Annotated in this window: 42 protein-coding genes and 1 tRNA gene (1 of these 43 only partly in view); 23 read left to right on the top strand and 20 right to left on the bottom strand. The window is 61.7% G+C overall.

Features of this window, described 5'->3' with window-relative positions:
• Positions 1-103: 103 nt before the first annotated feature.
• The 5 genes from B3M58_RS11470 to B3M58_RS11450 form a co-directional block, all read right to left on the bottom strand.
• Complete coding sequence (locus B3M58_RS11470; protein ID WP_296219235.1) at positions 104-1039, bottom strand: c-type cytochrome domain-containing protein; 936 nt, start codon at positions 1037-1039, stop codon at positions 104-106.
• Between the two features lie 593 nt (positions 1040-1632).
• Entirely contained in the window at positions 1633-2796 is a 1164-nt protein-coding gene (locus tag B3M58_RS11465; RefSeq protein WP_296219233.1) for an EAL domain-containing protein, read from the bottom strand.
• 86 nt (positions 2797-2882) lie between these two features.
• Positions 2883-3218 carry a hypothetical protein gene (locus B3M58_RS11460; RefSeq protein ID WP_296219231.1) on the bottom strand — a complete coding sequence of 112 codons (336 nt, stop codon included), beginning with the start codon at positions 3216-3218 and terminating at the stop codon, positions 2883-2885.
• Entirely contained in the window at positions 3215-3610 is a 396-nt protein-coding gene (locus tag B3M58_RS11455) for a phage holin family protein (protein ID WP_296219229.1), read from the bottom strand. Before B3M58_RS11455 ends, B3M58_RS11460 begins: the two co-directional genes overlap by 4 nt.
• On the bottom strand, positions 3610-3927 hold the full coding sequence (locus B3M58_RS11450) for a DUF883 family protein (protein WP_296219227.1): 318 nt from the start codon (positions 3925-3927) through the stop codon (positions 3610-3612). Before B3M58_RS11450 ends, B3M58_RS11455 begins: the two co-directional genes overlap by 1 nt.
• A 386-nt stretch (positions 3928-4313) precedes the next feature.
• On the opposite strand from B3M58_RS11450, the gene B3M58_RS11445 reads away from it, so the two are divergent.
• On the top strand, positions 4314-5522 hold the full coding sequence (locus tag B3M58_RS11445; RefSeq protein WP_296219225.1) for an ammonium transporter: 1209 nt from the start codon (positions 4314-4316) through the stop codon (positions 5520-5522).
• Between the two features lie 283 nt (positions 5523-5805).
• Here the strand turns inward: B3M58_RS11445 and B3M58_RS11440 are convergent, their stop codons facing one another.
• From B3M58_RS11440 to B3M58_RS11425, 4 genes are all read right to left on the bottom strand, one after another.
• Positions 5806-7053 (bottom strand): OprD family porin, encoded by a 1248-nt coding sequence (locus B3M58_RS11440; protein WP_296219223.1) that lies wholly within the window; start codon positions 7051-7053, stop codon positions 5806-5808.
• A gap of 135 nt (positions 7054-7188) precedes the next feature.
• On the bottom strand, positions 7189-8055 hold the full coding sequence (locus B3M58_RS11435; RefSeq protein WP_296219221.1) for an MBL fold metallo-hydrolase: 867 nt from the start codon (positions 8053-8055) through the stop codon (positions 7189-7191).
• 2 nt (positions 8056-8057) lie between these two features.
• Positions 8058-8987 (bottom strand): pyridoxamine 5'-phosphate oxidase family protein, encoded by a 930-nt coding sequence (locus B3M58_RS11430; RefSeq protein WP_296219219.1) that lies wholly within the window; start codon positions 8985-8987, stop codon positions 8058-8060.
• A gap of 21 nt (positions 8988-9008) precedes the next feature.
• Positions 9009-9605 (bottom strand): glutathione S-transferase family protein, encoded by a 597-nt coding sequence (locus B3M58_RS11425; RefSeq protein ID WP_296219217.1) that lies wholly within the window; start codon positions 9603-9605, stop codon positions 9009-9011.
• Positions 9606-9752: 147 nt separating this feature from the next.
• Here B3M58_RS11425 and B3M58_RS11420 point away from each other — a divergent pair, with 147 nt between their 5' ends.
• The 4 genes from B3M58_RS11420 (at position 9753) to B3M58_RS11405 (ending at position 12921) form a co-directional block, all read left to right on the top strand.
• The gene (locus B3M58_RS11420) at positions 9753-10310 is read left to right on the top strand and encodes a TetR/AcrR family transcriptional regulator (RefSeq protein WP_296219215.1); all 558 of its coding nucleotides are present in this window, start codon (positions 9753-9755) and stop codon (positions 10308-10310) included.
• Between the two features lie 178 nt (positions 10311-10488).
• Positions 10489-11646, top strand: coding sequence for a DUF5610 domain-containing protein (locus B3M58_RS11415; RefSeq protein ID WP_296219213.1), 1158 nt, complete (start codon positions 10489-10491; stop codon positions 11644-11646).
• Between the two features lie 44 nt (positions 11647-11690).
• Entirely contained in the window at positions 11691-11927 is a 237-nt protein-coding gene (locus B3M58_RS11410; RefSeq protein WP_296219211.1) for a glutaredoxin family protein, read from the top strand.
• A gap of 109 nt (positions 11928-12036) precedes the next feature.
• Positions 12037-12921, top strand: a complete 885-nt coding sequence (locus B3M58_RS11405) for a chemotaxis protein CheV (protein ID WP_296219209.1) — start codon at positions 12037-12039, stop codon at positions 12919-12921.
• Between the two features lie 312 nt (positions 12922-13233).
• On the opposite strand, the gene B3M58_RS11400 is transcribed toward B3M58_RS11405, so the two are convergent.
• From B3M58_RS11400 to mobA, 3 genes are all read right to left on the bottom strand, one after another.
• Positions 13234-13310: transfer RNA gene (locus B3M58_RS11400), tRNA-Pro, on the bottom strand.
• Positions 13311-13522: 212 nt separating this feature from the next.
• A complete protein-coding gene (locus tag B3M58_RS11395) occupies positions 13523-13744 on the bottom strand; it encodes a YgdI/YgdR family lipoprotein (RefSeq protein ID WP_296219206.1) in 222 nt (73 codons plus the stop codon).
• A 99-nt stretch (positions 13745-13843) separates the two neighbouring features.
• The gene (gene mobA, locus B3M58_RS11390; protein ID WP_296219205.1) at positions 13844-14416 is read right to left on the bottom strand and encodes a molybdenum cofactor guanylyltransferase MobA; all 573 of its coding nucleotides are present in this window, start codon (positions 14414-14416) and stop codon (positions 13844-13846) included.
• 68 nt (positions 14417-14484) lie between these two features.
• On the opposite strand from mobA, the gene moaB reads away from it, so the two are divergent.
• Entirely contained in the window at positions 14485-15024 is a 540-nt protein-coding gene (moaB, locus tag B3M58_RS11385) for a molybdenum cofactor biosynthesis protein B (RefSeq protein ID WP_296219204.1), read from the top strand.
• The gene (gene glp, locus B3M58_RS11380) at positions 15021-16235 is read left to right on the top strand and encodes a gephyrin-like molybdotransferase Glp (protein WP_296219203.1); all 1215 of its coding nucleotides are present in this window, start codon (positions 15021-15023) and stop codon (positions 16233-16235) included. The genes moaB and glp overlap by 4 nt, the downstream gene beginning before the upstream one ends.
• A gap of 77 nt (positions 16236-16312) precedes the next feature.
• Here the strand turns inward: glp and B3M58_RS11375 are convergent, their stop codons facing one another.
• A complete protein-coding gene (locus B3M58_RS11375) occupies positions 16313-17335 on the bottom strand; it encodes an AraC family transcriptional regulator (RefSeq protein WP_296219202.1) in 1023 nt (340 codons plus the stop codon).
• Positions 17336-17464: 129 nt separating this feature from the next.
• Here B3M58_RS11375 and B3M58_RS11370 point away from each other — a divergent pair, with 129 nt between their 5' ends.
• The 3 genes from B3M58_RS11370 to B3M58_RS11360 are packed head-to-tail and all read left to right on the top strand — an operon-like array spanning position 17465 to position 22260.
• The gene (locus B3M58_RS11370) at positions 17465-19060 is read left to right on the top strand and encodes an FAD-binding oxidoreductase (protein WP_296219201.1); all 1596 of its coding nucleotides are present in this window, start codon (positions 17465-17467) and stop codon (positions 19058-19060) included.
• Between the two features lie 2 nt (positions 19061-19062).
• Positions 19063-20646, top strand: coding sequence for a glycerol-3-phosphate dehydrogenase/oxidase (locus tag B3M58_RS11365; RefSeq protein WP_296219200.1), 1584 nt, complete (start codon positions 19063-19065; stop codon positions 20644-20646).
• 54 nt (positions 20647-20700) lie between these two features.
• Positions 20701-22260, top strand: coding sequence for an FGGY-family carbohydrate kinase (locus B3M58_RS11360; RefSeq protein ID WP_296219198.1), 1560 nt, complete (start codon positions 20701-20703; stop codon positions 22258-22260).
• A gap of 54 nt (positions 22261-22314) precedes the next feature.
• Here B3M58_RS11360 and B3M58_RS11355 read toward each other — a convergent pair whose 3' ends face one another.
• Positions 22315-23013: a pirin family protein gene (locus B3M58_RS11355; RefSeq protein WP_296219197.1), complete on the bottom strand. Its 699-nt coding sequence runs from the start codon at positions 23011-23013 to the stop codon at positions 22315-22317.
• A 257-nt stretch (positions 23014-23270) separates the two neighbouring features.
• On the opposite strand from B3M58_RS11355, the gene yegS reads away from it, so the two are divergent.
• Together yegS and B3M58_RS11345 are read left to right on the top strand one after the other, a co-directional pair.
• Complete coding sequence (yegS, locus tag B3M58_RS11350; protein WP_296219196.1) at positions 23271-24167, top strand: lipid kinase YegS; 897 nt, start codon at positions 23271-23273, stop codon at positions 24165-24167.
• A gap of 147 nt (positions 24168-24314) precedes the next feature.
• Complete coding sequence (locus B3M58_RS11345; RefSeq protein WP_296219194.1) at positions 24315-25250, top strand: chemotaxis protein CheV; 936 nt, start codon at positions 24315-24317, stop codon at positions 25248-25250.
• Between the two features lie 174 nt (positions 25251-25424).
• Here the strand turns inward: B3M58_RS11345 and B3M58_RS11340 are convergent, their stop codons facing one another.
• On the bottom strand, positions 25425-25910 hold the full coding sequence (locus B3M58_RS11340; RefSeq protein ID WP_296219192.1) for a DUF1499 domain-containing protein: 486 nt from the start codon (positions 25908-25910) through the stop codon (positions 25425-25427).
• Between B3M58_RS11340 and B3M58_RS11335 the strand changes: the two genes are divergently transcribed.
• Positions 25909-26712: an MOSC domain-containing protein gene (locus B3M58_RS11335; protein WP_296219190.1), complete on the top strand. Its 804-nt coding sequence runs from the start codon at positions 25909-25911 to the stop codon at positions 26710-26712. The genes B3M58_RS11340 and B3M58_RS11335 overlap by 2 nt on opposite strands.
• Before the next feature lie 60 nt (positions 26713-26772).
• On the opposite strand, the gene B3M58_RS11330 is transcribed toward B3M58_RS11335, so the two are convergent.
• Positions 26773-28701, bottom strand: a complete 1929-nt coding sequence (locus tag B3M58_RS11330) for a transglycosylase SLT domain-containing protein (RefSeq protein ID WP_296219189.1) — start codon at positions 28699-28701, stop codon at positions 26773-26775.
• Positions 28702-29018: 317 nt separating this feature from the next.
• On the opposite strand from B3M58_RS11330, the gene B3M58_RS11325 reads away from it, so the two are divergent.
• Both B3M58_RS11325 and B3M58_RS11320 read left to right on the top strand, forming a co-directional pair.
• Positions 29019-30941 carry an ATP-binding cassette domain-containing protein gene (locus B3M58_RS11325; RefSeq protein WP_296219188.1) on the top strand — a complete coding sequence of 641 codons (1923 nt, stop codon included), beginning with the start codon at positions 29019-29021 and terminating at the stop codon, positions 30939-30941.
• A gap of 63 nt (positions 30942-31004) precedes the next feature.
• Positions 31005-31691 carry a DUF6901 family protein gene (locus tag B3M58_RS11320; protein ID WP_296219186.1) on the top strand — a complete coding sequence of 229 codons (687 nt, stop codon included), beginning with the start codon at positions 31005-31007 and terminating at the stop codon, positions 31689-31691.
• A gap of 45 nt (positions 31692-31736) precedes the next feature.
• Here B3M58_RS11320 and B3M58_RS11315 read toward each other — a convergent pair whose 3' ends face one another.
• A complete protein-coding gene (locus B3M58_RS11315) occupies positions 31737-32177 on the bottom strand; it encodes a universal stress protein (RefSeq protein WP_296219184.1) in 441 nt (146 codons plus the stop codon).
• Positions 32178-32264: 87 nt separating this feature from the next.
• On the opposite strand from B3M58_RS11315, the gene B3M58_RS11310 reads away from it, so the two are divergent.
• Positions 32265-32702, top strand: a complete 438-nt coding sequence (locus B3M58_RS11310) for a hypothetical protein (protein WP_296219182.1) — start codon at positions 32265-32267, stop codon at positions 32700-32702.
• 108 nt (positions 32703-32810) lie between these two features.
• Here the strand turns inward: B3M58_RS11310 and B3M58_RS11305 are convergent, their stop codons facing one another.
• Entirely contained in the window at positions 32811-33632 is an 822-nt protein-coding gene (locus B3M58_RS11305) for a hypothetical protein (protein WP_296219180.1), read from the bottom strand.
• 480 nt (positions 33633-34112) lie between these two features.
• Here B3M58_RS11305 and fadB point away from each other — a divergent pair, with 480 nt between their 5' ends.
• The 6 genes from fadB (at position 34113) to B3M58_RS11275 (ending at position 41492) form a co-directional block, all read left to right on the top strand.
• Complete coding sequence (fadB, locus tag B3M58_RS11300; RefSeq protein WP_296219179.1) at positions 34113-36260, top strand: fatty acid oxidation complex subunit alpha FadB; 2148 nt, start codon at positions 34113-34115, stop codon at positions 36258-36260.
• Between the two features lie 30 nt (positions 36261-36290).
• Entirely contained in the window at positions 36291-37466 is a 1176-nt protein-coding gene (fadA, locus tag B3M58_RS11295) for an acetyl-CoA C-acyltransferase FadA (RefSeq protein WP_296219177.1), read from the top strand.
• A 153-nt stretch (positions 37467-37619) separates the two neighbouring features.
• Entirely contained in the window at positions 37620-37856 is a 237-nt protein-coding gene (locus B3M58_RS11290) for a DUF1653 domain-containing protein (RefSeq protein ID WP_296219175.1), read from the top strand.
• 125 nt (positions 37857-37981) lie between these two features.
• Positions 37982-40591: a type I DNA topoisomerase gene (topA, locus tag B3M58_RS11285; RefSeq protein ID WP_296219173.1), complete on the top strand. Its 2610-nt coding sequence runs from the start codon at positions 37982-37984 to the stop codon at positions 40589-40591.
• Positions 40592-40662: 71 nt separating this feature from the next.
• Positions 40663-41181, top strand: a complete 519-nt coding sequence (locus B3M58_RS11280; protein ID WP_296219172.1) for a DUF6586 family protein — start codon at positions 40663-40665, stop codon at positions 41179-41181.
• A gap of 77 nt (positions 41182-41258) precedes the next feature.
• Complete coding sequence (locus B3M58_RS11275) at positions 41259-41492, top strand: hypothetical protein (RefSeq protein WP_296219171.1); 234 nt, start codon at positions 41259-41261, stop codon at positions 41490-41492.
• Between the two features lie 113 nt (positions 41493-41605).
• On the opposite strand, the gene sulA is transcribed toward B3M58_RS11275, so the two are convergent.
• Entirely contained in the window at positions 41606-42079 is a 474-nt protein-coding gene (gene sulA, locus B3M58_RS11270; RefSeq protein ID WP_296219170.1) for an SOS-induced cell division inhibitor SulA, read from the bottom strand.
• A 10-nt stretch (positions 42080-42089) separates the two neighbouring features.
• Complete coding sequence (gene lexA / locus B3M58_RS11265) at positions 42090-42701, bottom strand: transcriptional repressor LexA (protein ID WP_296219169.1); 612 nt, start codon at positions 42699-42701, stop codon at positions 42090-42092.
• Positions 42702-42969: 268 nt separating this feature from the next.
• Here lexA and B3M58_RS11260 point away from each other — a divergent pair, with 268 nt between their 5' ends.
• Positions 42970-43662, top strand: partial view of a TetR/AcrR family transcriptional regulator gene (locus B3M58_RS11260; RefSeq protein WP_296219168.1) — the 5' portion only. It continues 15 nt past the right edge of the window; the window shows 693 of its 708 coding nt (coding positions 1-693); it begins with the start codon at positions 42970-42972; its stop codon lies off the right edge, out of view.

Below are 43662 nucleotides of genomic sequence, written 5' to 3'. Positions count from 1 at the left end.
CCCCGGCTGGCGCGCATGCGCCAGCCGGGTGGGTTTTTAGCGGCTGGCTGGTGTGCCGCGCAAGCGCTTGAGCAGCTCTCCTTTTGCGCCGTTCAGGCGGGCTTCAGCGTGCTCTGATGCGCTCGACGGCGAGGCTGCCGTCGGGCCGCAGGCGGCCGCGCACTTGTACGTAGTCGCCGGGCTGTGGCGAGTCATCGACACGCGTGGCCGCGTTGATCTCAAGCGGCAGCCCATCCAATTGCCAGCCCGCACCTCCCGCCGCCAAGGTGCCATGTAGACGTACCTTGCTTGCGTGGGCAATCCGCGCGGGTATGCCTTGCGCATCGCGTGCGCCTTGCTCGATCCAGTCGACGATCAGGGCAATTTCCGCATCATCGAGAAACGGCGGGCCGTCATAAGGCATGCGTGGTCGCGCTTGTCCGCGAATGCGGCGGACCAATTCGCTGGCCTCCGCCGAGCCAGGTACGACCCGGGCGCGTTCATCCGTGGCCAGCGTCGTCGCGTAGGACGACAGCACATAACCCTCCGGTGGCGCGCCCAGGATTCCGGGCTGCGAGTGGCAGGTGACGCAGCGGCGGGCGAAGATGGCCGCAACATGGCTGTAGTTCACCGCCGCACCGGGTTGTGGCGAGGGCGCCGGGCTGAACCCTGCCGGCTCCTGCGCGGGTATGGCGTCGCCGGGCTTGAGGCCGTTGGCGATCCAGCGCTCGAACAGATCGATCTGCGCATCGCTGAGGTACGGCGGTCCGCTCATCGGCATACGCGGTTGGCTGATGCCTTTCAGGCGTTTGATCAGTTCGCTGCCGGCGGGGTCGCCGGCCTGCACGATAGCTCCGTTCTGGCTACCGGCGAGCAGGTGCTCCAGGCTGTCGAGGTGTAAATCCTGCGGGGGTAATTGTCCGCTATGACAGAACACGCAGCGGCTCTGCAGAATGGGCAGGATATCGCTATACGTGGGTTCGGCGGCCGTGGCCGCTGCGTGTGCGAGCAGGGCGGGCAACAGGTAAATCGTCAGTGTGTGGCGGGGATGGACAGGCATGACGAGCCAAGCCTCAGTAGCGTTTCAGCTCCTTAAGCCTAGCTGGCCGTTGAAAAACTACTGCGCTCGGCTATGCGCGTGGGAGTCAGCCTCGCATGCGAGCTCAGGCTAGGTGCCTCCGTTTTGGGCGCCACCGGCTAGGCGCGCCCCTGAGGCGTGCCTCTAGGCGCCCCCAGCTAGGCGCCCCATCAAAATACTCATATACGGTTCGTATGCTGCGCTTTTGACCGACACGTTCGCCCGGCGGGCCAGCCTCGGCAGTTATGTCGCTTCGCTGCGTTGCGCCAGATTCCGCCGGGCTACATCCGCACACAGGCGCCGTGCGCGGGCTGGGTAGGAGGGCCTGGAACGGGGTATGCGTAGGGTGGGTTAGGCGCATGATCACCGACTATCGGCTGCTGCATCGTCCGTTGCGCCGTAACCCAGCAGAGAGGCTTGGCCGATTAACCCTGGGTGGGTGACGTGGTGCAGCCATTGCGCAGTCGCTTTGCCAGCCCGCCTCAGCGCCATTAACCCACCCTCCAGAATCTGCGCAAGCTTTAACGGGTACAGAGCTTTGCTGGCTGGCGGAAAAGCTCTGCTTGCCTGCGTCTCTACAGGCCTGCGGCGTCGATATCCACCAGCAGCAGGCGGCGGCCGTTGTCGATGAATTGTCCGGCGGTCAGGCAGTACTGGTTGCTGGTGGCATCGCGGTAAGTGCTGGACAAAATCAGGCGGCGCTCTTCCCAGCCCTCGGCAAGCAGTTGATAGAAGTACGGGCGCCATGACCAGTTATGCCCGACGTAGCGCGAGTCGACCTGCCAGGTGTGTTCGCGCCATTCCAGGTTGGGGGTGAGTTGGGTGCCATGGCGGTCGCACTGGTAAACGCGCAACAGCCAGGGGTAAGCATGCGGTGCGGGCAGGCTGTCGGGTGTGGCATCTGTTTCGGCCCAGCCTTTGAGGCTGTTCATCAGGTCGTTGAGTTGTTGGCGCAAGGTCATCAGCCGCGCACGTTCGGCGAGCTTGTGTTGCACATAGCGGTCGCGCAATTGCGCGAAACGTTTGACGAACGCGTTGCTGTGAAAGAACTCCAGTTCGGGTTTGGCGAACAGATAACCCTGCACGTAACGCGCGCCACACTCCAGGGCGAAGTCCAGTTCGGCTTCGGTTTCCACGCCTTCGGCGATGATCCAGCAACCGGTTTTCTCGGCCATTTGCGCCAGCGCTTTCACCACTTCACCGCTGGGGCCGCCACGCGCGGCCTCCTGGAACAGGCGCATGTCGAGCTTGAGAATATCCGGCTGCAAGGCCAGCACGCGGTCGAGTTGCGAATAGCCGGCGCCGAAGTCATCGATGGCGATGCGCGCGCCGGCTTCGCGATAACGCGCCACCACGCCTGGCAGGCGTTGGCTGGCACCGCCCAATTCGGTGATTTCGAAGACGATACGCTGGGGGTCGATCCCGCTGCGTTGCAGCTGTTTCAGACTGGGCAAGGGCTGCTCGGGGCGCAGTCGGCTGATCCAGCGCGGCGAAATATTCAGGCTGAGAAACCAGTCCGCCGGTGCCGTATGGAACCGTGCCAAGGCCTGTTCGCGTACCTGGCGGTCGAGGCGACGCAAGGCGGCGGGCGGGGTCTTCGGGTCGCTGAACAAAGGCCCGGCCGAGCGCAGTTGACCATCGGCGCCGCGCAGGCGGGCGAGGGCTTCCACTCCGGCGATCAGGCCGGTGGCGGTATCGATAAAAGGTTGAAAGACGGCGAGCGGTTGACCGTCGAGCACCGAACACTTCCTTAGCTGATAAGCAGCAAAACGCCGCGAGATGCGGCGTATCGTTCAGCTAAGCAAGATTGTGGCCAGTTGCCCGTTTATGGCGCAGTTGGCTCGTTGTTCGGGCGCTTGGGGGGATGGCGCCTGAGCAACGGGAAGGCGATCAGGGCGATACGCAGCCAGCGCCGCCAGTTGCCGCGGCGGATGCCGAACGTGGCCAGCATTAACGCGCCGCCGGCGACCCAAAGTGGTGCGTTGCTGTTGTGCAACTCTTCACGCCAATGGCTGCTGAAGTATTGCGCCTGGCGCAGCGGCTGCAACATCACCAGGGTTTCGTGGCGCAGTTCCTGGCGATGCATCTCCAGGCGCAGGCGCAACATGGCTTTGCGCAATTCGCTGCGCGAGGCTTTGGCAGGTAATTCCGGTAGGTTCATGGCAGCAGTTGCTCGCGGTCGCGGGCCAGTTCTTCGAGGCTGGCGCTGAACGGTGCTGGCGCGGTGCGGATGCGTTTCAGCAAACTTACCAGGCAAACCAGTAAGCCCAGGGCATAGGCGGCACACAGCGCGATGATCACGCTCAGCCGGTGGCTGTCCCAGAAACTGATCAGCAATGCGGCGGATAAGCCGATCACCAGCAGTAGACCGAACAGCAGGCTCAAGCTGGTCAGCACGAACAGGCTCAGGGCGTTGTGTTGCTGTTCTTTCAGCTCTTCGCCGAACAGCGCGACATGGCCGTGCAGCAGGCCAAGCAGGGCGCCGGCAAAGCGCCGCGGCGAAGGGCCGCGGCTGGGGGCGGTGGGTGGCGTGGCGTCCATGTCGTCTCTCATCAGCGCCGCGTGATCAACATACCCAGCAATAAACCGATGCCGGCGGCGATGCCGAGGCTTTGCCATGGGTGGGTCTGCACATAACCTTCGGTAGCGTCTACCGCGGCCTTACCGCGTTCGCGCAGGGAGTCTTCGGCGTTGTGCAAGGTGGTGCGGGCGCGGCCGAGGCTGCTGCGAATCTGCTCGCGCAGTTCTTCGGCTTGTTCACCGGCCAGGCTGGCGGAGTGTTGCAGGAGCTTCTCGGTGTCGCGCACCAGGGCTTGGAACTCGTCGAGTAGGGCATCCTGGCTGGATGTATTAGCGCTTTTACGAGGCATCACGTCTCTCCTTGCGTGGGGCAGTCAGTGTAAGGACTTCGAGTGCCGCTGGGGGGATGGGTTCCATTGCCCGGCTAATACGTCAGGTTTGGTGCGCCTAACATGAGACGCTGGTACAGCGCTTGCATTGCGTTGGTGCGCGCCTTTGATAAAGCGCTCTTTTATGGGGCTTTTCGAAGGTTGGCCAGGATGCCGTGGTGCATATATAAGCCATTAATAAATATAGATTAAGTGCCTTGTACGCAATTTTGGTCGGAACCATTTTGGGGCTGTCCAGGCGTGCACTGAGTGGAGTGGGTCGGTTTGCGTGCTGCTAACTGGTGCGTGATTGATCTGGAGTGATCCGCTTTGGTGCTTTTTCCCCGACGACGGAGTTTTCTTCGCTGATGGAAAACATCAACAGTGCTGTGGAGACCCTGATTCACGGCTCCAATACCTTGTTTATCCTGCTCGGCGCCGTGATGGTGCTGGCCATGCACGCCGGCTTTGCCTTTCTTGAGGTGGGCACGGTACGCCAGAAAAATCAGGTCAACGCCTTGTCGAAGATCATCTCCGACTTCGCCGTATCGGCGCTGGCCTACTTCTTTATAGGCTACTGGATCGCCTATGGCGTGACCTTTCTCGAGCCGGCCAGCGTGCTCACCGAGGGCAATGGTTACGCCCTGGTGAAGTTCTTCTTCCTGCTGACCTTCGCGGCGGCCATTCCGGCGATCATCTCCGGTGGCATCGCCGAGCGCGCGCGGTTTGGTCCGCAGTTGTGCGCCACGGTGCTGATTGTGGCCTTCGTCTATCCGTTCTTCGAAGGCATGATCTGGAACGGCAACTACGGCGTGCAAGGCTGGCTGGAGGCGCAGTTCGGTGCCGCGTTCCATGACTTCGCCGGTTCGGTGGTGGTGCATGCGATGGGTGGCTGGCTGGCGTTCGGCGCGGTGATCCTGTTGGGTCGGCGCGATGGTCGCTACCGTGACGGTCGCCTGGTGGCCTTCGCACCGTCGAACATTCCGTTCCTCGCGCTCGGCTCGTGGATTCTGATCATCGGCTGGTTTGGTTTCAACGTCATGAGCGCACAAACCCTCGGCAGCGTCAGTGGCCTGGTGGCGGTCAATACCTTGATGGCGATGGTCGGCGGTACCGTGGCGGCATTGCTGGTGGGGCGTAATGACCCGGGCTTCCTGCACAACGGTCCGTTGGCGGGGCTGGTGGCGGTGTGCGCCGGTTCTGACTTGATGCACCCGGTCGGCGCGCTGGTGACCGGTGCGATTGCCGGGGCACTGTTCGTGTGGGCGTTCACCGCTACCCAGGTCAAGTGGAAGATCGACGATGTGCTCGGCGTGTGGCCGTTGCATGGTCTGTGCGGCGTCTGGGGCGGTATCGCTTGTGGCATCTTCGGTCAGGAGATGCTCGGCGGTTTGGGCGGCGTCAGCCTGGCCAGCCAGGTGATTGGCACTGCGTTGGGCGTGTTGGTGGCGCTGATTGGCGGCTTCCTGGTGTACGGCGTGCTGAAAGCACTGGTCGGCATTCGCCTGAGCCAGGAAGAGGAGTACTACGGTGCCGACCTGTCGGTGCACAAGATCGGCTCGATCAGCCAGGACTGAGTCTCTCCCTGGCGGCAAAAGGCGATGGCCTAATGTGTGCCCATCGCGTGTTGCAAGGGCGATAAACCATAGATCGGGCGCATGCCTGATGAGCAATGCGACGCAGCCCAACGACTTTGCCCCAGGTTGTTGGGCTTCGCTCCGCTCAACGCCAACCTGCTAGGTATGCGCCAGGGCATTGGACTGCAGCCGCGCAAACGCGCGGCAAAGCCATGCAACACCTGGCTGGGGTAGCGCCCAAAAAGAAGCCCGCCATTTGGCGGGCTTTTTTTCGCGCGTCGCTTTACAGCAGCGGGATGCTGTAGGACACGATCAGGCGGTTTTCGTCGAGGTCGCCGGTGCTGGCATTGGAGCGCACCATCGCGTTACGCCAGCGCAGGCCGAGGTTTTTCAGCGGGCCTTGCTGGATGGTGTAACTGATGTCCAGGTCGCGCTCCCATTCCTTACCGTCGCGGCCGCCGACACCGGTAAATTCATCACCGGTCACGTAGCGGACGAAGGCCGTCAGGCCGGGTACGCCGTAGGTGGCGAAGTTGATGTCGTAGCGTGCCTGCCAGGATTTCTCGTCTGCACGGGTGAAGTCGAGAATTTGCAGGTAGTTGACGATGTACGGGTCGGTTTCGTTGAGGAAGGGGAAGGCGTTGTCGCCGCCGACTTCCTGATAGCCGAGGCGGAAGGTGTGTGCACCCAGGCCGGCCCACAGGTTTACCGAGGTGAGGTCGTTGTCGAGCTTGCCGCCCAGTCGCTTGCCGTTGTCCTGCGAGTCGAAGTAGGCGAGGTTGGCGCCGAGCTTCCAGTCGCCAATCGGCTGCACATGGATCAGGTTGTAAAGCTTCTGGTCGTAGATGTCTTCCAGTTCGCCGTACCACAGGCCGACGCTGGTGTTGCCGCCGTTGAATTTGAAGTCGCCGCCACCGAAGTTGTAGCGATCGCTTTCGCCGCTCACGTTGGTCGCGCGAATGTCCTGGCTGTCGGTGGAATTACGGAAGTTCACTTCGCGCAACTGGCCGCCATTGAGCGTCAGGCCATCAATTTCCTGCGAGGTGATCATGCCGCCGGTATAGATCTGCGGCAGCAGGCGCAAGTCGCCAGAGGCAACGATAGGCAGTTTGGGCATCAGGCCGCCGACTTTGGCAACGGTCTTCGACAGTTTGACCTTGGCGGTGGCGGTGGCTTCCGAGTACTCGCCGGGGCCTTCGTTGCCGAAGGCATTCGGCAGCAGCGCAGTGCCTGCGCGCTCGTCCGCCGAGTCGAGTTTCACACCCAGCGCGGCGTAGGCATCCAGGCCAAAGCCCACGGTGCCCTCGGTAAAGCCGGATTCGGCTTTGAACATAAAGCCTTGCGCCCATTCCTCGGCTTTGGATTGTCCGGATGCTGGCCGGTCGCGAAAGTCGCGGCTCATGTAAAAGTTGCGCAGATCCAGGCTGGCTTTACTGTCCTTGATAAATTCGGCATGGGCTACGGCGGGAAGGGTGAGGCTGACGCCCAGCGTGGCAAGGGCCACGGCGCGGGCGAGGGGAGTCTTACTCATTATTGTTGTCTCCTCGTTTGTGTGCAGGCCGGCTTGTCACCGACCTATTACGGCGCTGTGGAATAAAGCATGTGCCACGCTGGGAAGCCTTTAGACTTTAGTCGGCACGCTTAAATTTCAATGGCTTAGGCGTGACTACTGAGTCCAGATTGGGTAAAAGCCAAGCCGCTCATGGACCTTGGCGTCATGCGCCGGGATCACCATGAGGGTCGGTTCGCGCTGGAGCAGTTGATGCACATGCTGCAAAACAGCACGGGTGGCCGCGCGGTTGTCGTCGACCATGCGCCGGCTGATCCAGAATTTTTCCCGGGGCCCGGTGAAGCCCTCCAGGCGCCAGCTGGCATCGCCGGTGAAGAAGAAACGCCGCCCATCGTCGAGGCTGATAAACAGCCCGACCGAGCCCGGCGTGTGGCCGCTCAGCGGCACCAACACCAGGCTGCCGTCGCCGAACAGGTCGTGACTTTCGCTGAAACCCATAAAAGGTTGCGGCGCAAAGCCGTAAGGCACCCAGTTGACGCCGTGCTTGAACTGGCTGGGGAGGATCGCCGGTGGGCCGGCGATCTGGCTGAACTCGATCTCTGCGTAAGGCGCCCAGACCGGAACTTCAGGGAAGTCGGCCAGGCCTGAGGCGTGGTCCCAGTGGGCGTGCGACAGCAGGATGCGATCAATGCGAATGCCATCTCGGTCGAGCTGGTCGCGCACTGGGTGTACTGCGCCGTATTGCAGCAGCGGTTTGTCGTACCAGGGCATTTCGCTGGCAAATTGGTTGTCCACCTGGCGACCCAGCGAGGTGTCGAATAGCAGCGTTGCGGCATGGTGCTCGATCAGCACCGCCATGTGGCTGGCGACTGCGGTTTGCGTCCACTTGCCGCCCGCTACGGTGAAGGCGTCGAGGGTTTTGGTTTCAGCGGTTTTTACCAGACTGAAGCGCAAGCCGGCGGCCTCGCTGGTCAGGCTGACAAGCGCAAGCAACACCCACAGCAGCTTATTCAATGGGCGCATGGTTAGGCTCCTGATGGCGGTAAGAAGGGTGAGGGTTGCGCCTCGCCGAATGCCAGCGGCAAGCGGGCCTGACGTAGCAGCCAGGCACCGGGGGTAAAGGCGAGCATGCGTTCGGCGCCCGCCGCCAGCGGGTGTTGCAGCGCCGTCAGTTGCTCGGGCCAATACAGCTCGGCACGCGCCGCCAGGTGCAACAGGTCGCCGCTGTCGAAGTCGATCAGCAGCAGGCCGCAGCGCGGGTCCAGCAGCAGATTGCCGAGGGTGTTGAACATCAGGTTGCCGCTGTAATCCGGCAGCCAGAGTCGACCGTCAGCGCCCAGGGCGAGAAACCCCGACGGTCCGCCACGGTGCGAGATATCCACGCCGCCGCTGTGCGGATCGGCGTTATGGCTGGCGATAAACAAGGTGTCGGCGCCTTGGGCCAGGTTCAGCCAGCGCGGGTCCAGCCCTGTGCCGTGCGCGCTCGGCCCCGGTTGGCGGGGGCGTGCCTGCCATGTACGGGCCTGGATGTATTTCGGGCAGTTGCCGAACGATTGCCGGACTTGCAGGGTAAAACCGCTGGCGTCCGCCTGACTGATTTCGCCGTTGAGCCGGTTGCGGCGGCGGGTCGGGAGTTCCAGGCCGAGTAAGCCCAGCGACGCGCCGGTATGCAGGTGCGCGAGCAGCGGATCATCGGCATCTGGCCGGGCGTCGATGCGTAGGTGGCTGGGCTCGGGCGAGTGGGCAAAGCCAGGCGCGGCGTAGAGCAGCGAGGCATGCGGCTGGCCGTCAGCCGCCAGGCTGCCGGTGAGCAACCAGGGCTGTTGGGCGAAGAACCTACGGTGTTGCTCGGGCATGTAAGGCCGAATGACCCGACGGCCGATGTCTTCGAGTTTGTCGCGGACGCCGAGGCGACTCTGGATGGTCTGTTCGCCGGGGTGGAATGGGCTGTTCATCGTGCAACTCCTGGAGGCCTGTTACAGCCCCGGCATGTCGATATAGCCGGGCAGCGCACGAATCCGTGCAAACCAGGCATTGAGCTGAGCATAGGGCGCCAGATCGATGCCGCCGTCACCGGCCAACGCCACGTAGGGGTAGACCGCAATGTCGGCGATGCTCGGCTGGCTGCCTTGTGCTAGCCACGTGTGATTACCCAGCTGCGTGTCGAGGAGTTGCAGCGTTGCAGTGGCTTTTTTCTGCACGGCGAGTTGATCGATCGGTACGCCGAACAACTTGCCCAGGCGAGCACTGCCGGGGCCGTGCTGGACCTCGTTGGCGGCGAAACTCAGCCAGCCGGCAATCCGTCCTTGTTGGACCGCATCCTGCGGATACCAGGCGTCGTTGGCGTAACGGCGGGCCAGGTAAACCAGAATGGCCTGGGAGTCGCCGAGGTGCAGCTCGCCATCGACCAGTGCAGGCACCTGGCCGCGTGGGTTGATGGCTAGAAAGTCCGCCTGCTGGTGCTCGCCGGCGTGCAGGTTCACGGTTGTGAGTTCGGCCTGTTGGCCGATCAGGCTGAGAAACAGGCGAACTTTGTAGCAGTTACCGGACAGGTTCAGGTCGTATAGCTGCATGGGGGAGCTCCAGTTGCAAGTGGTGGTGAACTGGATATTAGACAGACAGGTCTGTATATTTCAAGCGGCGATTCTACAACTCGCATGACATGCGGCTTTCGGCCGGCGCTGCTGCTTGCGCATAATGGCCGCTTCCGGAGGTTCCATATGGCATCGAGCAAACGCGATCAGCTGCTCAGCACGGCGCTAGCGCTGTTTTATCGCGAGGGGTATCACAGCACGGGCATCGACCGCATCTTGGCGGAGTCCGGGGTGGCGAAGATGACCCTGTACAAGCACTTCAAGTCCAAGGACGAGTTGATTCTCGCGGCCTTGCAGATGCAGCACGAGCAGATTAGCCAGCGCATGCGGCAGGCGTTGGATGGCCTGGCGCCGCGTGAGGCGATTCTGCGGGCTTATGACGGGCTGCACCTGTGGCTGGGCGAGACCGGTTTCTGCGGTTGTCTGTTCCTGCATGCCGCCGCGGAGTTTCATGACCGCAGCAACCCGATCCATCGACAGGCGGCCGAGCACAAACGCTTCGTCTTGAGCCATTTCCATGCGGCGCTGCTGGCGCTGGGTGCGGTGCAAGCGGAGCAACTGGCGGCGCAGTTGCAGTTCCTCTTCGAGGGCGCGATGAGCATGGCGCACCTCTATGGCCCGGCCGAGCAAGCGTTGCAAGCCAAGGCTGCCGCCGATCGGTTATTGGCTGCCGCCGGGATCTGAGCGGCCGGGCGGCGAGGGCTGCGCCGATCAGCGAGGTTTGCAGCCCTGGGAGTAGCGGGCGACCAGTCAGGCTTCTTGGTTATCTGCGATACCGTCGGTCAGTCGGCATGCTGGTCGGGCTAAAGTTTTATCGGCGATGGCCGCCAACCGAGTAGATATCTCGCCTTGGTACCTTGTCATGAACGCTCTGGCCCCGCTGTTTTCTTCTGCCTCTCGCTCCCCGCAGCTGAATAACCTGCCTGCCGTGCGCACTGCTGCGGATGCGCAGAACGCGCTGTCCAACCGCTTGGCCGAACGCCTCGGGCTGGAACCGGGTGCCCTGAGTGGTAAGCGTGACGACTTCACCCCGGAGAAAGTCGCCGGGCGGGTGTTGGGCTTTATCGAGCAACGTCTGCAAAGCGAAGCAGCAGCTGGCGCCGATCCGGCCAAGCTGCAAAAGCTGTTGACCCAGGCCCGCGATGGTGTGGAAAAAGGCTTTGCCGAAGCGCGCAAAATTCTCGATGGCATGGGCGTGCTGCAAGGCAAGGTGGCCGAGGATATCGACGACACCTACCAGCGCATCCAGGATGGCTTCTCCGATCTCGACAAACGCTTTGGCGCCGCGCCGGCATCAACCACTGGCAGCAGCGCAGTCGCGGCCTACAGCGAGCGGTTTGCTGCGGTGGCGGAAACCTTCGACATGGCAATTACCACCCGCGATGGCGATCGCCTGCGTATCTCCGTTGCGCAGGCCTCGGCCAACTGGTCGCAAACCAGTGTTGCCGCGGCGAGCACGGCTAATGGCAGTGCCGTGATCGCCAGCAGCCAATCCGGCAGCCTGCAAATCGGCGGTTGGCAGGTGAGTGTCGAGGGCGAATTGGACGACGAAGAGCGTGCCGCACTGGAGAAGCTGTTCGGCCAGGTGCAGGACCTCTCCGACAAGTTCTATGCCGGTGACCTGGCGGGCGCTTTTGACCGCGCCATGGCGCTGGAGCTCGACGGCGAGCAGTTGGCCTCGATGTCCCTGCGGCTGACGCAAACCAGCGTGCGTCAAGCCACCGATGCCTATAGCGCGGTGGCCGAACAGGGCGGCCAGGCGGCCAGTGCGGTCAACAGTGCGTTGATCGACTATGCCCAGGGGTTACTCGATGCACTGCGCAGCGCCAACGACGTAGCCAAGGATAGCCAAGGCAGTTTGCTGGAGTTGCTCAAGGGCGGTTTCGCCATGGACGAACGCTTCGATACCAAGCGATTGGATAAGGCCGAGCAACTCAACAGCCGCTTGCTCGATGGCCTGCAAGGTCTGCTTGAGCCTACGCTGCCGAGCAGCGACACGGCGTCGCCCGCCGCCTCCTGAGGCAATGCTAGACTGCATGCCTCGTTGTTTATGGAGGCATGCACATGCTCCCCGAATGCCAACTCCTCGGCACCCTCGGCTGTCATTTATGCGAGGTGGCTGAAGCGCTGCTGATGCCTTTTGTCGAACACGGTTTGTTGGTCGAGTTGGTCGACATCGCCGACCACGCAGAGTGGGTCGAGCAGTATGCACTGCGCATTCCTGTGCTGCGCCGTTGTGACACCGGCGCCGAGCTGAATTGGCCGTTCGACGCCGATCAGGTGGTAACGTTTTTACGCTGAACCGCTCACCCGCTGCTGGCTGGGTGCGGCAGTTTTTATCGGAAGGCTACGGTTCAGCTGTTAGGCTTCGCTGCAGCATTTTTCATCAGTTCGAAAAGGGGAGTTATCGATGGGTGTGGCGCTGGGGGATGCGTTATCGCTGTTGTTGTTCCGCTTGCATAGCGGCAGGTTGCTGGGCATCAACCTGCTCAAGGTCAATGAAATCATTCCGTGCCCGACATTGACCAAATTGCCCAATCGACACCCCCACGTACGTGGTGTTGCGACTCTGCGCGGGGCCGCGTTAACGGTGATCGATCTGGCGCGCGCCATCGGTGAGCGGGGCAGCAGCGACAGTCAGGACGGTTGCCTGATCGTCACCGAGCTGAGCCGCTCGCGTCAGGGCCTGCACGTGCAAAGTGTGGAGCGCATTGTCCAGTGCTCGACCCGCGATGTCCGCCCGCCACCTGCTGGTGCTGGCGCGAAAGCCTTCATCACCGGGGTGACGCAGATCGATGGGGCCATCGTGCAGATTCTCGACATCGAGAAGGTGCTGCATGAGATCGCTCCCGTGCATCCCGACGATGTGCATGCGCCGTTGCTGTCGGAAGCCGAGCGCAAGCTGCTCAGCGGCCGCCGCGTGTTGGTGGTGGACGACTCGCACGTGGCTTTGCAGCAAACCTTGATCACCCTGCGCAAGCTCGACCTGGACTGTCAGGCGGTGCGAAGTGCCGCCAGCGCGCTGGAGTTGCTGCAATCGCAGCATGCCGATGGGTTGCCGATCGAGGTGTTGGTCTCGGACATCGAAATGCCGGAGATGGACGGCTATAACCTGGTGCGTGAAATCCGCCGCAGCGCGGGCATCGGCCAGACCTACGTGCTTCTGCATACCTCGCTGGACAGCACCATGAACACCGAAAAGGCCCGTTCAGTCGGCGCCAACGACGTGCTCACCAAGTTCTCCACCGTCGACCTGAGCAAAGCCATGTTGCGGGCTTTTCAAAACCTGAGCTAGCTAGCGGCGTGAGGGTGATGCGCCAGGCCGCTAAAAACCGCATGCGCTTTGTAGGCTGCGGTTTTTAGCGAGCGAAGGGGGTCTACAGGGCTATCTTCCCATTGAGACGTCACGCGTTTGTGTGGGGTTTATCTGCAAAAATCGTCGAAAAATGAATATTTTTCGCGGCCCAAGCCATTCCCACGAGGCGGCGGGCTGCATCAACATTCAACGGGCACAGCGCTTTTTACAGCGGCCACAAAAAATCCCGCACTGGCGGGATTTTTTGTCGGTGTTTGATGGCATTGCGTGAAGCAATTTTAAACTGGGATTTGGTCGGAGAGACAGGATTCGAACCTGCGACCTTCTCGTCCCGAACGAGACGCGCTACCAAGCTGCGCTACACTCCGAATAAGCCGAATTGTACTGAAAAAGTTTTGCTGCACAAGGGGTTAGGCTGAAATTTTTCAGCCGATGCAGCGACTTGACGAGTGCTCTGCGGTGGTCGGCTGCAATCAGGCGTTACGCATGGCGCGAGGTGGGGCGCCGGTGTGCAGCGAGCGTTCGAATCGTTGAAAACACCGAGGGAGCAGTCGTGCTCGTCTCGGTGTTCGACGGCCTGTTACAGCTCTTTGACGGTGCGCACTTGATCCTTGTTGACCTTGGCGCGCTTGCCATCGAGTTGTTCGAATTCGTAGAAACCTGAGTCGTCGTCATACTCCGGCTGATCCACGGTTTGGATCTCACGGCCATCGTTCAAGGTGATCACCGAGGGCGATGCGCAGCCCGCCAGCGTGGCCAGGCCCAGGGCTAGCAGGAAGGCGGGGATAGTCCGTTGAGTCATGGGGGTGTCTCCTTGATTGATACGAAGTGGTTACCCAGCCTCAGACGGGGATTGCGTAGCCAAGTTCCGCGATATGCGTTCAACCGCTGGAATACGGCACTACACCAGCAGTTCCGGTGTGTTCAGGTTGGCCAGGCGTGGGTCGTTGGCTGGGCACTCGAGGGCTGTGGGGGTGAGCCCGCGTAACCAGCGTTGCGGGCTGCGCTCGCCGGCCTGCCAGGCTTCTTCGAGCGCGGCGCCGAGGGCTTTGGGGATCACGCTGAACAGCGGCTCCCAGTATTCGCCTTGACGCACCACCACCGGCTGCATACCAGACTTGCTCAGCAGGGCTTCGAGCAGGGGGCGATCGAGCAAGGGCGCATCGCAGGGCAGAACCAACAACTGCGGGTGTCGGGCGATCTGCAGGCCTGCCCGAATACCGGCCAGCGGGCCTTGAAAGTCCGTGTCGTCGTCTTGCACCAAGCGGTCGGCGAAGGGGGCATACTGCTCGGCGTTGCGGTTGCAGGAGATGATAAGGTCGTCGCTCAGCGGTCGCACCAGCTCATGCAGCCAACTGATCAGTGGGCGGCCATGCCAGTCGAGCAGGCCTTTGTCGCGACCGCCCATACGCTGCCCGCGGCCACCGGACAAGAGCAACACGGAGCAGCGCGGAAGGGTGGGGACAACCGGCATGGCAGAGCCTCCAAAGGCGGTGCTGTGATATAACATCGGGCATTCTGTCCGACAACTGGAAGCCTGCCATGAAGCACACGGCCGAGGCGCTATTCGTGCCACTGAATATCGCTGTTTTGACTGTCAGCGATACCCGTACTGAAGCCACCGATACCTCTGGTCAGCTGTTTATCGACCGCTTGCAAGCCGCTGGTCACAGCCTCGCCGAGCGGGTGTTGCTGAAAGACGATCTGTACAAGATTCGCGCCCAGGTCGCCACCTGGATCGCCGACGAGCGGGTGCAGGTCGTGCTGATCACTGGCGGCACCGGTTTCACCGGCCGCGACAGTACGCCGGAGGCCGTGGCCTGTTTGTTGGACAAGCAGGTGGATGGTTTCGGCGAGCTGTTCCGGCAGATTTCCGTGGCCGATATCGGCACCTCGACCATTCAATCGCGCGCCCTCGCGGGCTTGGCCAACGGCACCCTGGTGTGCTGCCTGCCGGGCTCGACCAATGCGTGCCGCACGGCTTGGGATGGCATCCTCGGCGAGCAATTGGATGCCCGTCATCGCCCGTGCAACTTTGTCCCGCACTTGAAACAGGCGCATGCCTGCGAGAGCCGTGGGTGAGCGGCTGTGACCATCCCGGCCTGATGCCGGTCGAGGCTGCGCTGGCGCGGCTGATGCTATTGGCCGAGGCCACGGCCATCCGCGAGACCGAGAGCGTGGCCTTGGCCGCGGCCAATGGCCGGGTATTGGCCGAGCCCTTGATCGCCGGGCTGGATCTGCCGCCCTGGGCGAACAGCGCTATGGATGGTTACGCGTTGCGTTTGGCGGATTGGACGGGCCAGCCGTTGACGGTCAGCCAGCGGATTCAGGCCGGTAGCGCGCCTGCGCCGCTGCAACCGGGCACCTGTGCGCGGATCTTCACCGGGGCGCCGCTGCCGGCGGGCGCCGATACGGTGGAAATGCAGGAAAACGCGGTGCTGACGGCCGATGAGCGGGTGACATTTACGCAGCCCTTGAGGCTCAGCCAGAACGTGCGCCCGCAAGGCCAGGAAACCCGTCGCGGCGATAACGTGCTGGCGGCTGGCACGCGCTTGGGGCCAATCGAGCTGGGCCTGGCCGCCTCGTTAGGGGCGGCGCAATTGACGGTGCGGCGGCGCCCGCGGGTGGCGGTGCTGTCCACCGGCGATGAGCTGGTCGAGCCCGGTTTGCCGCTTGGGCCGGGGCAGATCTACAACAGCAACCGCCGCCTGTTGATCGCCTGGTTGCAGCGTTTGGGGTGCGAGGTGGTGGATGGCGGCATTCTTGCCGACGACCTCGAGCTGACCCGTGCGGCACTGGGCGCATTGAGCGCGGTAGATCTGATTCTCTCCACTGGCGGGGTGTCGGTGGGCGAGGCGGATTTTCTCGGTGTAGCGCTGCGCGATGAAGGCGAGCTGGCACTTTGGAAACTGGCGATCAAACCTGGAAAACCGCTGACCTGCGGACAGTTTCGCGGCGTGCCGGTGATTGGTCTGCCGGGTAATCCGGCGTCGACCCTGGTGACCTTCGGCCTGCTGGCGCGGCCTTATCTGTTGCGCCGTTTGGGCGTGCAGCGAGTCGAGCCGCTGGGCTTTGCGATGCCGGCCGGTTTCACCTGGAGCAAGCCGGGCAATCGCCGTGAATACTTGCGCGCGCGCCTGGAACATGGCCGCGTGGTGCCGTATCCGAACCAGAGCTCCGGGGTATTGCGCAGTGCTGCCTGGGCCGAAGGCATTGCCGAAGTGCTGGAAGGCACGACCTTGAACGAGGGCGACAGCCTGCGCTTTATCCCCTTGAGCGAAATCCTCGGTTAGCGCCGCGTAGGATGGCTTGAGCACAGCGATACCCATCTGGCCATCGATGGGTTACGCCGCTTTGCGGCTAACCCATCCTACGGTTTGCGTTGGCTTTCGCGGAATTCGCCTGGCGTCTGCCCGGTCCAGCCCTTGAAGCTGCGGTGGAAGGAGCGCGACTCGGTGAAGCCCAGGTAACTGGCGATGTCCTGAATCGCCAGGTCGCTGCGCAGCAGGTAGTGTTCGGCGAGTTCCTGGCGCAGTTCGTCGAGAATCTGCTGGTAGCTTGTGCCGGCCTGTTGCAGGTGACGCTGCAGGGTGCGCACGGTTATGTTGAATTTCTCCGCCACCCGCTCCTTGCGCGGCAAGCCGTCTTTGAGCAGCAGGCGCAGGGCGTTTTTCACCCGCAATGGCAGCGCCTCATCGCCGTCTAGCCCGGCTATCAGGGTCAGGGCGTGCTCCTCCAGGGTGCGCAACAGGTTGGCATCCGCTTGGCGCAACGGCACGCCGAGGTAGGCCAGCGGTACGATCAAGGCGTTGCAGGGTTGTTCGAAGCGGATCGGGCAGCCGAACACCGCCGTGTATTGGCCGATGTCCACGCCAGCCGGTTGTGCATGCTCGAACCAGACTTCCTCTGGCGAGCGCTGCATATCGGCGATCCAGCGGGCGTACAGCAGCCAGGAGGCCAGCACGTTCTCCACCATATGCCGACGAATTTCGCGGGCCTGGTGACGGCAGGTCCAGATCATCTTGACGTGATCGGCGCAGGCTTCGACCCGGCTGACACCCATGTCGCCGACCAATTTTTCATACGGCACGATGCGGCTCATGGCTTCGCCGAGCGTAGCGCAGTTCATGGTGATGTAGCCGAGCACGCTCCACGAGCCGGGCTGCACGAAGCGCGCGGAGTGCAGGCCGAACAGCGGATCGGCGGAGACCGCTATCAGGTGTTGCAACAGGCGTTCGTGTACTTCACTGGGGATACGCTTGCCGTTGTCGGCCAATTCTTCGGCGCTGATTCCAGCAACCTGCAGGGCTTGGCTCAGATCCAGGCCCAGGTGCTCGGCGTGGCGCAGGTACTTGAGCAGGGCGGGAACCGAGGTGTAGCCGAGGTTATCCATGGCTGTTTTCTTATTTTGGGTGGCTTGATTGGTGATTTCGCCTGTCCTGATACGACAGTGACGCCTGAGCGTGGCTGGCTAGTATAGGCAGCCAATGCGGACGATCGGAATATCCAGGGGGAGAGGCACATGCGACGTTGGAATGGCTGGGGCGATGAAGCGACCGTGGTGGAATTGCCGGTGCATGGCGAGGCGTTTCTCGCCGAATTGATCGGCCCCGGTCAGGTGCTCGCCGATGCCAGCCTCGACCAGGTGTTGAGCCAGGTGCCGGCATCGCGTCTGCCGGTGCACCCGCTGGTGTCGCAGGATGCCGAGGTGCGCGTGCGGCATGCCCGCGGGCAGAGCCTGCCGGACTGGCTGGCGATGCGCTCCGGCGAGTTTGGCGTGTTCCCCGATGGCGTCGCCTTGCCACAAACGGCGGCGCAGATCCGCGAATTGCTGGCCTGGGCCGTGCAACACGATGTGATCCTGATTCCCTACGGCGGCGGCACCTCGGTGGCAGGGCACATCAACCCGCAGGCCAGCGACAGACCTGTGCTGACGCTGTCGCTGGCGCACATGAGCGCGCTGCTCGAGGTCGACGACGACAGCCTGATCGCCACCTTCGGTCCCGGCGCCAATGGCCCGCAGGTGGAAAGCCAGCTGCGCGCCCGTGGCTACACCCTCGGTCACTTTCCGCAATCCTGGGAGCTGTCGACCCTTGGCGGCTGGGTTGCCAGCCGCTCCAGTGGCCAGCAGTCGCTGCGCTACGGGCGCATCGAGCAGCTGTTTGCCGGTGGCAAGGTCGAGACCTTCGCCGGGACTCTGGACATTCCGAGCTTCCCAGCCTCTGCCGCCGGCCCTGACTTGCGCGAAGTGATGATGGGCTCGGAAGGGCGCTTCGGCATCATTTCCGAGGTCAAGGTGCGCATTACGCGCCTGGCCGAGCAGGAAAACTTCTACGCGGTATTCATGCCCAACTGGCAGCAGGCCTTGGCCGCGATTCGCCAATTGGCCCAGGCGCGCGTGCCGCTGTCGATGCTGCGCCTGTCGAACGCCATCGAAACCCGTACCCAATTGGCCCTGGCCGGTCACCCGCAACAGATCGCCTGGCTGGAGAAATACCTGACCCTGCGCGGCGCTGGCGACGGCAAATGCATGCTGACCTTCGGCGTTACCGGCAACCGGGCGCAGAACGCCGCTTCGCTGAAGCAAGCCAAACGCCTGCTGAAGGGCTTTGGTGGGGTGTTTACCGGCACCTTGCTGGGCAAGAAATGGGCGGAGAACCGCTTCCGCTTCCCCTACCTGCGCCATGGCCTGTGGGCCGCCGGCTATGCGGTGGACACCCTGGAGACCGCCACCGACTGGAGCAACGTCGACAACCTGCTGAACAAAGTTGAAGCCAGTCTGCGCGATAGCTTGGCCGCCGAGGGTGAGCCGGTGCATGTGTTCACCCACCTGTCGCATGTCTACGGCGAGGGGTCGAGCATCTACACCACCTACGTGTTCCGCCCCGGTAACAGCTACGAAGCAGCCATGGCGCGCTGGCGCCGGCTCAAGCACGAGGCCAGCCAGACCATCGCCGACAACCGCGGCACCATCAGCCATCAGCATGGCGTTGGCCGCGACCACGCGCCTTACCTGGCGGCGGAAAAGGGCGAGCTGGGCATGGCGGCGCTCAAGGCCTTGTCCACACACTTCGACCCGGAGCAGCGTCTGGCTCCCGGCGTGTTGCTCGGGCAGTGACGATGAACGCCTGGAACGCGGCCTGGCGCGAGCGCGCGTTGCCCGAGTTGGCCGCGCGCGAGTGGGACCTAATCGTGGTCGGTGGCGGTATCAGCGGTGCCGGGATTCTGCGTGAGGCGGCGCGGCGCGGTTGGACCTGCCTGCTGTTGGAGCAGCGCGACTTCGCCTGGGGCACCTCCAGCCGCTCGTCGAAGATGGTCCACGGTGGCCTGCGCTATATCGCCAAGGGCCAGCTCAAGCTGACCCGCGACTCGGTGCGCGAGCGCCAGCGCCTGTTGCAGGAAGCGCCGGGCTTGGTCGAGCCGCTGAGTTTCGTCATGCCGCACTACCAGGGCGGCTTTCCTGGGCCGAAAGTCTTTGGCGGTCTGCTCGCCGTGTACGACGCCCTGGCCGGCAAGCGCAACCACCTCTACTACCCGCTGCAACAGTTGCGCTATCTGGCGCCGGGGCTCAAGGACGCCGGCTTGCTCGGCGGTACGCGGTTTTTCGATGCGGTGACCGACGATGCACGGCTGGTGCAGCGAGTGCTCAGCGAAGCGCGGGCGGACGGTGGCGAAGCGCTCAATGGCGTGCAGGTCATCGAGTTGCTGCGCGAAGGCGAGCGAGTGGTGGGGTTGCTCGGCGAGGATCGCGAAAGCGGTCGGCGTTTCACCTTTCGCGGCCGCGCCGTGGCCCAGGCAACCGGGGTGTGGGCCGATCAACTGCGCCAGCAAAGCGGGCTCGAACATATCCGCCCGCTGCGTGGCAGCCATCTGCTGCTGCCTGCCTGGCGCCTGCCGGTGGCGCACGCGTTCAGCTTTATGCATGCGCGGGATCAGCGCCCGGTGTTCGTCTTCCCCTGGGAGGGCGCCACGGTGGTGGGCACCACCGACCTCGATCACCGCGCCCCGCTGGAGCAGGAGGCGCGAATCAGTGCCGAGGAAGTGGATTACCTGCTGGCCGCCTGTGCCCAACAGTTCCCCAGCGCCGCAGTGCAGGCCGGTGACGTGCTGTCGACCTGGGCCGGTGTGCGCCCAGTGGTCAGCGATGGCGCCAACAGCCGCAAGCCCTCGGATGAAAAACGCGAACATGCGCTGTGGGTCGAGCCCGGCTGCGTAACCTTGGCCGGCGGCAAACTGACCACCTTTCGCCTGCTCGCCCTGGAGGTGTTGCAGGCCTGCGCCGGCTTTGTCGGCCGGCCGCTGGAGGATCAGGGCGCCACGATCTTCCGTGCCGGCACTCCGCCGCCGATGCCCAGCCTCAGCCCGTATCAGCAGAAGCGCCTGATCGGCCGCCACGGTCGCGAGCTGCCGGGCGTGCTGGCGCTGTTGCACGAGCTCGGTAGCGAGCGCGTCGCCGCCACCCACACGCTCTGGGTGGAGCTGGCCTGGGCGGCGCAGAACGAATTGGTGTTGCACCTGGACGACCTGCTGCTGCGCCGCACGCGCCTAGGCCTGCTGCTGGCAGACGGCGCGCGGGCCGAGCTGCCGCGCATCCGCGCGCTGTGCCAGGCGCGGCTGGGCTGGGACGACGCGCGCTGGGAACAAGAAGAACGGGACTACCTGCAGCTGTGGCGCGATTGCTACAGCCTGCCGACAGAGACGTGATGGGCATCGCACGCTCAACCCATTGACTGGACGAATAACAAGAAGGACTGCGCCTTGAGCGAGAAAAGCTACCTGCTGGCCATCGATAACGGTACGCAAAGTGTGCGTGCGCTGCTATTCGACCTAGACGGCAACCTGGTCGGCAAGGGCAAGGTGGAGTTACAGGCGTATTACTCCACGCAACCCGGCTGGGCCGAGCAAGACCCGGAGTATTACTGGGCCAGCCTGGGCGAGGCCTGTCGTCTGTTGTGGCAGCAGGTGGATATCGATCGCCGCCTGATCAAGGGCGTGTCGCTGACCACCCAGCGCGGCACCGTGATCAACGTCGATGAGCAGGGCAAACCGTTGCGGCCGGCAATCCTCTGGCTCGATCAGCGCCAGGCTGCGGTCGAGGGCAAGATCAAGGGGCCGTGGGGCTGGTTGTTCAAGTTAATCGGCGAAGAGGCGACGGTGAATTACTTTCGCGCCCAGGCCGAGGCCAATTGGGTGGCCCAGCAGCAACCGCAGATCTGGGCGCAGACCCACAAAGTGCTGCTGCTTTCGGGCTTTCTCACCCACCGTCTGTGCGACCGCTTCGTCGATTCGCTGGCCTGTTGCGTGGCTTACTTGCCGTTTGACTACAAACGCCTGAAGTGGGCGGCGGGCAGCGACTGGAAATGGCAGTCGATGCCGGTGCGCCGCGAGCAACTGCCCGACCTGTACAAACCGGGCGAGCAATTGGGCCGCATCAGCGCCGCCGCCAGCCGCCACACCGGTATTCCCGAGGGCCTGCCGCTGATCGCCGCCGGTGCCGACAAGGCCTGCGAGGTGCTCGGCGCGGGCGTGGTGGAGCCGCAGACGGCCTGCCTGTCCTACGGCACCACGGCGACCATCAACACCACGCGGCGCACGTACCTGGAAACCATTGCGTTGATCCCGCCATATCCGGCAGCGATTCCCGATCACTTCAACACCGAGGTGATGATCTACCGCGGCTTCTGGATGGTCAGCTGGTTCAAGCAGGAGTTCGGCCTGCGCGAGATGCAGCGGGCCAAGGCGCTGGGCGTCGAACCCGAGGCGTTGTTCGACGAACTGGTCAACAGCGTGCCGGCCGGCTCCATGGGCCTGATGCTGCAACCCTACTGGTCGCCGGGTATCCGCGAACCGGGCTTGGAGGCCAAGGGCTCGATTATCGGCTTTGGCGATGTGCACACCCGCGCGCACCTCTATCGGGCGATTCTCGAAGGGTTGGCCTATGCCCTGCGCCAGGGCAAGGAGAAGATCGAGCAGCGTTCGGGGACGAAAATTACCCGCCTGCGCGTCTCCGGTGGCGGCTCGCAGAGCGATGCGGCGATGCAGCTGACGGCCGATATCTTCGGCCTGCCGGCGGAGCGCCCGCACGTCTACGAAACCTCCGGCCTGGGCGCCGCCATCGACTGCGCGGTGGGGTTGGGCCTGCATGCGGATTTTCCGACGGCGATCAAGGCGATGACCCGCGTCGGCCAGGTGTTCCAGCCCAACCCCGAGGCGCAGCGCATCTATGAGCAGCTGTACCGCGAGGTCTATCAGCGCATGTACAAGCAGCTCAAGCCGCTGTACCAGGCGATCCGCCGGATCACCGGTTACCCGGCGTAGGATGGGTTAGCGGCGCAACACGTCATGTGCCCGTTGCGGCAACGTCGTCCCGCCTCAGGCCACATCGACCAGCACGATCTCGCTGTCTTCGATGGCGGTCACGCGGATCACCTCGGTATCGGCTATCGCCACGCCGTCACGCGCTTTGGCGGCGACACCGTTGACCTCGAACACGCCGCTGGCGCCCACCAGATAGGCTTTGCGCCCGCTGCCCAGGGTGTACTCGGCGCTCTGTCCGGCGTTCAGCGTGGCTGCCAGCAACCGCGCGTTGACGCGAATCGGCAGGGCATCGTGATCGTCCGGGTTGCCGCTGGCGAGCGTCACGAAGGTGCCGGCGCGTTCACCCTTGGGGAACGGCTTGGCGCCCCAGGACGGTGGCGAGTCGAATTGATCCGGGGTGATCCAGATCTGAAAGATCGTGGTGGTTTGATCTTCCAGGTTGTACTCGCTGTGGGCGATGCCGGTGCCGGCGCTCATTACCTGTACATCGCCGGCTTCGGTGCGGCCCTGGTTGCCCAGGTTGTCCTTGTGGGTGATCGCGCCCTGACGCACATAGGTGATGATTTCCATGTCGTGGTGCGGGTGCGGCGGAAAACCCGAGTGCGCGGCGATTTCATCATCGTTCCAGACCCGCAGCTGGCCCCAGCTCATGCGCTTGGGGTCGTAGTAATCGGCGAAGGAAAAGTGATGGCGCGCGTTCAGCCAGCCATGCTGGGCGCCACCGAGTTGTTCAAAAGGGCGTACTTCGATCATCTGCGTATCCTCGTCGGCGATGCGGCTCTGGCGGAGTGCCGGGCGTTATCGGTTAGCGTGGTGTGCATGATCCATCAATAAGTAATGATAAAAAATCCGAAATAATGCGGTTTACTTATCTATTAATTCGATTGAATGAGGCGCTATTCGCTGGGCAATAAAATCGCCGGAGGATTAGGCTCAGTGTCACCGCGGGGACAAACCGAGAGCTTGGTTGTCAGCTAGCTTTGCTACGTTGCTTATTCAGGGGATAGGGCATGCAAGAACGTAAGGCGTTGTTGATCCTGCACGGTAAGCAAGCGCTGAATGAAGACGTGCGCGCGGCAGTCACTGCGCGCCGCGAAGACGGCTGGGAGTTGGCCGTGCGGGTGACCTGGGAGGCTGGCGATGCGCAACGCTTGGTCGCGCAAGCCCTGCAGGACGATTACCCGATACTGATTGCCGGTGGTGGCGATGGCACCTTGCGCGAGGTGGCCGAAGCCATGGCGTTGGCGAAAACCGATGCCAGTCTGGCGCTGTTACCGCTCGGCACCGCCAATGACTTTGCGCATGCCGCAGGGGTGTCGCTCAATCCGCTGGAAGCTCTGGCGTTGCTCGATACTCCCGCCCGCTCGATCGACCTGGGTGAGGTTGATGGTCAGCTGTTTCTCAACATGGCCACTGGCGGTTTTGGCTCCAACGTCACCGCCAACACCTCGGAGGAACTGAAGCGCGTGCTGGGTGGCGCCGCCTATTTTCTCACCGGCTTGACGCGTTTTGCCGAGGTGCGCTCGGCTTTTGGTCGTTTCAGTGGCCCCGACTTTCTCTGGGAGGGTGATTTTCTCGCGCTGGGCATTGGCAATGGTCGGCAGGCGGGAGGTGGCCATCTGCTCTGCCCGCAAGCGCTGGTCGATGACGGTTTGCTGGATGTGTGCATCGTTCCCGCCGCCCAGGATGTGGTCGGCACCCTGGGCACCTTGCTCTCCGGCGGGATCAACGGGCTGGAAAGCGTGTCGTTGAGCGTGCGTCTGCCCTGGCTGGAAATCGAGGCGCCGGAGGGGCTGGATCTGAACCTGGATGGCGAACCGATGGAAAGCCGGCAACTGCGCTTTTGCGCCCGGCCCGGGGCGTTGAAGGTGCATTTGCCGATGGCTTCGCCGCTGCTCGGCAGCTGAGTGAGGCCAACGCCCGCAGGGCGGCTCTGGCTGGTAGGGCGCCAGCGGCTCGGGCATGATGGCGCTGCGCCATAGCCGCTTCAGCTGCGCGACATGCGGCCGATAAACTTGCTGTGGCTAGAAACGACAAATAATCAGGAGTACGTAATGGCTGGCATTCTCGACTCGGTCGATCAACGCACCCAGTTGGTGGGCGAGAACCGTCTGGAAATCCTGATGTTTCGCCTGGCCGGGCGGCAGCTGTTCGCGATCAACGTGTTCAAGGTGCAGGAAGTCCTGCAAATGCCCAAGTTGACGCTGATGCCGCACCGTCATCGTTTCGTCTGCGGGGTGGTCAATCTGCGCGGGCAGACCTTGCCGGTGATCGACCTGTCGCAGGCCATCGGCATGCGTCCGATCGTGCCGGATGAGCGCAGCACCATCATCGTCACCGAGTACAACCGCTCGGTGCAGGCCTTTCTAGTCGGCGGGGTCGACCGCATTCTCAACCTCACCTGGGAATCCATCCTGCCGCCACCCGGTGGCGCGGGGCGCCAGCATTACCTGACGGCGATCACCAAGGTCGAAGAGCAATTGGTGGAAATCATCGATGTGGAGAAGGTGCTCGCCGAGATCGTCCCGTATAACGCGAAGATATCCGGCGACCGTCTGACCGACCCGGTATTGGAGCGTGCCCGGGGGCGCGAAGTGCTGTTGGTGGATGACTCCAGCGTGGCCCTGGCGCAGTTGCGCGATACCCTGTCGCAGCTGGGCCTGAAGATGCATGTGGCGACCGACGGCCTGAAAGGCTTGCACATGCTGAAGAAGTGGGCGGATGCCGGCGAGGTGATGACCGACAAGCTGCTGATGGTGTTCACCGATGCGGAAATGCCGGAAATGGACGGCTATCGCCTGACCACGGAAATCCGCCAGGACCCACGGCTGAAAGACCTGTATGTGGTGCTGCATACCTCGCTGTCCGGCAGCTTCAACGACGCCATGGTGAAGAAGGTCGGTTGCGACAACTTCCTCTCCAAATTTCAGCCGGACAAGCTGGTCGACGTGATCCGCGAGCGCTTGATGCTGGATAAGCCCGGCGCTTGATCGCGCCTGCCGGATGGCGCCGTGGCAAACCGTTAACTGTCGTTGCAGGCCAGCGCCTCGTGGGAGCCGCTTTAGCCGCGAAAGATCTTAAGTTTTCAAGGGTTTTCGCGGATCAACCCGCTCCCACAAAAGCGTGGCTTCTCATGCCGCACGTAATTGGGACATGGCAAACCTTTAAGGTTGCTCACTAAGCTGCTGGCGCAGGTGTTCGATGCGCTGGCGATTCACCCCGAAATCCGCATAACCCAGGCGTGAGGCCGAACGCACATCGACCGCCTGTTCGCCAATCAAGAACTCCACATCATCGACAAAGCGCACGACCTGACTGCTGAATTCCGCACGCAGGTAGTGCGCATCCTGCTGCACCAGGCGCACACGCGGCTCGTTTCCAAGCATTTGCACCAGCAGCGCCTGGGTCTGGCTCTGGTTGCCTTTCAGCGGCAGCGGATCGATCTGGTGGTCACTGTCGCTGGCCTGGCTGCTGACGCAGTTGGGCGAGTCGGGGCAGGGCGCCAGGCGGCCATCACGCACGCCCAGGTTGTCCGGCGGGCTGCCGCTACAGGCGCCGAGCAGGATCAGCAGGGGTAGGCCGAGCGCAGGCTTGTGAGCGCGGCGGGTTACTCGTATAAGGGCGTTTTGCCAAATGGAAAACAGGCTCATGTTGCGTCTCTCCGGGTTGTACCGTTATCCACTCAAGTCTGCTATTGCCGAGCCGCTCGACGCAATCGAGCTGGATGCCCTGGGTGTGGTCGGTGATCGACGTTGGATGATAGTCGATGCGCAGAATGGCCGTTTTCTCACTCAGCGCGCGTTGCCGCACATGAGCCAGTTACTGGCGCGTTGGAATGCCGACGGTGGCTTGACCCTGAGCGTTACGGGCATGCCGCCGCTGGATGTGTCGTTACCAGGTGGTGACGCGGCGTTGCGCGGGGCCTTCATCTGGAGCGACAGCCTGTATGTGCCGGATGCGGGCGACGAGGCGGCGGATTGGCTGAGCCGCTTCATCGGCAAAGCCTGTCGCCTGGTGCATGTACCCGCCGAGCGGGCGCGTTTCATTCAAGGCAACCTCAGCGTGGAAGAAAAAGTCGGGTTTGCCGACGGCTTTCCCGTGCTGCTGATCGGCCAGGCCTCGCTCGACGATTTGTCGGCGCGGGTGGGCCGCTCGCTGGAAATGTTGCGTTTCCGGCCCAATCTGGTGATCGACGGCAGCGCGCCCTATGCCGAGGACAGTTGGCGGCGGATTCGCATTGGCGGTGTGGAGTTTCGCGTCGCCAAAGGCTGCACGCGCTGCATCCTCACCACCATCGACCCACAAACCGGCGAGCGCAGCGCCGACCGTGAGCCGCTGACCACGCTGAAGACCTACCGCGAACGCGAGGGCGAGGTCTGTTTTGGTCAGAACCTGATCAACCAGGGGGCAGGCCGACTGCAGGTGGGCATGTCGGTGGAGGTGCTGGAGTAAGCCAGCACGAGGCTGCCTGTGGGAGGTGCCGAAAGCACAGCCACAGGCAGGCATTTGGCTTTATTGATCGTCGAAATAGCGCTCGTGCCAGCCAATCAGTGGTTGCGGGGCGTTGAGCTTTTGTCCGTAGATCACCGAATAAGACAGCACGTTCTGCACGTACTGGCGGGTTTCGTCGAACGGGATGTTTTCGATCCAGACGTCGTAGGACAGGTGGTCGGCACCGCGCAGCCATTGGCGCACCCGGCCCGGCCCGGCGTTATAGGCAGCCGAGGCGAGCACGCGGTTGCCGTTGAACTGGCCATAAATCTGGCTCAGGTAGGCGGCGCCGAGTTGAATGTTCACATTCGGCAGCAGGGTATTGTTCGGATTGCTCAAGGGAATGCCGAATCTACGCGCGGTTTCCTTGGCGGTGGCCGGCATCAACTGCATCAGGCCCATGGCGCCGGCGTGGGATTTGGCGTCGGCCATAAATGCGCTTTCCTGGCGGGTCACCGCGAACACCCAGCTGGAGTGCAGGCCGCGCTTCTTCGCCTCACGCGTCAGCGGCTCGCGGTGCGCCATGGGGAAGCGCACATCCAGGTCATCCCAGTACTGCGCCTGGCTGATGGTGCGGATCGCCGGGAAATACCATTCCATGTCGTAAGCCATACGGGCCTGGGCGACCAGTTCGTCACGGCTGAACAGGCGGCTGACGTGATACCACTCGCGGCGGCCATCGACGATCTGGCCACGTTCGTGGAATTCCATGGCGCGGCGAATGCCGGCGGTGTTGCGCACCTTCTGGATGATTTTCGGGTCCAGGGCCAGCGGTTTGTTGTTCAACTGATAGGGCGCTTTGACCTGATCGGCCGCCATGAAACCGTAGAAGTCGCGTTCCTTGGACAGGCCCTGATACAGCGTTTGCGGCTCCTGGCTGTCGGGTTGTGCCAGTTGCAGGCTGCGTGCCTGCCAGTAGCGCCAGCGGTTGGTCTGGGCCAGCTCTGCGGGCATTTTTCGGGTCAGTTGGTTGACTTCGTCCCAGCGGCCGAGGCGTAGCAGCAGGCGCGCACGCCACTCGCTGACGGTGTTGTCGCGCAGTTGCGGGTCATATTGCGCCATGACCTTGAGCGCGCGGGCATCGAAGCGCTTGGCCAGGGTCAGGCCGATTTCGCGGGCAATGGCGACTTTTTCGTCGCTGGAAAACTGCATGCGCTGGGCGTAACCCTCCAGCAGGCTCAGGGCCTTTTCCGGGTCTTGGCGGGCCAGGCGGCGCAGACCAAGCCCGACCACGTCGGCCATGGCGTGGTCGGCAGGGTGGAAGCGTGTGGTTTGGCTGAGTAGCTGCGGCTTCTGCGCCACCTCGACCAGTAGTTTGCCGTGGGTGGCGAGGGTTGGCAGGCCTTTGATCAGGTAGCTGGCCAGGCCATAGTTGCGCGCTTCGGCGGCCAGCTTGGCCCGTTGCCAGCGTTTCTCTTCGGTGAGTTGGCCCTCGGCGGCCCAGCGATCGAACAAGCGGTCGCAGGCTTCGGGTTGCGATTTACCGACCAGCCAGAGTTTTTCCGCACTGGCGAAACCTTCGGCGCGTAAGCCATGGCCGAGTTGGTATTGCCCGTAGAGGCAGTCCAGTTCAGTGAAATTCAGTGCCGGGTCGTAATAATTGACAAAGGTCTGCCATTCGCCACGTTCGGCCAGCCAGCGCAGCCAGCGCAGTTTCATCCAGCTGGCTTGCGGTAGATCGCCATGTTCGGCGAGGAATTTTTCGATTTCGTCGTTGCCCGCCCATTTCAGTCGGGCGGTCAGCTCGTCATACGCCAGGTACGGTTCCAGCGGATAATCGCGCAGGGCACTGGCGTAGCGCTGGTAAGGGCCGCTGTCACCTTTGGCCAGTGCGCGCTTGGCCTCGTCGTAGTACAGGCGTTGCTGGGCCAGGCTGGCAGCCTGGGCCGTAGCGAGGGTTGCAGCAGAGAGAAGCAAGCAGGAAAACAGGCTGAACAGGCGACCGCGCATGACACTTCCGGGATGGACTCGTGAGTGAGCGCCGGCAAAACCGGCGCTGGATGCGTCTAGCTTAGCCTTTTGCTTGGGGGCGGCGAAAGTCGCGCTGCCGACTGGCGCCTGGATGAAAAAATGCCCGCTCCGTCGAGGCGCATCTCGGTTAGAATGCGCGCCCAGTTTTTGCCGGGGCCTCGGGGCGCCAGCAAATCAGTTTTCGCGGTGATAGTCGCCGGTAAGTCAGGCTCAAACGGGCGGGTGGATGCGCAGTACCCACCCGCTGCCGGTCCTGAACCCTGTGTGCATCACTCGCCGTATCGTTGAGGCGTGCCATGACCCTGCTTAAGTTCACCGATGTTTCCCTGGCCTACGGCGCCATGCCGCTGCTGGACAAGGTGTCTTGGCAGATCGCCCGTGGCGAGCGGGTGTGCATCATCGGCCGCAATGGCACCGGTAAATCCAGCATGTTGAAGCTGGTCAAGGGCGATCAGAAGCCCGATGACGGTGCGGTGTGGCGTGCCCCCGGGCTAAAGATCGGCGAATTGCCGCAAGAGCTGCCGCTTGCCGACGAGCGCACGGTGTTCGATGTGGTCGCCGAAGGTCTGGATGGCGTCGGTGCGTTGCTCGCCGAATACCACCACCTGAGCCAGAACATCCACAGCGATGCCGATCTGGATAAGCTGATGCATGTCCAGCAGGACCTCGAAGCGCGTGACGGCTGGCGCTTGCAGCAACTGGTCGACAGCACCTTGAGCCGTTTGCAGCTGCCGGCCGACAAGACCCTGGCCGAGCTGTCGGGGGGCTGGCGCCGCCGTGTGCTGCTCGCCCAGGCGCTGGTTTCCGAGCCGGATCTGCTGTTGCTCGACGAACCGACCAACCACCTCGACATCGGCGCGATTGCCTGGCTGGAAGAGGCGTTGACCGGCTTTCAGGGCGCCGTGTTGTTTATCACCCACGACCGTTCCTTCCTGCAAAACCTGGCCACGCGCATCCTTGAATTGGACCGTGGCGGCCTGATCGACTGGAATGGCGACTACGCCAGCTTCCTGGTGCATAAGGAAGCGACCCTGGCCGCCGAAGAAACCGCCAACGCGCTGTTCGACAAGCGCCTGGCCCAGGAAGAAGTGTGGATTCGCCAGGGCATCAAGGCCCGTCGCACCCGTAACGAAGGCCGTGTGCGCGCCTTGAAAGCCCTGCGAGTGGAGCGCAGCGAGCGCCGCGAGCGTACCGGCAAGGCGAATATTCAGCTGGATACCGCCGATAAATCCGGTAAGCAAGTGATGGTGCTGGAGAACGTCAGCTTCGCCCATCCAGGCGGGCCGTTCCTGATCAAGGATTTCTCCATGGTTTTGCAGCGTCAGGACCGTATTGGCCTGCTCGGGGCCAACGGCACCGGCAAAACCACCTTGCTGAAATTGATGCTCGGCGGCTTGCAGCCGAGCAGCGGCACCGTCGAAGAGGGCACGCGGATCGAGGTGGCTTATTTCGATCAGTTGCGCCACCAGCTCGACCTGGAAAAAACCGTGATCGATAACGTCGCCGAAGGTCGCGACTTTATCGAGATCGATGGGCAGAACCGCCACGTATTGAGCTATCTGGGCGACTTCCTGTTCAGCCCGCAGCGCGCCCGCACGCCGGTCAAGGCCCTGTCGGGCGGTGAACGCGCGCGCCTTTTGCTGGCCAAGTTGTTCAGCAAGCCGGCCAACCTGCTGGTCCTGGACGAACCGACCAACGACCTTGATGTAGAAACCCTGGAGTTGCTCGAAGAAGTGCTGCTGACCTTCCCGGGCACCGTACTGATGGTCAGCCACGACCGGGCCTTCCTCGACAACGTGGTCACCAGCACCTTGGTCTTCGAGGGCGAAGGGCGCGTGCGCGAGTACGTTGGCGGTTATCAGGATTGGCTGCGCCAGGGCGGCTCACCGCGCTTGCTTGGGGTCGGTGAAAGCAAGGCTGGCAAGGCTGAGCTGGCGTCTGCGGTGGTCGAGGCTGTACCGGCTGCGGCACCGGTCGAGGCGGTCGCGGTGCCCGTGGCGAAAAAGAAACTCAGCTATAAGATGCAGCGCGAGCTGGAGGCGATGCCTGGGCAGATCGATGCGTTGGAAGGACAGATAGCCGCGTTGCAGGCGCAGATTGGCGCCCCTGCGTTCTATCAGCAGCCCGCAGAGCAAACCGCCGAGGTGTTGGCGCGTCTGCAGGGCCTGCAATATGAACTGGATCAACTGGTCGAGCGCTGGGCCGAACTGGAAAGCTGAAGCGCGTTATAACGTGGTTGATATTCCTAAAACAGAACCTTAAGAAGTCTGGCGGAGATACGCATGGCCATCGAGTACCGCATTACTCTCGACGACAATCACGAATTCAGCTACCGCATCGAGCTGGATCGTGCCTACGACCTGGCTGTGGCGCAGGCGGCGCCAAGCTGGACGCGTCTTGATTATCAGCAATGCAGCAATTGTCCGCTGAGCAAGGACACCTTCAGTCATTGCCCGGCGGCAGTCGATCTGCACCGGGTAATCGAAGATTTTCAGGGGTTGCCGGCGTTCAAGAAAGCCCTGGTCTGGGTGCGCACGCCCGAGCGTGAGTACACCAAGCAGGTTGGCCTGGAAGAGGGCTTGCGCGCGCTGCTCGGGGTGATCATGGCCACCAGCGCCTGCCCGGTGTTGGGCAAACTCAGGCCGATGGCGCAGAACCACCTGCCGTTCGCCAATAACCAGGAATTCATCCTGCGCGCGTTTTCGTTGTACTTGGCGCGGCAGTACTTCAACTTCCGCGAAGGGCGTCATGCAGATTGGGAATTGAAGGGGCTGGTAAGGGTGTTTCAGCAGTTGCAGCTGGTCAACCAGGCCTTCTGGCAGCGGATTCACGATACCTGTGAAGGCGATTCCAATCTCAAGGCCTTCCTGACCTTTTTCTCGATGTCGTCGAGCATGACCTATTCGCTGGAAACCCAGCTGCAGAAGATTCGTCCGCTGGTCATGAGCGCCGGCGACAACCTCGAGTGACGGCCGCGGCGAATGAGGCCTGGCCTCATTCGCCGCGTTGCCCGGTTATTGCGCTTTCTTCAGGCGTACGGCCAGCACATCGCACGGTGCGCCGTGCAGCACGTCATTGGCGGTAGAGCCGAGCAGCAGCGCTAGGCCGTGGCGGCCATGGCTGCCAACGATGATCAGGTCGCAGCCCTGTTCTTCGGCCAGGCGATGAATTTCCTGGCGCGGCTGGCCGTAAGCCAGGTGACGTTGGTCGGCCGCGAGTGTCGGGTATTTTCCGGCGAACTTATCCAGACGCTCACGTGCCTGTTCGAACTGTTGCTGTTGCAGCATCGACAGATCCATCGGTACATCGCCACCAAAGGCCATGGCCATGGGTTCGACAATGTGCACCACGGACAGCTTGGCGCCGCTGCTGGTGGCCAGTTTTTGCGCACGTTGCATTACCGGGTCGCATTCCTCGGTTAGGTCGACGGCGACCAGAATGTGCTGGTAGGGCATGGGTGACTCCTTCTAAGGGGGACCAATGTTATTAAGTATGGCTGTCTTGAGCGCTAACGACAGGCTTTTGCCTGTGAGATGAAAACTATGAACCCGTGGATCGTGTTGTTGCTCCTGATCGTTGTGCTCAGCCCGTTGGCCTTATTGATGCCGTCGCGGCGCCAGCGCGGCCGCATGGACGTGCGTTTGCAGGCGCGGCGTTTGGGCTTGGCGATGCAGTTGTCGCGCCAGGAGTGGCCGCACTGGCTGGCCCAGGAACCGCCGGTTTCGTGTGCGCAATACCACCGCGCGCGGCGACGGGGACAGGTAGACAGTTGGTGCTATTGGCAGGCCAAGCCGGGTACGTGGCTGAATAAATGGCGTGAGCCGTGCGCCGATGCGTCCCTGGCCGCGCAGTTGGCACAGTTGCCGGCGGATGTTTACAAGGTCGAGGCGACAACGCAAATGGTTGCGTTGTATTGGGGGGAGCGGGCACAGGCCGATTCGCTGCACAAGATTGCCGATTTTCTGTTGGCGCGCGCCTGAGCACGTGGCGCGCTGGCGGCAAAGAAAAACCCGGCGCAAGCACCGGGCTGGAAGAACGGCCAGGCAGGCCGGAAAAGCTGAATGAGGCATGTGCTGAGCGTTATCGGCTCAGAGCTGAGTCGCTGAGTACTGGGCGGAAACATCTTCCAGCCCTTCGATGATGCTGTCGGAGTACTTGTTGACCAAGAAAGGTACGCTGTTTTCGTTGTAGTTCATCAGCGATTTTTCGATATAGCGCCATTTCGTACTGACACCGCTGAGGGTCTGCGCAATCTCCGGGGTGTTCTGCGGCGCTTTTTCCAGGGTCGCCAGGTTGCTGGCGAACTCGCTGACCAGTTCTTCGATCGGTCGGCTTTCTCCGCCGCCCATAAAGGTTGCGCCCACCGATGCACTGCGCGAAGCATAGTCCACGGCAATCGCCTGCATCAGCAGACTTTGTGCACGGCTCTGCTGAGTCAGGCCCGGGACATTCTGGCCACTTTCCTGCTGGATTTTGCTGTACAGCTCCTGGCTCAGCGCCATCAATTGTTGATTGCGGCTCGCCAGGTCGGCCACCGGTTGCAGGTCGGTAAATCCCTGGCTTTTCAGTGCGCTGGTCAGGTTGTTCAAGTCGATTTGGTAGCCTTTCCATTGCTGCTCAAGCTGCGAGCGCAGTGCCTTCGAGCCCTCGCCAGGCATATCGGTCAAGCCATTCAGGCGCTCGTTGGCTTCGAGCAATGATTCGCTGATCATTCGCGCATAACGCTGGTCGCCCTCCATGCCGTTATACATATAGAAGTCGCCCAGGCTTTTTTGTGCGGCCAGGCGCAATTGATGCAGCTTCAGCAGGCTGTCGGCGGGGGCTGCGGCGTGGGTATGCAGGCTGAACAGGGGAAGTGTGAGGGCGAGCAGGGTGCTCAGCGAAATGGCAAGCAGACGGCGGCTCGACATGGGGTACTCCGTGGTGCCCGTAGGGCTTTAATTTGTTTTTGTTTTTAATCACGCTCGGTCTAATCCGGCCGTGTTGAGACGACTGTACCCGGAGCAAAATGATTTGGCTAGGTATGCGCTGGATCACACTTGTTGCCTAAAGACCCGACGAATAGCGCGTTATCGGCGCCGATGATCGCGTGTTCGCCTCAATCTCCCGATAGTGTGGGCCGCTACAAGGCCTTTCGGGAATGACGGGCGCCGCCGCTGTTGCACGGTCAATTGACAATTCGCGGCTTTTCCGTGATGGTGTGCGCACCCAAATCAAACGGGCGTATGAATTGAGCGTTTGCCTGAAAAAGCAGCGCCTTTACAGCCCGATTATCGCGTCGGTGGGTGTGCCAGACTGATTGGAGCTATTCTCGACGGCTGTGCCGTGGGATAGCTTGCTGGTTGGCTCCGATGTGTACTGTTCAGCTTCCATACCGTGGAGATCAGTTGATGATTTACGAAGGTAAAGCCATCACGGTTAAGGCTCTTGAGAGCGGCATCGTCGAATTGAAATTCGACCTCAAGGGTGAGTCCGTCAACAAATTCAACCGTCTAACCCTGAACGAGCTGCGTCAGTCCGTTGATGCAATCAAGGCCGATGGTTCGATCAAAGGCGTGATTGTCACCAGTGGCAAAGACGTATTTATCGTCGGCGCCGACATCACCGAGTTCGTCGACAACTTCAAGTTGCCGGATGCAGAGCTGGTGGCTGGCAACCTCGAAGCCAACAAGATCTTCAGTGATTTTGAAGACCTCAATGTACCGACCGTCGTCGCCATCAATGGCATCGCTCTGGGCGGTGGTTTTGAAATGTGCCTGGCGGCGGATTACCGCGTCATGGCCGACAGCGCCAAAGTGGGCCTGCCGGAAGTCAAGTTGGGCCTCTACCCGGGCTTCGGCGGCACCGTACGTCTGCCGCGCGTGATTGGCACCGATAACGCTGTCGAGTGGATTGCCTCTGGCAAGGAAAATCGCGCTGACGACGCCCTTAAAGTGGGTGCCGTGGATGCCGTGGTCAGCGGTGACAAGCTGCAAGCTGCTGCTCTGGACCTGGTCAAGCGCGCTATTTCCGGCGAGCTGGACTACCAGGCCAAGCGTCAGCCAAAGCTGGACAAGCTCAAGCTCAACGCCATCGAACAAATGATGTGCTTCGAAACCGCCAAGGGGTTTGTGGCAGGCCAAGCAGGCCCGAACTACCCGGCTCCAGTCGAAGCGATCAAAACCATCCAGAAAGCCGCCAACTTCGGTCGTGATAAAGCGCTGGAAGTGGAAGCCGCAGGCTTCGTCAAACTGGCTAAAACGCCAGTTGCCGCCAGCCTGATTGGTCTGTTCCTGAACGATCAGGAACTGAAGAAGAAGGCCAAGCACCACGACGAAATCGCCAAAGACGTGAAACTGGCCGCTGTACTCGGCGCCGGCATCATGGGTGGCGGTATCGCCTATCAGTCGGCTGTCAAAGGCACGCCGATCCTGATGAAGGATATCCGTGAAGACGGTATCCAGATGGGCCTGAACGAAGCCTCCAAGCTGCTTGGCAACCGCGTTGCCAAAGGGCGTTTGACCGCAGCGAAGATGGCCGAAGCTCTCAACGCCATTCGTCCGACCCTGTCCTACGGTGATTTCGGCAATGTCGACATCGTCGTCGAGGCCGTGGTCGAGAACCCCAAGGTCAAGCAAGCCGTATTGGCCGAAGTGGAAGGCTTGGTCAAGGACGATGCGATCCTGACGTCCAACACCTCGACAATTTCCATCAGCCTGCTCGCGCAAGCGCTGAAGCGTCCGGAAAACTTCTGCGGCATGCACTTCTTCAACCCGGTGCACATGATGCCGCTGGTCGAAGTGATCCGTGGCGAGAAGTCCGGTGACGTGGCAATTGCCACCACCGTGGCTTACGCCAAGAAGATGGGCAAGACTCCGGTTGTGGTCAACGACTGCCCGGGCTTCCTGGTCAACCGCGTGCTGTTCCCGTACTTCGGCGGCTTCTCCAAGCTGCTCGGTTTCGGTGTCGACTTCGTGCGTATCGACAAGGTCATGGAGAAGTTCGGCTGGCCGATGGGCCCGGCGTACCTGTCCGACGTGGTCGGTATCGACACTGGCCACCATGGCCGTGACGTGATGGCCGAAGGCTTCCCGGATCGCATGGCGGTCGAAGGCCGTACCGCGGTCGACGTGATGTACGAAGCCAATCGTCTGGGCCAGAAGAACGGCAAGGGCTTCTATGCCTACGAAATGGACAAGCGCGGCAAGCCGAAAAAGGTCACCGACCCGCAGGCTTACGAGTTGCTCAAGTCCATCGTCAGCGAGCAGCGTGAAGTCACCGATGAAGACATCATCAACTTCATGATGATTCCGCTGTGCCTGGAGACCGTACGCTGCCTGGAAGACGGCATCGTCGAGACCGCTGCCGAGGCCGATATGGGCCTGATCTACGGTATCGGCTTCCCGCCCTTCCGCGGTGGTGCGCTGCGTTACATCGACAGCCTCGGTGTAGCCGAATTCGTAGCCCTGGCCGACAAGTACGCCGATCTGGGCGCGCTGTACCACCCGACCGCCAAGCTTCGCGAAATGGCCGCCAAGGGCCAGAAGTTCTTCGGTTAATCGCGGACAGATGAGAGCGAGAGTAGAGATATGAGCCTGAATCCAAGAGATGCAGTCATTGTCGACTTCGGTCGCACCCCGATGGGGCGCTCCAAGGGCGGCATGCACCGCAACACCCGTGCCGAGAGCATGTCGGCACACCTGATCAGCAAGCTGCTGGAGCGCAACGCCAAGGTCGATCCGGCCGAAGTGGAAGACGTGATCTGGGGCTGCGTCAACCAGACCCTGGAGCAGGGCTGGAACATCGCGCGCATGGCGTCGCTGATGACCCAGATCCCGCACACCAGTGCCGGCCAGACCGTTAGCCGCCTGTGTGGTTCGTCGATGAGCGCCCTGCACACTGCCGTGCAGGCGATCCAGACCGGTAACGGCGATGTATTCGTCATTGGCGGTGTCGAGCACATGGGCCACGTCGGCATGATGCACGGCGTCGATCCGAACCCGCACCTGTCGCTGTACGCCGCCAAAGCCTCGGGCATGATGGGTCTGACCGCGGAAATGCTCGGCAAGATGCATGGCATCAGCCGCGAGCAGCAGGACGCGTTTGGTGAGCGTTCGCACCGTCTGGCGCAAAAAGCCACCGTCGAAGGCAAGTTCAAGGATGAGATCATCCCGATGCAAGGCTACGACGAGAACGGCTTCCTGAAGATGTTCGATTACGACGAAACCATTCGTCCGGAAACGACGTTGGAAAGCCTGGCGGCCCTCAAGCCGGCGTTCAACCCGAAAGGCGGCACCGTGACTGCGGGTACGTCGTCGCAGATCACTGACGGTGCTTCCTGCATGATCGTCATGTCTGCCCAACGTGCCAAGGACCTCGGCATCCAGCCGATGGCCGTGGTGCGTGCGATGGCGGTGGCCGGTGTGGATCCGGCGATCATGGGTTACGGTCCGGTACCGTCGACTCAGAAAGCCCTCAAACGTGCTGGTCTGAGCATGGCTGACATCGACTTCATCGAGCTCAACGAAGCCTTCGCTGCTCAGGCTCTGCCTGTGCTGAAGGACCTCAAAGTGCTCGACAAGATGGACGAGAAGGTCAACCTGCATGGCGGCGCCATTGCCCTGGGTCACCCGTTCGGTTGTTCCGGTGCGCGTATCTCCGGTACCCTGCTGAACGTGATGAAGCAGAATGGCGGCACCTTCGGTGTGTCGACCATGTGCGTGGGTCTCGGTCAAGGCATCACCACTGTCTTCGAACGCATCTAAAGCGTTGGGCGATGTGAAACCGGGGCCTTGTGCCCCGGTTTTTGTTTTTGGCCTGCCATCCATGGCCGCCACCCTTCGGGCCGTCGCTACGCGACGTGAAAAATTTCTCCCGGAAATTTTTTGTCGGCAGAAAAATTTCCAAGGAATTCAGCCATGCAATTGCAGCCTGGGCTTTATCGTCATTACAAAGGGCCTGAGTACCGTGTGTTTGGCGTTGCCCAGCATTCCGAGACGCAGCAGCAGGTTGTGGTCTATCAGGCGCTATACGGCGACTACGGCCTGTGGGTGCGACCGCTGGAGATGTTCTGCGAAAGCGTCGAGGTGGACGGCGAGACGGTTCCGCGCTTTGCTTTGATTCAGGCCGAAACACCTGTTTTTACTCGGCCCTGAGCTGATGTCGGGCCATTGCTGCGCTTGACCTCACCTTAACCACCACTATATATAGCGGTGCCGCGCTAGCTGGCTACGTGGCGCCTCCCGCATTTATTTATCGAATTTCAGGAATTTTCCAATCCATGGGCAAATCGCTGGTCATCGTGGAATCCCCGGCCAAGGCCAAGACCATCAACAAGTACTTGGGCAACGAGTACGTGGTGAAGTCGAGCATCGGCCATATCCGTGACCTGCCTACCAGCGGCTCGGCAAGCACCGCCAAAGAGCCGGCCAAACGCGGCAAAGCAGCGGCAGGCGAAGTGCCGGCGCTGTCGCCCAAGGAAAAAGCCAAGCGCCAGCTGTTCACGCGCATGGGGGTCGATCCCGAACATGGCTGGAAGGCCCAGTACGAGATCCTTCCCGGCAAGGAAAAGGTCGTCGAAGAACTGCGCCGACTGGCCAAGGAAGCCGACACCATCTATCTCGCAACCGACTTGGATCGCGAGGGGGAAGCCATTGCCTGGCACCTGCGCGAATCCATCGGTGGCGATGACAGTCGCTACAAGCGCGTGGTGTTCAACGAAATCACCAAGAAAGCCATCCAGGAAGCGTTCTCCAAACCGGGCGAGCTGGACATCAATCGGGTTAATGCCCAGCAGGCGCGGCGTTTCCTCGATCGCGTAGTGGGCTACATGGTCTCGCCGCTGCTGTGGGCCAAGATCGCCCGCGGCCTGTCTGCCGGCCGTGTGCAGTCGGTGGCGGTGAAGCTGGTGGTCGAGCGCGAGAAGGAAATCCGCGCCTTCGTCCCCGAAGAGTATTGGGAAGTGCACGCCGATCTGGGCACGGCTAAAGGCGCCAACGTGCGCTTCGAAGTGGCTCGCGAGAACGGTGCTGCATTTAAACCGCTCAATGAAGCTCAGGCGATGGCGGCCCTGGATACCCTCAAGGCGTCCAGCTACAGCATTGCCAAGCGTGAAGACAAACCGACCAGCAGTAAGCCGTCGGCCCCGTTTATCACCTCCACCCTGCAGCAGGCCGCGAGCAACCGCCTGGGCTTTGGGGTGAAGAAGACCATGATGATGGCCCAGCGTCTCTACGAGGCGGGTTACATCACCTACATGCGTACCGACTCGACCAACCTGTCGGCGGACGCCGTGAGCATGGTGCGTGACTTCATCGAAGGCGAGTTCGGCAAAAAATACCTGCCGGCCAATCCAATTGCTTACAGCAGCAAAGAGGGCGCGCAAGAGGCGCACGAAGCGATTCGTCCGTCCGATGTCAACCTCAAGCCGACTCAGCTGTCGGGCATGGAGCGCGATGCCGAGCGTCTGTATGAGCTGATCTGGCGCCAGTTCGTCGCCTGCCAGATGCCGCCGGCCGAATACCTGTCGACCACCGTCACCGTGACTGCGGCGCAGTTCGAGTTGCGCGCCAAGGGCCGAATTCTCAAGTTCGACGGTTACACCCGCGCACTGCCGCAGCTGAGCAAACCGGGCGACGACGATGTGCTGCCGGAAATGAATCAGGGCGAAGTGCTCAAACTGGTCAAGCTCGACCCGAGCCAGCACTTCACCAAGCCACCCGCGCGTTACTCGGAAGCCAGCCTGGTCAAGGAAATGGAAAAGCGCGGCATCGGTCGCCCGTCGACCTATGCCGCAATCATCGGCACCATCCAGGACCGTGGTTACGTGGCGTTGCACAACCGCCGTTTCTACTCAGAAAAGATGGGCGACATCGTCACCGAGCGTCTCGGTGAGAGCTTCTCCAATCTGATGGATTACGGCTTTACCGCCGGCATGGAAGAGCACCTCGACGACGTGGCCCAGGGCGAGCGCGAGTGGAAGCATGTGCTCGATGAGTTCTACGGCGACTTCAAGAAAAAGCTCGAGGTGGCCGAGGCCAGCGATAGCGGTATGCGTGCCAATCTGCCGACTCCGACGGATATCGCCTGTCGCGAATGCGCCCGGCCGATGATGATTCGCACGGCGTCCACCGGGGTATTCCTCGGTTGCTCGGGTTATGCATTGCCGCCCAAAGAGCGCTGTAAGTCGACCCTTAACCTGGTGCCGGGCGATGAAATCGCTGCGGACGATGAGGGCGAGTCGGAATCCCGCGTGTTGTTGGGCAAGCACCGCTGTCCAATCTGCTCGACTGCCATGGATGCTTACTTGCTCGATGAAACCCGCAAGCTGCATATCTGTGGGAATAACCCCGACTGTGCGGGGTACGAGATTGAGCAAGGGCAATACCGCATCAAAGGCTACGAAGGCCCGAGCCTGGACTGCGACAAGTGCGGTAGCCAGATGCAGCTGAAAACCGGCCGTTTCGGCAAGTTTTTCGGTTGCACCAACAGCGAATGCAAGAACACCCGCAAGCTGCTGAAAAGTGGCGAAGCCGCGCCGCCGAAGATGGACCCGGTGAAAATGCCGGAGCTCAAGTGCGAGAAGGTCAACGACACCTACATCCTGCGTGACGGCGCTTCCGGCTTGTTCCTCGCCGCCAGCCAGTTTCCAAAGAACCGCGAAACCCGCGCGCCTTTGGTGCAGGAGTTGATTCCGCACAAGGACGAAATCGATCCGAAGTATCACTTCCTCGTCGATGCGCCGAAGAAAGACCCGGATGGGCGTCCAGCAGTGATCCGCTACAGCCGCAAGACCAAAGAGCAGTACGTGCAGACCGAGGTCGACGGCAAACCGACCGGCTGGCGTGCGTTCTATGACGGCGACAAGTGGAAAGTCGAAGACAAACGCTGATCGGACCAGGTGCGCGTCTACAGGTTGTAGGCGCGCGTATAGTGACTTGATCCGTAGTGGAGGGCGCCCTTATGGCCCATGAGCTGTATACCCGCACCAATCAGAAAATCTTCTACGCCGGGCTCGCGCTGGAGTCCCTGCGCAAAGCTCAGGAAGGGCAGGCAATGAACGCCCAGGCGCTGGTGCAGGCCGAGCGTGAAGCGGCATTGTTCCATCTGTATGGGGCGGTGCTCGGTTTGTGTCACGAAATTGCCGGCTACTACCGTTTGCCCGAAAGCAATGCACCGCGTGTCGAGCAGCTACTGAATAAAGCCATTTTGCAGGCTGCACCGAGCCCGGAGTTGGCTGAATTGGTCGAGTTGGCGGAGCAACCAGAAACCTGGCTGGCGCAGCTGCTGAGCGCCTATGCCGAGCTGTTTCAGCCTCCGCAGGCGGCGAAGAAGGTCAAGATCGATCCGCGTACAGCGCTGATCGAGGCCGTGAGCCTGGATCAAGAGTTACCGCCGGTGGCGCGTGAAACGCTGGAGGAATGGCGGCAAGAGTTGAGCGCATTGGCGCGGCGTTTTCGTGAGTCACTCAGCGAGTGGTGAGTTGAGTTTAGATAAGCGGACTAGGGCGTGCCTTGGTCGGCTGTTACAATGCCGGCCTTTCGTGGAGAGCCAACCCTATGCCTACATCCTTCCTTGAAATCGTCGAGCTGCCCGATGGGCGAATTGCCCTGCGCCGCGCGGAGGATGAAGAGGCTCTGGTGGTGCTGGATTTTTCGGCCGATGCCAAAGCTTTCTTGCAAGGACAGCATGTCGAGGTTGCCAAAGCCATGCTTAATGTCGGCGTGCAAATGGCTGGCAGATTGGCTGAGGGTGACTTTGAGCAGGATGAGTCGCCGCGCGTATTGCACTGAGCGAAGACGGTTGCAGATGTGTGCCGATTGCGACCGTCGTTGAGGTCGCTTAGTTCGTAGCGTCTTGTTACGCGTGTTCTCCGCACATTCCCTGTGCGATCGATACAAGTCGGTTAACCCAGGCTGATATTCAAACTCTGCGCCTGACCTTGTCGTGCGGCCTGTTCCAGTTGCTGGCGCGCATGCTGTGCAAGCGGGTGTAGCCAGCTGACGACTGTGTGACTACGCCCCAACTTCAATGCCTCCTGGGCCAGCTCCAGCGCGCTTTGCTCGCCACGAGGGTGCAGTAGGAGAATGCGTTCGCGGTTTAGTCCCGCATCGCGTAGCCAGGTCTGGGTGAGGCTGGAAGGTGGCGCGATGAGGCTCAACCAGCGGGCATCATGGTTCTGGCTCAGCTCGCGCAGAATCGGTGCAAGCAGGTTCAAACAGTGCCCGGCAGCGCCGCGTAGCGACATTTCACTGAAAGCTTGCGGCTCATCTTGCCAGGGCGTCTCCACCACTTCGTTCAACAGCGCGGGCGCCGTCGTGGCCAGAAAAGCCTCGAACAGTGGGAGTTGCGTACGGTTCAGCGACTGCGGGAACTGCATAAAGCCTCCTCTAGCGGCGGATGACGCCGACACTCAAGCCTTCGATAATTAAATCCTGCTCTTCCAGGTTTACTTCAATCGGTGCGAACTCAGGGTTCTCGGCAATCAGCCAGACTTTGTTGCCTTCGCGTTTGAAGCGCTTGACGGTCACTTCGTCATCGAGGCGGGCCACCACCACTTGGCCATTGCGGGCTTCGCGGGTGGTGTGCACGGCGAGCAGGTCACCGTCAAAAATACCAATGTCCTTCATGCTCATGCCGCGCACACGCAGCAAGTAGTCGGCCTTGGGGTGGAAGAACTCCGGGTTGATCCGGCAGGATTCTTCGATGTGCTGCTGGGCGAGAATGGGCGCGCCAGCGGCTACCCGACCAATTACTGGCAGGCCTTCTTCTTCGAGGGGGTTGGGTTCGAAGCCCGGAATGCGAATGCCGCGGGAGGCGCCGGGGGTCATCTCGATGGCGCCTTTGCGGGCCAGGGCCTTGAGGTGTTCTTCGGCGGCATTGGGCGATTTGAAGCCGAGCGCCTGGGCGATTTCTGCGCGGGTTGGCGGGTAGCCGTTGTCTTCGAGGCAATGCTTGATGAAGGCGAGAATCTCAGCTTGGCGTGGCGTCAGTTTTAGCATGTCGGGACTCTGTCTTTTTATACAGTGACTGGGATTATATACAGTGATAGAGGCTTGGCAATCCTCCTTTTGCGTTCGTGGACCAATTCAGGCTTGCGGTTTTGTCGGTGCTGCGTGTTACTTAGCGGACTTTGCGCTCGTCTTGCTCTGATGCTCTGGTTGTTTGTTATAACGGTGTGACTGCCCAGCCAAAAAGCGGCTCATGCGACTTGACAAGGCGGCGGGCTGAAACGTATGTTTCAAACAAGTGTTTGTCAGGTGAAGAGTCATGGCCCAGTCGGAAACCGTTGAACGCATTCTCGATGCGGCAGAACAGCTGTTCGCGGAGAAAGGTTTCGCCGAAACCTCATTGCGCCTGATCACTAGCAAGGCCGGCGTCAATTTGGCTGCCGTGAATTATCACTTCGGCTCCAAGAAAGCATTGATTCAGGCGGTGTTCTCACGGTTCCTCGGGCCATTCTGTAGCAGCCTGGAGCGTGAGTTGGATCGCCGTCAGGCCAAGCCGGACAGCAAAGTCAGTCTTGAAGAACTGCTGGAGCTACTGGTCGAGCAAGCCTTGGCGGTGAAGCCGCGCAGTGGCAATGACTTGTCTATTTTCATGCGCTTGTTGGGGTTGGCCTTCAGTCAGAGCCAAGGCCATTTGCGTAAGTATCTGGAAGAGGTATACGGCAAGGTCTTCCGCCGCTACATGCTGTTGGTGCACGAAGCGGCCCCACGTATTCCACCACTGGAACTGTTCTGGCGCGTGCACTTCATGCTCGGCGCAGCGGCCTTCAGCATGTCCGGAATCAAGGCGTTGCGCGCCATGGCCGAGAACGATTTCGGGGTGAATACCTCAATCGAGCAGGTAATGCGCTTGATGGTGCCGTTTCTGGCTGCCGGTATGCGTTCGGACAGTGGCGTGACCGATGAGGCGCTGGCCAGTGCACAGCTCAAGCCGCGCGCGAAAAGCTCCGGTGTG

This window comes from Pseudomonas sp. UBA2684 (assembly GCA_002354655.1).
Classification (GTDB): Bacteria; Pseudomonadota; Gammaproteobacteria; order Pseudomonadales; family Pseudomonadaceae; genus Aquipseudomonas.
Note: the sequence above shows the minus strand (reverse complement) of the source record. Positions and strands in the feature narration are given on the sequence as shown.

Coding starts and splice junctions, on each gene's coding strand:
- B3M58_RS11470 (WP_296219235.1), bottom strand. CDS start 1,039: ATGCCTGTCCATCCCCGCCACACACTGACGATTTACCTGTTGCCCGCC.
- sulA (WP_296219170.1), bottom strand. CDS start 42,079: ATGCAGTTCCCGCAGTCGCTGAACCGTACGCAACTCCCACTGTTCGAG.
- B3M58_RS11275 (WP_296219171.1), top strand. CDS start 41,259: ATGCCTACATCCTTCCTTGAAATCGTCGAGCTGCCCGATGGGCGAATT.
- B3M58_RS11330 (WP_296219189.1), bottom strand. CDS start 28,701: ATGCGCGGTCGCCTGTTCAGCCTGTTTTCCTGCTTGCTTCTCTCTGCT.
- B3M58_RS11355 (WP_296219197.1), bottom strand. CDS start 23,013: ATGATCGAAGTACGCCCTTTTGAACAACTCGGTGGCGCCCAGCATGGC.
- B3M58_RS11395 (WP_296219206.1), bottom strand. CDS start 13,744: ATGACTCAACGGACTATCCCCGCCTTCCTGCTAGCCCTGGGCCTGGCC.
- topA (WP_296219173.1), top strand. CDS start 37,982: ATGGGCAAATCGCTGGTCATCGTGGAATCCCCGGCCAAGGCCAAGACC.
- B3M58_RS11430 (WP_296219219.1), bottom strand. CDS start 8,987: ATGAACAGCCCATTCCACCCCGGCGAACAGACCATCCAGAGTCGCCTC.
- B3M58_RS11450 (WP_296219227.1), bottom strand. CDS start 3,927: ATGCCTCGTAAAAGCGCTAATACATCCAGCCAGGATGCCCTACTCGAC.
- B3M58_RS11290 (WP_296219175.1), top strand. CDS start 37,620: ATGCAATTGCAGCCTGGGCTTTATCGTCATTACAAAGGGCCTGAGTAC.
- B3M58_RS11280 (WP_296219172.1), top strand. CDS start 40,663: ATGGCCCATGAGCTGTATACCCGCACCAATCAGAAAATCTTCTACGCC.
- B3M58_RS11335 (WP_296219190.1), top strand. CDS start 25,909: ATGTTGCGTCTCTCCGGGTTGTACCGTTATCCACTCAAGTCTGCTATT.
- B3M58_RS11325 (WP_296219188.1), top strand. CDS start 29,019: ATGACCCTGCTTAAGTTCACCGATGTTTCCCTGGCCTACGGCGCCATG.
- B3M58_RS11415 (WP_296219213.1), top strand. CDS start 10,489: ATGAACGCTCTGGCCCCGCTGTTTTCTTCTGCCTCTCGCTCCCCGCAG.
- B3M58_RS11365 (WP_296219200.1), top strand. CDS start 19,063: ATGAACGCCTGGAACGCGGCCTGGCGCGAGCGCGCGTTGCCCGAGTTG.
- fadB (WP_296219179.1), top strand. CDS start 34,113: ATGATTTACGAAGGTAAAGCCATCACGGTTAAGGCTCTTGAGAGCGGC.
- yegS (WP_296219196.1), top strand. CDS start 23,271: ATGCAAGAACGTAAGGCGTTGTTGATCCTGCACGGTAAGCAAGCGCTG.
- B3M58_RS11435 (WP_296219221.1), bottom strand. CDS start 8,055: ATGCGCCCATTGAATAAGCTGCTGTGGGTGTTGCTTGCGCTTGTCAGC.
- B3M58_RS11420 (WP_296219215.1), top strand. CDS start 9,753: ATGGCATCGAGCAAACGCGATCAGCTGCTCAGCACGGCGCTAGCGCTG.
- B3M58_RS11440 (WP_296219223.1), bottom strand. CDS start 7,053: ATGAGTAAGACTCCCCTCGCCCGCGCCGTGGCCCTTGCCACGCTGGGC.
- B3M58_RS11370 (WP_296219201.1), top strand. CDS start 17,465: ATGCGACGTTGGAATGGCTGGGGCGATGAAGCGACCGTGGTGGAATTG.
- B3M58_RS11345 (WP_296219194.1), top strand. CDS start 24,315: ATGGCTGGCATTCTCGACTCGGTCGATCAACGCACCCAGTTGGTGGGC.
- B3M58_RS11320 (WP_296219186.1), top strand. CDS start 31,005: ATGGCCATCGAGTACCGCATTACTCTCGACGACAATCACGAATTCAGC.
- B3M58_RS11305 (WP_296219180.1), bottom strand. CDS start 33,632: ATGTCGAGCCGCCGTCTGCTTGCCATTTCGCTGAGCACCCTGCTCGCC.
- B3M58_RS11310 (WP_296219182.1), top strand. CDS start 32,265: ATGAACCCGTGGATCGTGTTGTTGCTCCTGATCGTTGTGCTCAGCCCG.
- B3M58_RS11460 (WP_296219231.1), bottom strand. CDS start 3,218: ATGAACCTACCGGAATTACCTGCCAAAGCCTCGCGCAGCGAATTGCGC.
- B3M58_RS11340 (WP_296219192.1), bottom strand. CDS start 25,910: ATGAGCCTGTTTTCCATTTGGCAAAACGCCCTTATACGAGTAACCCGC.
- B3M58_RS11410 (WP_296219211.1), top strand. CDS start 11,691: ATGCTCCCCGAATGCCAACTCCTCGGCACCCTCGGCTGTCATTTATGC.
- B3M58_RS11455 (WP_296219229.1), bottom strand. CDS start 3,610: ATGAGAGACGACATGGACGCCACGCCACCCACCGCCCCCAGCCGCGGC.
- fadA (WP_296219177.1), top strand. CDS start 36,291: ATGAGCCTGAATCCAAGAGATGCAGTCATTGTCGACTTCGGTCGCACC.
- B3M58_RS11445 (WP_296219225.1), top strand. CDS start 4,314: ATGGAAAACATCAACAGTGCTGTGGAGACCCTGATTCACGGCTCCAAT.
- mobA (WP_296219205.1), bottom strand. CDS start 14,416: ATGCCGGTTGTCCCCACCCTTCCGCGCTGCTCCGTGTTGCTCTTGTCC.
- moaB (WP_296219204.1), top strand. CDS start 14,485: ATGAAGCACACGGCCGAGGCGCTATTCGTGCCACTGAATATCGCTGTT.
- lexA (WP_296219169.1), bottom strand. CDS start 42,701: ATGCTAAAACTGACGCCACGCCAAGCTGAGATTCTCGCCTTCATCAAG.
- B3M58_RS11375 (WP_296219202.1), bottom strand. CDS start 17,335: ATGGATAACCTCGGCTACACCTCGGTTCCCGCCCTGCTCAAGTACCTG.
- B3M58_RS11405 (WP_296219209.1), top strand. CDS start 12,037: ATGGGTGTGGCGCTGGGGGATGCGTTATCGCTGTTGTTGTTCCGCTTG.
- B3M58_RS11425 (WP_296219217.1), bottom strand. CDS start 9,605: ATGCAGCTATACGACCTGAACCTGTCCGGTAACTGCTACAAAGTTCGC.
- B3M58_RS11315 (WP_296219184.1), bottom strand. CDS start 32,177: ATGCCCTACCAGCACATTCTGGTCGCCGTCGACCTAACCGAGGAATGC.